This is a genomic window from Streptomyces calvus (assembly GCF_006782915.1).
Classification (GTDB): Bacteria; Actinomycetota; Actinomycetes; order Streptomycetales; family Streptomycetaceae; genus Streptomyces; species Streptomyces calvus.
Genome location: NZ_VCNP01000026.1, coordinates 1 through 47569, shown reverse-complemented (window position 1 = coordinate 47569; position 47569 = coordinate 1). Strand labels below are relative to the sequence as shown.

The following is a 47569-nucleotide window of genomic DNA, read 5'->3' as shown; positions in this document are numbered from 1 at the left end:
CGGCCGGCTCCTCGAAGCCGGCGAAGAAGAAGGGGCGCAACAAGCTGGTCCTGCTCTGCGGCTGCGTGGTCTTCCTCGGCGGCGTGGCCTACGGCGCGGGCCTGCTGATGAACCACTCCGACGTGCCCAAGGGCCCCGCCGTGCTCGGCGTCGAGATCGGCGGCGGCACCCGCGACGAGGCCGTGAAGAAGCTGGACGCCGCCCTCGGCGACCGGCTGGACAAGCCGCTGAAGCTGTCCGTCGACGGCAGGACCGTCGAGCTGCAGCCGGACAACGCGGGCCTGCAGCTGGACACCGACGCCACCGTCGCCGCGGCCGCCACCAGCGACTACAACCCGGTCTCCGTGATCGGCTCCCTCATCGGCAACCACCGCGTCGTCGACCCGGTCATGCCCGTCGACGAGGAGAAGCTGCACGCCGCCCTGGAGGGCGCCGCCGGCGGCTCCGGCTCGGTGACGGAGGGCTCCATCAGGTTCGAGTCCGGCAAGGCCGTCCCGGTGTACCCGAAGGGCGGCGAGGGCATCGACATCGCCCGGGCCACCGACGTGGTGACCGAGGCGTACCGCACCCAGGTCGAGACCGGCGCCTCCGCCACGGTGAACGTCCCGACGGCCCAGCAGCAGCCGAAGGTGACCAAGGCCGAGGTCGACCGGATGATGAAGGAGTTCGCCGAGCCGGCGATGTCCGACATCGTGACCGTGCAGACCGACGCGGCGCACTCGATCCAGATGAGCCCCGAGAAGTCGCTGTGGAAGTTCCTCAGGGTGGACGCCGTCAACGGCAAGCTCGTCGACAAGCCCGACCTGAACGCCCTGAAGGAGCTGTACGGTCAGACGTTCGACGGCGTGCTCATCACCCGGGGCAACGGCAAGAAGACCCCGGTCACCCCGCAGGACGTCTACGTCGCCCTGCGCCAGGCGCTCACCAGCACGACCGAGCGCGTCGCGGTGATCGAGACCGACCCCAGCTGACCCGACGCACGACGAGGGGCGCCCGGCACGGCACCGGGCGCCCCTCGTCGTGCCGTGGCCGGCAGGCCTTAGGGTCTGTCGTTTGGATCAGGTCGGCTGGGAGACGCAGCGCTTCTCAGCCCACCCGAGCCCCGCGAAACCGACATGATCCAAACGGCAGGCCCTAGTTGAGCAGGGCCAGCGCCGCCCGGGCCTGTTCCCGGATGCGTTCCGCGGCCGGCTCGTCCACCGCCGCCACCACCTCGGCGTACGCCCGCAGCTCCCGCGCGCCCTCCCGGAACTCGCCGAGCTGCACCAGCAGTTGCGCCCGCTCGTGGCGCAGCCGGGCCGGATGCGAAGGGAGCAGCAGGGACAGGTCCACGGCCCGCAGCGCCACACCGGAGTGCTCGGGGCGGGCCGCCGCCCACGCCCGGATGTTGTTCAGGATGCGCAGCACCACGTCGAGCGGGTCGGCGGGCGTCAGCATCGACGCGTCCAGCGGCGCCCCCGTCGCCCCGGCGACCAGCAGCTCCGCGTCGGCGCCCGTCAGCACCCGGCCCCCGTCGAAGGGATCGGCCAGCACCTGTTCGCCCGCCTCGCCGAAGCCGACGACGAAGTGCCCCGGCAGCGCCACCCCGTACACCGGCGCACCGGCCCGCCGGGCCACCTCCAGCCACACCACCGACAGCAGGATCGGCAGGCCGCGCCGCCGCCGCAGCACCTCGTGCAGCAGTGAGGACTCCAGCCGCCGGTAGTCGTCCGGGGTGCCGTGGAAGCCGTACCGCTCGCCCAGCAGCGCGCGCAGCGCCAGCGCCCAGTCCCGGGGCCTGCCGGGCCGGTAGGGCAGCTCGCCGGCCAGCCGGTCCAGTTCCACCTGCGCGCCGTCCATGGCGGCCTCGTCCAGCGTGCCGTCCGCCTCCGCGGCCAGCAGCAGGCACAGCGCCGACAGGTCGGGCCGCTCGCAGCGGGCCTCCTCGGCGAACCGCCGGCGCAGCTCCGCGGAACGCTCGGGGGACGGTGGGCGAGGGGTGCGCATACTCCGTTCGTGCCCGCTCACGGCGTTCCGCCACCCGTCGGAGCAGACGATTCCGGTGCGCGGTAGTGGTGGTACGCGTGGTGCGCGGCGAAGCCCATGCCGCCGTACAGCTCCCGCGCTGCCGCGTTCTCCTCCTCGACCTGGAGCCAGGCCGCCGAGGCACCCTCGTCCAGTGCCCGCCGGGCCAGCGCGGCCATCACGGCGGTCGCGAGCCCCCGCCGCCGCAGCGCCGGGTCGACCTCGACCGCCGCGAAGCCGGCCCACCGCCCGTCCACGACACACCGTCCGATGGCGGCCGGCGCCTCCTCGCCCGGCACCGTGGCGAACCACACCGAGGGCCCGCTGCCCAGCACCCTCAGCGCCACCTCGCTCACGCCCTTGCGCCGGTAGCGCGCCAGCCATGCCTCGTCGGCCTCCCGGGACAGCACCACCCCGGACGGCTCCGCGCCCAGGTCGGCGACCGGCGCCAGCGGGCCCACCCACAGCTCCGCGGTCACCTCCCGCACCCAGCCCCGCCGCTCCAGTTCCGCGCACAGCAGCTCCTGCGTCCCCTCGGCGCCGGTCGCGGTCTGCACGTAGGCGGGCAGCCCCCGCGCGGCGTACCAGCGGCACACGGCCGTCAGCGCCTCGTCCAGCGGCATTCCCGGGTCGCCGAGCGGCAGCACCGAGTTGGCGCGCCGGGTGAAGCCCGCCCGCCGCCCGGCCGCCGTCCCCGGCGGACACGCCCCGGGCTCCTCCCCGGCCGCCGCCCGCAGCTCCCACTCGCCCAGCCGCTCGCTCTCCACCGGCTGCCACGCCCGCGCGGCGACCCGCGCCAGCTCCTCGTAGGCGGCGACGGGGCCGCGCCGACGCGCCGGCGCGGCGGGCACGGTCTTCCCGGCGACCAGCGCGGACTCGGCGACGAGGACGCTCTCACCGTTCTTCCTTGTGATCCGCAGCACACCGTTGTCCCATGATGTGAGAACGCCGACCGTGTCGGTGAACTTCTCGCCCCGGTCGGCCTCACCGGTCAAGCTGCGCACGGAAACCCGTTTTCCCACGTCAGCGGGGGTGATACGGACCTCAAGGCGCCCGGCGGCAGAGATTTCCACAGGTCAGTTCACCCCTCGTGTTCGGATCATGCCCAAGAACGGAGATACTAGGGGCGGGCATCGACGACGCCGCGCTCCCGCGCGCCAGGCGGCGGAGCCTGAGGAGGCCCGCCAGCGCCCTATCGAGGAGGAACGACAGCGTGACCTACGTCATCGCGCAGCCTTGTGTCGACGTGAAGGACAAGGCGTGCATCGAGGAGTGCCCGGTCGACTGCATCTACGAGGGCCAGCGGTCCTTGTACATCCACCCGGACGAATGCGTCGACTGTGGTGCCTGTGAGCCGGTCTGCCCGGTCGAGGCGATCTTCTACGAGGACGACACTCCGGAGGAGTGGAAGGACTACTACAAGGCGAACGTCGAGTTCTTCGACGAGCTCGGCTCGCCCGGCGGCGCCAGCAAGCTCGGGCTGATCGAGCGCGATCACCCCTTCATCGCCGCGCTGCCGCCGCAGGCGTAAAACAGCACCGTCGGCGGTCCACGCACCGACGCGCCGCCCCGGTCCCGTACGGCCCGCTCGCCGTACGGGACCGAGGTGTTTGCCGTACCAGAAAGTGAGCCCGAACCCGTGTCCGCAGTCTCCGACCGGCTGCCCACCTTCCCCTGGGACAAGCTGGAGCCCTACAAGAAGACGGCCGCCGCGCACCCCGACGGCATCGTCGACCTGTCGGTCGGCACGCCCGTCGACCCGGTCCCCGAGCCGATCCAGAAGGCCCTGATCGCCGCGGCGGACTCCCCGGGCTATCCCACGGTCTGGGGCACCCCGGAACTGCGTGACGCGCTCACGCGCTGGGTGGAGCGCCGGCTCGGCGCCCGCGAGGTGACCCACCGCCACGTCCTGCCGGTCGTCGGTTCCAAGGAACTGGTCGCCTGGCTGCCCACGCAGCTCGGCCTCGGCCCCGGCGACCGGGTCGCCCACCCGCGCCTGGCCTACCCGACGTACGAGGTCGGCGCCCGGCTCGCCCGCGCCGACCACGAGGCCTACGACGACCCGACCGAGCTGGACCCGACGAACCTGAAGCTGCTCTGGCTGAACTCCCCGTCCAACCCGACGGGCCGGGTGCTGTCCAAGGAGGAGCTGACGAGGATCGTCGCCTGGGCCCGCGAGCACGGCGTCCTGGTCCTCTCCGACGAGTGCTACATCGAGCTGGGCTGGGAGGCCGACCCGGTCTCGGTGCTGCACCCCGACGTCAACGGCGGCTCGTACGACGGCATCGTCTCGGTCCACTCGCTGTCCAAGCGCTCCAACCTGGCCGGCTACCGCGCCGCCTTCCTCGCCGGTGACCCGGCGGTGCTCCAGCCGCTGCTGGAGATCCGCAAGCACGGCGGGATGATGACGTCCGCGCCGACGCAGGCGGCCGTGGTGGCGGCCCTGGCCGACGACGAGCACGTGCGGGTCCAGCGCGAGCGGTACGCGGCCCGCCGCACCGCCCTGCGCGAGGCGCTCCTCGGCCACGGCTTCCGCATCGAGCACAGCGAGGCCAGCCTCTACCTGTGGGCCACGCGCGACGAGTCCTGCTGGGACACCGTCGCCCACCTGGCCGAACGCGGCATCCTCGTCGCCCCCGGCGACTTCTACGGCCCGGCGGGCGGCAGCTTCGTCCGCGTGGCCCTGACGGCCACGGACGAGCGCGTCCGGGCGGCGGTGTCCCGCCTCGCCGGCTGACGGCCCCGGGGCCGAGGCGGTGGACGGTGTGAAAACGCCGGGGCCCGGGGAACGTCCCCGGGCCCCGGCGTCGCCGAACCTCACGCGAGCGGGAGCCCCTTCGCCGGCAGCGTCTTCGCCGACGACAGGCCGCCCTTCGTCAGGGACTCGGTCGGCAGCTGCTTCACCACCGGGTCGGCCTTCTTGAGGGTCCGGGCGGCGGTCGGAGCCACCTCGTGCGTGTTGCCCGCAGCCTTGGTGACGTCCCGCGCCACGTCGTCCACGGTGTTGCCGGCCGCCTGGTCCAGGGCGGTCAGTCCGCCGACGTTCGGGGCGGCCGGCAGCTCCGGAGCCGCACTGGCGGATCCGGCCGCACCGACCCCGGCGGCCGCTCCCGCAGCGACGAGCAGCGCGGCACGGGCGATCCGACGGGTCAGGGGGAGGGACATGGTGCTCCTTCGACGGGAGAGAACGGTGAGTGTCCGGCCGGCCCGGAGACGATCCACCGGTCGGTGACCGCCGGGCTCGGACGCAGTGACTACCGCTCGACCGCCGGGAAGGTTGCGGCGCGACGACGTAAAGAGTTGGCAATGCGTCGCATTATCGGCCGCGGACGACGCCCCTCGGGGGAGCCCTCGTACTGCTGAGCGGACTACCGCGTGGTGGTGATCCGGACCGCGCCCGCGCCGTCGCCCGCGGAGCCCTTGCCGTCGGTCGTGCGCCACTGGCTGTCGGTGTTCCCCGCGGTCCACTCCCGGCCCGCGTACGACACGTGCTTTATGTGCAGCGCGGAGGCGTTGGCCACCGCCCAGTGGGCCAGCTGCCAGCCGCGGGCCCCGGCGTCGGCGCCCTCGCCGCCGGCCACCGGGAGCGTCACCGTCCGACCGTCGGAACCGTCGGAACCGTCGGAACCGGCCTCGGCCCGCGCGGACGGCGAGGCGGCCGCGTCGCCCACCTCGGCACCCGCAGGCTCCAGCAGGTCCCGCCCGAAGTCCCGCACCAGTGCGGCCCGCACCGCGTCGGCACCCGCCGCCCGGGTCGCCGCCGGACGGCCCTCACAGGTCAGCGTCGCCGCCGAGCGCCCGGTGAGCGCGGCGGCCAGCAGGGCCGCGTCCGGCTCGTGCTTGGCGTACGCCTGCGGGAAGCCGCTGCGCTGCACCTTCTGCGCGGCGACCGTGAGCGGCAGCCGGGTGTAGCCGGGCACCTCCTCCAGGTGCTCGTAGAACTTCTCCGCCGCGTACGCCGGGTCCATGATCTCCTTCGGCGTGCCCCAGCCCTGCGAGGGCCGCTGCTGGAACAGGCCGAGCGAGTCGCGGTCGCCGTAGTCGATGTTCCGCAGCGCGGACTCCTGCAGCGCGGTCGCCAGCGCGATCGTCACCGCCCGTTCGGGCAGGTCGCGCGCGGTGCCGACGGCGGTGATCGTCGCGGCGTTCACCGCCTGCTCGGGCGTGAACTCGTACCTCGCCCCGTCCCCCTTGCCGGACACGACCAGGCAGCCCGGGCCGCTCCTGCCCCCGGTGACGTACTGCACCACGAGGTACCCGGCGACCGCGAGCAGGACCACGAGGGACGCCCCGAAGCGGAAGAGGCGGCCACGACGCTTGGAAGGAAGGGACGGCTCTGGCACGCGTACAAGGTACTGGAGAGTACGCAGGGGCGTGAGACCGGTGTGGACAGTGGGCCGCCGCCCGGCGCGCTAGGGTCGACGGCATGGCCGACACCCCGCTTGACCTCACGTTGGATGCCGCGCGCCTGACCGCGCAGCTCGTCGACTTCCCGTCCGAGAGCGGCAGCGAGAAGCCGCTCGCGGACGCGATCGAGACCGCCCTGCGCGCGCTGCCGCACCTGACGGTCGACCGGTACGGCAACAACGTCGTCGCCCGGACGGAACTGGGGCGCCCGGAGCGCGTGATCCTGGCCGGCCACATCGACACCGTCCCGATCGCGGACAACGTCCCCTCCCGGCTCGACGACGACGGCACGCTGTGGGGCTGCGGCACCTGCGACATGAAGTCGGGCGTCGCCGTCCAGCTGCGCATCGCCGCGACCGTCCCGGCCCCCAACCGCGACCTGACCTTCGTCTTCTACGAGAACGAGGAGGTCGCCGCCGACCTCAACGGCCTGAAGCACGTCGTCGAGGCGCACCCCGAGTGGCTGGAGGGCGACTTCGCGGTGCTGCTCGAACCGTCCGACGGCCAGGTGGAGGGCGGCTGCCAGGGCACGCTGCGGGTGCTGCTGAGGACCACCGGCGAGCGCGCCCACTCGGCGCGCGGCTGGATGGGCTCCAACGCGATCCACGCCGCCGCGCCGATCCTCGCCCGCCTGGCCGCCTACGAGCCCCGCCACCCGGTGATCGACGGTCTGGAGTACCGGGAGGGCCTGAACGCGGTCGGCATCTCCGGAGGAGTGGCGGGCAACGTCATCCCCGACGAGTGCGTGGTCACCGTGAACTTCCGCTACGCCCCCGACCGCAGCGAGGAGGAGGCCCTGGCCCACGTCCGTGAGGTCTTCGCGGACTGCGGGGTCGCGGAGTTCGTCGTCGACGACCACAGCGGCGGGGCGATGCCCGGCCTGTCCCACCCGGCCGCGGCCGCCTTCATCGAGGCGGTGGGCGGCACACCGCAGCCCAAGTACGGCTGGACGGACGTCTCCCGCTTCTCGTCCCTGGGCATCCCGGCGGTCAACTACGGCCCCGGCAACCCCCATCTGGCGCACAAGCGGGACGAGCGCGTGGACACCGCGAAGGTCCTCGCCGGCGAGGAGCGGCTGCGGTCCTGGCTGACGGCGTGAGCCGGGCGGCGTTCCGGGACGTTTGGGACGCTGTCGCGCGGACATGCTGACGTCCCCCGGACGTAACCCGCGTAGATCTACGCTGAGGTGGAACGACCCGCAAACGGAGGGAGCGCACATGGCTACCGGCAACCCCCAGGGGAAGCAGCAGCCGCCGGAGGAGAAGCGGCTGGGCCCGGTCCTCCGCAGGCGGGGTCAGGTGCAGGCGAGCACGACCGACCAGCGGCTGCTGGACGAGCGGGCTCCCACGGACTGGGTCCACACCGACCCCTGGCGGGTGCTGCGCATCCAGTCGGAGTTCATCGAGGGCTTCGGCACCCTGGCCGAACTCCCGCCCGCCATCAGCGTGTTCGGCTCGGCGCGCACTCCGGCGGACTCCGTGGAGTACGAGGCGGGTGTCCGTCTGGGCCGCGGCCTGGTCGAGGCGGGCTTCGCGGTGATCACCGGCGGTGGCCCGGGGGCCATGGAGGCGGCCAACAAGGGTGCCTGCGAGGCCAACGGCATCTCGGTCGGCCTGGGCATCGAACTGCCCTTCGAGCAGGGGTTGAATCCCTATGTCGACATCGGCCTGAACTTCCGCTACTTCTTCGTCCGCAAGATGATGTTCGTCAAGTACGCCCAGGGCTTCGTGGTCCTGCCCGGCGGCCTCGGCACCCTCGACGAACTCTTCGAGGCGCTCACCCTCGTCCAGACCCAGAAGGTCACCCGCTTCCCCATCGTCCTGTTCGGCACGGACTACTGGGGCGGCCTGGTGGACTGGCTCCGCCACACGGTGATCGCCGAGGGCAAGGCGTCGGAGAAGGACCTGCTGCTGTTCCACGTCACGGACGACGTGGACGAGGCGGTCGCCCTGGTCTCGAAGGAGGCGGGCCGCTAGCGGGCTCTCCGCCCGCCGGGCCGGGGTGGCGAAGGGATCGGGTCCCGGGGGGCGCAGGCCCCCGGGAGCGGCACGGCGGGGCCGCAGCCCGGTGTCAGGCCAGACCCCTCCGTGCCACCGCCGGCTCCCGGTCGCCCGCGATGGACGACACCATGTCCAGCACCTGCCGTGTCTCCGCGACCTCGTGCACCCGGTACACCTGGGCCCCCAGCCACGCCGACACCGCCGTCGTCGCCAGCGTCCCCAGCACCCGCTCCTTGACCGGCCGGTCCAGCGTCTCCCCGACGAAGTCCTTGTTCGACAGCGACACCAGCACCGGCCACCCCGTGGCGACCATCTCGTCCAGCCGCCGCGTCGCCTCCAGGCTGTGCCGGGTGTTCTTGCCGAAGTCGTGCCCGGGGTCGATCAGCACCGACTCCCTCGGCACGCCCAGCTCCACCGCCCGCTCGGCCAGACCCACGGTCACGTCGAGGATGTCCGCCATCACGTCGTCGTACGTCACCCGGTGCGGACGGGTCCGCGGCTCGGCACCGCCCGCGTGCGTGCACACCAGCCCGGCGCCGTACCGCGCGGCGACCTCCGCGAGCCGCGGATCGACCCCGCCCCAGGCGTCGTTCAGCAGGTCCGCGCCCGCCTCGCACACCGCCTCGCCGACCTCGTGCCGCCAGGTGTCCACGCTGATCACCACGTCCGGGAAACGCCGCCGCACCTCGGCGACGAAGCCGACCGTGCGCCGCGCCTCCTCCTCGGCCGTGACCTCCTCGCCCGGCCCGGCCTTCACCCCGCCGATGTCGATGATCGCCGCGCCCTCCGCCACCGCCTGCTCCACCCGGGCGAGCGCCGGCTCGTCGCGGAACGTGGCGCCCTGGTCGTAGAAGGAGTCCGGGGTCCGGTTCACGATCGCCATGATCACCCGCTCGTGCGGTGCGAATTCCCGCCTGCCCAGCCTGAGCATCCCCTGTGACCTCTCCTCGTACGTCCCGTCCCGGCCGCCCGCGCAACCGCCCGGCGGCCCCGACTGTCAGACTCGCATGGCACGATCGGAGCCACACACCCGACTCCGACTCACATCCGACTCGACACATCCGACCGTGGGGGCCCCGGCGATGGTTATGTTCCTGTTCCTGGTCGTCGCGCTCGCCGTCGTGGTCGCCGCGGTGACCCTCGCCGTGGTGGGCGGCGGCGACCGCGGCCCGCTGCCCGAGGCCGCCCCCGAGCACCTGTGGGACAGCCTGCCCCCGGACCGCCCGGTCGGCCGCGCCGACGTGGACGGCCTGCGCTTCCCGCTCGCCGTCCGCGGCTACCGCATGGCCGACGTCGACGACGCCCTCGGCCGCCTCGGCGCCGAACTCGCCGAGCGCGACGCCCGGATCGCCGACCTGGAGTCCGCGCTGGCCGGCGCCCGCGCCGCCGCGCCCCCCGTCCCCACGGACGAGCCCGCACCGCGCCAGGAGGACGAGCAGCAGTGAGCGCAGCACAGCCCGGCGACGACGGCGCGCCGCGCTGCCCGTGGGCCCTGTCCACCCCGGACTACGTGACGTACCACGACGAGGAGTGGGGCCGCCCGGTCCACGGCGACGACGCCCTCTTCGAACGGCTCAGCCTGGAGGCGTTCCAGTCCGGGCTCTCCTGGATCACCATCCTGCGCCGCCGCCCCGGCTTCCGCGCCGCCTTCGCCGACTTCAAGATCGCCACCGTCGCGGAGTTCACAGACACCGACCGCGAACGCCTGCTCGCCGACACCGGCATCATCCGCAACCGCGCCAAGATCGACGCCACGCTCGCCAACGCCCGCGTGCTGGCCGGCTGGACGCCCGGCGACCTCGACGCCCTGATCTGGTCCCACGCTCCCGACCCGGCCGGCCGCCAGGCGCCGAAGACCCTTGCAGACGTGCCCGCGGTCACCGACGAGTCGACGGCGCTGTCCAAGGCGCTGAAGAAGCGCGGCCTGCGCTTCGTCGGCCCCACCACGGCGTACGCCCTGATGCAGGCCTGCGGGCTGGTCAACGACCACCTGGAGACCTGCGTGGCGCGCGGGCCCGCCGGCGCGGCGGCCGGGAGCCGGTGACGGGCGGCGCTCAGCGGCCCAGGTACTTCGGCTTCTCCTTGTTCACGAACGCCTGCACCGCGATCGCGTGGTCCTCGGAGGAGCCCGCCCGGGTCTGGAGCTCGTCCTCCTTCTCCAGCGCCTCCTCCAGCGAGTGGCTCAGCCCGAACGCCACCGACTCCTTCAGCGCCGCGTACGCCACCGTCGGCCCCTCGGCCAGCGCGCGCGCCACCTTCTCCGCCTCCGTGCGCAGCTCCGCCGCCGGCACCAGCCGGTTCGCGATGCCCAGCTCGTACGCCTCCTGCGCCGGGATGCTGCGCGGGAAGAGCAGCAGATCGGTGGCGCGCCCCGGACCGATCACGCGCGGCAGCGTCCAGGAGATGCCCGAGTCCGCGGTCAGCGCCACCCCGGCGAACGAGGTGTTGAACGCCGCCGTGTCCGCGACGATCCGGTAGTCCGCGGCCAGCGCGAAGCCGAACCCGGCGCCCGCCGCGACCCCGTTCACCGCCGCGACCACCGGCTTCGCCGCGCCGGCGATCGCCTTCACGATCGGGTTGTAGTGCTCGCGCACGGTGCTCATGGTCTGCCCGGAACCGCTCGCCCGGTCGGCGGCCAGCAGCCCGATGTGCTCCTTGAGGTCCTGCCCGACGCAGAACGCCCTGTCCCCGGCCGCGGTCAGCAGCACCGCGCGCACGGCGTCGTCGTCCGCGGCGGACCGGACCGCGTCCCGGAGGGCGACCTTCGCCGCGACGTTCAGCGCGTTCATCGCCTCGGGGCGGTTCAGCGTGATCGTCGCGAGTCCGTCGCTCACCTCGTAGAGCACGGTGTCGGCCATGGCGTATCCCTCCGTGTGGCGGCTGCGGACGTACCGGCGGGTACGTCCTCGTCTGCAGGACAGCATGACGGAGATCACCGGCCGCGGACCGCGACCGGCGTGTGACCTGCGTCAAACAATCGCCGTCCGATTCCGGCCCACGGATGTGTGCGCGGCGGCGCAGTATCGCAGTCACATCGCCGAATTGAGTGGTTTTGCTCGCGCGCGTTGCCCAAGCGATGCCGCCCGATGTTGGTCATCGGGTCCTGCGATGCGGGATAATGGCTTGGAAGCAATGTGTTCGATGCCGGTGGCGTGTGTCCTGCTTCGAGGACCGCAGGTGCCCTTCAGTGGGCCGTCGGCTAGACGGTTGAGCTGGGTTTCAGGAAGGGGAACGAGCATGGCGGCCATGAAGCCGCGGACGGGCGACGGCCCGCTCGAGGTGACCAAGGAGGGGCGGGGCATCGTCATGCGCGTTCCGCTCGAAGGCGGCGGTCGGCTCGTCGTCGAGCTGACCCCGGATGAGGCCGACGCGCTCGGCGACGCCCTCAAGAAGGTCGTCGGCTGACGCGCAAGCGACCATACCCCTTCACTCGCCCCGGTGCCGCACGCGGTGCCGGGGCGAGTGTTTGCGCGCACGGACCGCCGCACCTCACGTCCCGTCGCCGCCGCGCCTCACCGCTTGACGGCGCACAGCAGCCCGTCGCCCACCGGCAGCAGTGACGACACCAGCTCCGTGCTCTCCCGCACCGCCCGCACCAGCTCCCGCAGCCGCAGCACCTCGGTCGGCTGCGGCCCGGTGTCCACCGTGCGTCCGTTGGCGAAGAGGCCTTCGAAGGCGACCAGGCCTCCCGGGCGCAGCAGACGCAACGATTCGGCGAGATAGTCCTGGTACTCGAGCCGGTCGCCGTCGCAGAAGACCAGGTCGTACCCGGCGTCCGCGAGCCGCGGCAGGACGTCCAGCGCACGGCCCGGGATGAACCGGGCCCGGTTGCCGGCGAACCCGGCGTCCCGGAAGGCCTGGCGGGCGGACTGCTGGTGCTCCGGCTCCTGGTCGACGGTGGTCAGTACCCCGTCCGGCCGCATCCCGTGCAGCAGATGGATCCCGGAGACCCCGCAGCCGGTGCCGATCTCCGCGACCGCCTTGGCGTCCACACTGGCGGCGAGCAACCGCAGCGCCGCCCCCGTGCCGGGCGACACCGAGCGCAGCCCTGCCTCACGGGCCCGGTCACGGGCCCAGTGCAGCGCCTCGTCCTCGGCGACATAGGCGTCGGCGAACGCCCAGCTCGTCTGCCGGTTGGCGGTAATGACCCTCTCCCGTCCCCGTGGTTGCCTGGGCGTGACTGTATCCGCTGGCGTCGGGAACCCGCAGATGGGACCGGTCGTTTGAAGGGGTGGACACGTGGTGTGAGCCGTGACGGGGGGTAGGGAGTGGACGAGGACGCCCAGCAAGTGCTGACGCAGCCGTACGAGCCGTGGCAGCCCAGATCAAATTCTCGTAAAACCGCTTATCCGGAGCTAACGGGCGAGGTGGCTATGGTAGGGGCTCCACTGGACACCACCAGAGCCGATAGGGGAGGTGCGGCTGCGCCTGTGGATCGCGGAGGAGTGCTGCGGCGCTTCCTCGGATCGGCGGGCAGGCCGAAATCCGTGAACGACACCGCTGCTGACCACGACCACGCCGGCGACCCGGCCCAGACCGCGACCTTCTCCACCGACGCGGACGGGCAGGCGTGGACTCCGCCCAGCTGGGAGGAGATCGTCAGCATGCACAGCGGCCGGGTGTACCGGCTCGCCTACCGTCTCACCGGCAACCAGCACGACGCCGAGGACCTCACCCAGGAGGTCTTCGTCCGCGTCTTCCGCTCCCTGTCGACGTACACGCCGGGCACCTTCGAGGGCTGGCTGCACCGCATCACCACCAACCTCTTCCTGGACATGGTCCGCCGCAAGCAGCGCATCCGCTTCGACGCGCTCGGCGAGGACGCGGCCGAACGGCTGGCCAGCAAGGAGCCCACCCCGCAGCAGGTCTTCAACGACGCCCACTTCGACGCGGACGTCCAGCAGGCCCTGGACACCCTCGCCCCCGAGTTCCGCGCCGCCGTCGTCCTGTGCGACATCGAAGGCCTGTCGTACGAGGAGATCGCGGCCACCCTGGGCGTCAAGCTCGGCACCGTCCGGTCCCGGATCCACCGCGGCCGTTCGCAGCTGCGCAAGGCCCTCGCGCACCGCTCGCCCCAGGCGCGGGCGGAGCGCCGCTCCTTCGTGCCGCGTGTCGCCGCACTGGGAGGAGGGGGCGCGAGCGCGTGAGCGGTTCACTGCCGAAGTCTTCCGAGGGGCACCTCGCAGAGCAGCACCTGGGAGACCGACTCTCCGCCCTGGTGGACGGAGAGCTCGGTCATGACGCGCGTGAGCGCGTACTGGCGCACGTCGCCACCTGCGCCAAGTGCAAGGCGGAGGTGGACGCCCAGCGCCGCCTGAAGAACGTCTTCGCGGAGGCGGCCCCGCCGCCGCCCTCCGAGAGCTTCCTGGCCCGCCTCCAGGGGCTGCCGGCCGGGGGTGACCTCGGTGACGGCCCGCCGCTGGGCGGCGGACTGCCGGGTGGCTCCGGGCGGTTCGGTGGCGGCTCGGGGGTCTTCGGGACCCGGCGCGGCGAGCGCTTCGAGTTCGCCTACGCGCCGGTCCGCCGGCACGAGCCCACACACCCGGCGCCCACGCCGGGCGGCCGTGGCTTCCGCATCCACGACGTCGGCCGCCAGGAGACCGACCGTCCGTCCTCGCGCGGGCTGCGGTTCGCGTTCGTCGCCGCCGGAGCGGTGTCGCTGGCCGCGATCGCGCTCGGCGGGGTCGCGACCACGGTGCCGACCGACACCGAGACGCGCGGCGCGGGCAAGGGCAGCAACGTCACACCGATGCGCACGACGGGCGCGGGCGCGACGACCACGCCCGACTCCCAGCGGCGCCGCGGCGCGGGACCGCTGCTCGGGCAGCCGCAGGCCCAGAGCGTGCAGGCGAACACCCCGGCAGCCCCGACCACGGCCTCCGCGCCGCTGCTGCCCGGCGTGCCGCCGCCCGCCGAACGCCACCCCACGCTCGGCAAACCGGCGGCGGGCGGTGCCACGGCGCTCTCCCCGCTCATACGACCGCTCGGCTCGACACCGCCGCTCACCCTGACCGCCTGGGCCGAGTCCACCGGGCTCACGCAGCCCGGACTGCTCACCACCGCCACGACACCGGCCCCCACCCCCACGGCCACGTCCGGCACGGCCCGCTGACCCGGCCACTGCGCGCGGGCGCGCGAACCTGATTGAATCCAGGTGGCGCGCCCAGGCCCGCACAGCCGGGCGCCGAGCCAGGCACCGACGCACCGGCGCAGCGAAGCACCGGAGGCCGGAGCCGAGGAGCCTACGACCGTGCCGTGTCCAGCTGTGGGGAGAGCATGAACGAGGGGAAGCCGGGCCCATCGGGGGAGGAACCGACCGTGTGCCCGGAGGGGCCCGACGGGGACTTCGAACTGGCGCGTCCCGAGGCGGCGGGTGCCGTCGCCGTGGAGCACCACGAGGGCGACTACGAACTGGACCGCCCTCGAAGTCCCGAGCCCTCCGCCGCCGCCCCCGGGACGGCCCCCGGACCGGCCGGACCGCCCACCGTGCCCGCCCGCATCCCCGCCGACCCGGACGCTCCCGTCGGCGCCCGGGCCTCCGCCACCACCGGGCCGACCGCGGAGCCCGCCGCGCCCGCGCCGGTGCACTCTGCCGCTCCCGGTGACGCGACCACCGAACCGGATGCGCCTGCGCCGGCGCGCAACGCGGCTGCTTCCGTGCACGAGGGACCGGTCGCCGGTCCTTCCCAGACCGCGCCGACACCTACCGCTCCGCCCACACCTACCGCCCCGCCCACGGGGCCGCCCGCCGATCCCTCCGTGTCCGCGCCGGTGCAGGGCGGAGCAGCCATGGAGTCCGGCGTGCCCACCGGTCCGGTCCACACCGCCCCGGCCGCCGCGCCGCCCGCCGAGGTCGGTGCGCCCGTGGTGGCAAGTGGACCGCCCGGGGCCGGGGCCGAGCAGCCGAAGCCGTTGCACGATCCCGACCCGTACAGCACCCCGCCCTACGGCGAACCGGGCCCCTGGGCGCCCGCGCCGCCCGTGCAGCATCCGGCGGCCACGCCGGCGCACGGCATGGCGGTCCCGGCACCGCCCGTGACACCGGAGCCCGTCGCTCCCCACGCCGTTCCCGCCGCACCGCCCGCCCCCGCCCCCGCCCCTGTCCCCGTCCCGGCCGCCGCCCCCACCCAGGACGCCCCGGCCGCCGCCGACCCCTGGGGCCGCTACGACCCGTGGGCGGCCGCCGCGAACGCCCCGTTGCAGCAGGCCGACCCCGTCGCGGAGGACGAGAAGCTGCGGCGCCGGCGGGCCCGCCGCACGGTCGTCGGCGCCGCGCTGCTGCTCGCCCTCGTCTCCGGCGGCATCGGCGGTACGGTCGGCGTGTATCTGGAGCGCAACGGCGGCGTCGGCAGCGTCGAGCTGCCGCAGGCGAACAAGGAGGCGGCCGGGCGGGACCCGGACAGCGTCGCCGGAATCGCCGCGCAGGCCCTGCCCAGCGTCGTCACCCTGCACGTCAGCGGCGCCGGGGAGGCCGGCACCGGCACCGGATTCGTCCTCGACGAACGCGGCCACATCCTCACCAACAACCACGTCGTCGAACCCGCCGGGGACGACGGCGAGATCACCGTCACCTTCAACAGCGGCGACACCGCCGAGGCCACCGTGGTCGGCCGGGACAGCGGCTACGACCTCGCCGTCGTCAAGGTCAAGGGAGTCAACGGGCTCAGCCCGCTGCCCCTCGGCAACTCCGACAACGTGCGGGTCGGCGACCCCGTCGTCGCCATCGGCGCCCCCTTCGACCTGGCCGGCACCGTCACCTCCGGCATCATCAGCGCCAAGGAACGGCCCATCACCGCCGGCGGTGAGAAGGGCGACGGCAGCGACGTGTCGTACGTCGACGCCCTGCAGACCGACGCGCCCATCAACCCCGGCAACTCCGGAGGCCCCCTCCTCGACGCCGAGGCCCGGGTGATCGGCATCAACTCCGCCATCCGTTCCGCCGGCGGCGGCGCCGACCTCGACGGCGGCCAGGCCGGCTCCATAGGGCTCGGCTTCGCCATCCCGATCAACCAGGGCAAGCGCGTCGCCGAGGAACTGATCAACACCGGCAGGGCCGCCCACCCGGTGATCGGTATCACCCTCGACATGGACTACAGCGGCGACGGCGCGCGCGTCGCGGACAAGGGCGGCGACGGCGGCCCCGCGGTCGTCACCGGCGGCCCCGGAGCCAGGGCCGGGATCCGTTCCGGCGACGTCATCACGGAGGTCGACGGCCGACGTGTCCACTCCGGTGAGGAACTCATCGTCAAGATCCGCGCCCACCGCCCCGGCGACCGCCTGGAGCTGACGCTGGAACGGGACGGGACGGAGCGGAAGGTGTCCCTCGTCCTCGGCTCCTCGGACGGCGGCTGAGAGGTACGGAACGGCACGGGACGGCGAACTTCCGAAAAAAACCGCACACGTACACGCACCAGTGGCCCACGGGACAGTACCGGTCGTAGGGGCGGGCCGGGTACCGTGGACCCGGCCCGGACCACGGAAGACCACAGCCGCCACCGAGGGCCGAGGACCGAAGGCATCGCGAGGAGCTTCAGGTGTTCAATGACATAGGACCGCTCGAGCTGGTCACGCTCATCGTCCTCGCCGTGCTCGTCTTCGGTCCGGACAAGCTCCCCAAGGTCATCCAGGACGTCACACGCACGATCCGGAAGATCCGCGACTTCTCGGAGAGCGCCAAGCAGGACATCCGGCAGGAACTCGGCCCGGAGTTCAAGGACTTCGAGTTCGAGGACCTCAACCCCAAGACGTTCATCCGCAAGCAGCTGGACAACGACGACCTGGGGCTCAAGGAGATCCGCAACGGCTTCGACCTGAAGAAGGAGATGGCCGAGGTCACGGACGCCGTCCACGGCCGCGACAGCGACTCCGCCGCGCCGTCCTCCACCGGCCGTGTGGACATGACCAAAAAGCCGGAGACCCGGGCGGCGGACGAGCGCCCGCCCTTCGACGCGGACGCCACCTGAGCCCGGCCGGACACGGCCCGCAGCCTGGCGCACAGGGGCGTACACCCCGGCGCACGTGACGCGTTTCATACTCCGCACCGTGCCTCGCACGGCCTGATCCGTACCTCCGAGCGACCTAAGCGCCGGGCGGTTTCCCGGGCAGTGATGGCAGGGTGGCTATGCTGCCCAGTTGTTGTGCGGAACGGACGAGTACGCCCGAAGGGGGGCGGGCCGCCCGGTCCGACGAGAGCGAGGAGGCGTCCGGGTACATGGAGACGACGAGTCGGGCAGTCGCGCAGGCGCCGGCCGCGGAGGACGGACCACCCGTCCACTCCGCCCGGCCTGCGGTCGACGGCTACCTGCGCGCGCCCTTCCCGTGGTACGGCCTCGACGAGGCGTTCACGGGACCGCGCCGGCTGATGCAGGTCGGACTGGCGGCCGACGGGGCCGTCGAACACGGATCGCTCGGACACGGCGACGAGCCGTCGGTGCGCAGCGAGTACGCGGCCGGGACCGACCAGGACGCCAAGGAGAAGTTCGCGGTCGTGGTGACCGTGGCCGCCAACCCGGTGCGCCGCAGCGCCGACGGCACCGGTCTGCTGGAGGCCACCTCGGTCTCCTCCGCCGCCTGGCTCGCCGGCGTGGGGCTGCTGTCCTTCACCTGGCCCGGCCAGATGGACCACGCGCTGCGCGACGACTGGCTGGAGCAGCAGACGGAGACCGCCTGGGTCCTCGCCGACGACCTGGAGAGCCCGGACTGGTCGACGCTGTCGCTGCCCGTGGACGGCGTGCCGACGCCGTTCCACTACCGGGAGTCCGAATTCGGCTGGGTGCTCGCCGGCTCCACCCGGGCGGGCGTGCACGTGGGCGCGTACGGCCGGGGCATGAGCGCGTACGGTCTCGGTTTCGCCGTGGTCAAGGACATCGCGGCCTACCAGGACTGAGCCGCCCGCACGCCGACCGGCACCGCTGGGCGGCACGACCGGCACCGCCGGGCGGCACGACCGGTACTCCTGAGCGGAAACGCGGAGGGCGCCGTCCTCGCCGGACGGCGCCCTCCGCGCGTAACGCACCCCATGCCCTCGGAAACCGGTGGGCCCGCAGGCCCGGGGAGCCTTCAGGCCCTCAGAACTTGTTGCGCGGCGTGATGCCCAGGGACAGCCCCGCAAGCCCTCGCTGACGGCCGCCGAGCTTCCCGGCGATCGAACGCAGCGCGGCGCCCGCCGGGGAGTCCGGGTCGGACAGGACGACCGGCTTGCCCTCGTCGCCGCCCTCGCGCAGCCGCACGTCGATCGGGATCGCGCCGAGCACGGGGACGTTCGTACCGGTGGTGCGGGTCAGGCCGTCGGCGACCGTCTGGCCGCCGCCGGTGCCGAAGACGTCGACCATCTCGCCGCAGTGCGGGCAGGGCAGCCCGGACATGTTCTCGACCACGCCGACGATCTTCTGGTGCGTCTGCACGGCGATCGACCCGGCCCGCTCGGCCACCTCGGCCGCCGCCTGCTGGGGCGTGGTGACGACCAGGATCTCGGCGTTCGGCACCAGCTGCGCCACGGAGATCGCGATGTCGCCGGTGCCGGGCGGCAGGTCGAGCAGCAGCACGTCCAGGTCGCCCCAGTACACGTCCGCCAGGAACTGCTGGAGCGCGCGGTGCAGCATCGGGCCGCGCCACACCACCGGCGCGTTGCCCGGGGTGAACATGCCGATGGAGATGACCTTCACGCCGTTCGCCGACGGCGGCATGATCATGTTCTCGACCTGGGTGGGACGCCCGTCGGCGCCCAGCATGCGCGGCACCGAGTGGCCGTAGATGTCGGCGTCCACGACACCGACCTTCAGCCCGTCGGCCGCCATCGCCGCCGCCAGGTTCACCGTCACCGAGGACTTGCCGACGCCGCCCTTGCCGGAGGCGACCGCGTACACACGGGTCAGGCTGCCCGGCTTGGCGAACGGCACCTCGCGCTCGGTCTGGCCGCCGCGCAGCGCGTTCGCCAGCTCCTTGCGCTGCTCGTCGCTCATGACGTCCAGCGTCACGTCGACCCGGGTGACGCCCTCGACCCGCGCGACGGCGTCCGTCACGCGCTGCGTGATGGTGTCCCGCATGGGACAGCCGGAGACCGTCAGGTACACGGTGACCGCGACCGCCCCGTCCGCGCCGATCTCCACCGATTTGACCATGCCGAGTTCGGTGATCGGCCGGTTGATCTCGGGGTCGTTCACCGTCGCCAGTGCCTCGCGCACCGCGTCTTCCGTAGCCATAGAGACGATGGTACGGCGCCGGGTACACCCGCCGGTAAGTCCGTCAGTGGTCGTCTGCGTCACGTCCCGGCGGGTGTTCCGCCCGCATCGCCGGGAACGAGCCGTGGTGGTCCTTGTGTCCGTTCTGCCGTCCTTCCAGCTCCTTGATCACGTCCTGGAGCTCCGAGCGGATCCAGTCCCGCGTGGCCACCTCGCCGAGCCCGATGCGCAGGGCGGCGATCTCCCGGGTCAGGTACTCGGTGTCGGCGATCGACCGCTCGTTCTGCTTGCGGTCCTGCTCCAGGTTGACCCGGTCGCGGTCGTCCTGCCGGTTCTGCGCGAGCAGGATCAGCGGCGCCGCGTAGGAGGCCTGGAGGGACAGCGCCAGCGTCAGGAAGATGAACGGGTACTCGTCGAACCGCAGATCGCGCGGCGCGGACACGTTCCACAGCACCCACACGATGATGACGACCGTCATCCAGACCAGGAACCGGCCGGTGCCGATGAAGCGCGCGACCCGCTCCGACAACCGCCCGAAGGCGTCCGGGTCCCACTCGGGCAGGATCCGCCGCCGGGGAGGCCGCGGCTGGTCCAGCCGGGGCGCCCGCGGCCGGCCGGCGGCGGTGGCGCCGACCGGCTGGCGCTCGCGCGTGCCGTCGCGCTCAGGAGCCATCGGTCACCACCCCCTCGTCGAGGTGGAACTCGGTCTCCCGCCAGTCCTCCGGCAGCATGTGGTCCAGCACGTCGTCCACCGTCACCGCGCCCAGCAGCGAGCCCGCCTCGTCCACCACGGGCGCCGCGACCATGTCGTACGCGGCGAAGAACCCGGCGACCACCGGCAGTGCCGCGTCCGGGTCCAGGGGCTGCAGGTCGGCGTCCAGGATCGAGCCGACCAGGGTGTACGGCGGGTCGCGCAGCAGCCGCTGGAAGTGGACGGTGCCCAGGTACTTGCCGGTCGGCGTCTCCTCCGGCGGGCGGCAGACGTAGATCTGCGCGGCGTGCGCCGGGGAGAGGTCGGGTTCGCGGATCCGGGCGAGGGCGTCCGCGACCGTCGCGTCCGGCCGCAGCACGATCGGCTCGGTCGTCATCAGACCGCCCGCGGTGTGCTCCTCGTACGACATCAGGCGCCGCATGTCGGCCGCGTCGCCGGGCTGCATCAGGCTCAGCAGGCGCTCCTTGTCGGCCTCCGGCAGCTCGCCGAGCAGGTCGGCCGCGTCGTCGGGGTCCATGGCCTCCAGAACGTCCGCGGCGCGCTCCTCCTTCAGCTTGCCGAGGATCTCGATCTGGTCGTCCTCGGGCAGTTCCTCCAGCACGTCGGCGAGCCGGTCGTCGTCGAGGGCGGCGGCGACCTCCGCGCGACGCTTGGGGGAGAGGTGGTGCAGGACGTTGGCGAGGTCGGCGGGGCGCAGCTGCTCGAACGTGGCGAGCAGGTTCTCGGCGCCCTGCCCGTGCTCCTCCAGGGAGAAGCCGGTGACCGCGGACCACTCGACGGTCAGCGTCTCGCCCTTGCTGCGCCGGAACGCGCCGCCCTTCTTGCCCTTGCGCACGAAGACGCGGTCGATCTCCCACTCGCGGCGGGCCGGCAGCTGATGCACCGACAGGTCCAGGACGGTGACCTCCTCGCCGCTCTCCACGAGCGTGACCCGACGGTCCAGCAGCTCACCGAAAACGAGCCGCTCGGTGGGCCGCTGCTCGAAGCGCCGGACGTTGAGCACACCGGTGGTGATGACCTGGCCGGACTGCACGGCGGTCACGCGGTTCATGGGCAGGAAGATGCGGCGGCGGGTGGAGAGTTCCACCACCATGCCGAGCAGCCGGGGCGGGCGGCTGCCGACCCGCAGGACGACGACCAGGTCGCGCACACGGCCCACCTGGTCGCCGGCCGGGTCGAAGACGGCGACGCCGGAGACGTGGGAGACGAAGAACCGGGGGGCGCCCCCTGCCATGGCGGCGGCTCCTTTGCGTGCGGGAGTTTCGTGGCCGTGTACTGCCTGCTGCGTTTGTTTTCCGGATTGCCCGCTCGGGTGGGCTTCAGGCTAGCCCGTACCGATCGGCCGTGCCCTCGCGGCCGGTCCGGACGGACTGGCTCCGAGAGGCCTCCCCGACCCCGGTACCCTGCGGTACGCCGTTCAGGTCCCCCGTCAGAGAGGCAGCCCACCTGTGATTCCGATCTCCCAGGGCCGTTCCCGCCGGGCCGTGCTGGCCGGCGCCGTGTGCGCACTGCTCGCGACGGGGACGGCGCTCACGGGATGTGCCGAGGATCCGAACGAGGGGACGAACGGGGTCGGCAGGCTGCCCGCCGACAAGATCCAGGGCAGAGCGCAGCAGGCCGCCGGTTCGGTCGGCACGGTGCGGCTGCACGGCACCGTGGTGACCAGCGGACGCACGTACACGCTCGACATGCGGCTGAAGGAGAAGGGCGGCATCGGCTCGGTCACCACCAAGGGGGAGACGTTTCGTCTCCTGCGGATCGACGACGAGCTGTACCTCAAGGCCGGCGCCGGTTTCTGGGGTCACGGGGACGGCGAGGACGACGGCAGGGCGGACGCGGCGGCGGCCGCGAAGCTCGCCGAGAAGTACGTGAAGGTGCCCCAGGGCGATCCGTCGTACAAGAAGTTCATCGGCTTCACGGACAAGAACGTGCTCCTGGGAGGCCTGCTGACGCTGCACGGCAAGCTGGCCACGGACGGCCACCACGAGCAGTCGGGCCTGCGCACCATCCGGGTCACCGGCGACAAGGGCTCCGGCGGCACCCTGGACGTCTCGCTCGAGGGCAAGCCGTACCCGGTGCGCCTGGTGCGGGCCGGCGGGGCGGGCACGCTCACCTTCTCCGCGTGGGGCACCGACTTCCCCCTGGAGAAGCCGGCCGAGGACGAGACGCTGGACTACGGCGGCCAGCTCCCGACGTCCTAGGTGTGCCGCCCGGCCGGCTGGGACCGGGGCGTGCCGTGCCAGCGCCAGGTGGTGAGCCGCGGGTGCCCGGGCAGTTCGGCGCGTCCGGTGGCCCACAGCAGGGTGGGCCACGGGTCCGTGGTCGACGGGGCGTCCGGGAACAGCCGGGTGAGCACGCGCGAGCACAGACCGGCGGGCGGCTCCCAGCCGAGCCCGAGGCCTTCGGCCAGATCATGGGTGTGCACCAGGGTCTCCACGATCCCCATCGCGGCGAAGCCCTCGGGATCCGACGCCCCGAAGACGTGGTGGGCGCGAACCCGCGACGGCGTCGTCCGCACCATGGCGACCAGCAGCGCACCGCTCGCCTCCAGCACCTGCAACAGACCGGCGGGTCCCGCGGCGCGGTCCGCGTGCACGACGTTGGCGGGACCGCCGGGCCTGCGGCTGTGCCACACGAAGGGCACCTCGCCGTCCATCGGCGGGGTCTGGGGTCCGAGCTGGGCGGCATAGGCGAAGAGATCGTCGCTGAGGTGCTCGACGGTCTCCCAGCAGTCCCACTCCAGCGAGCCGGCCCTGCCGTCCCAGGCCGCCGGGGGCGCCTCCCGGAGCGTGGTGACGGCGAGTCGGACGGCGTGCTCGAGGTCGTCCGCGGTCACGGGCAGCGGCTCGGCAGGGGTTCGGGTCATGGCAGGGACCGTAGCGCGGGGGCCGGGAGGCGCACCCTCCAGGGACCGCTCAGGGACCGCTCAGGGGCCGCTCCGGGACCGCTCAGGCAGTGTCAGGAACCGGCTCGGAGCCCGGCGAACGTTTCCGGTCGCCGCACTAGCTCCGGTCCCGCCGCCGCTTCCGCTTGAACAGCAGCCGGGGCAGACCCGCCGGGGCCGGTCGCCGGGTGGTCACCGGGGTCGGCAGCGGCGCCTCGGCCAGCGAGCCGTCGGGCAGCGGCGCGGTCGCACCGGTCGGCTCCAGCCTGAGCAGCCGGCACTCGCGGGCCCAGCGCCCGGTCATCGCCTCGCCGTCGGGTGCGTTGAGCCGCTTGCCCTTCAGCTCGGCGACCGCCGCCGTCCACGCCTCGGTGTCCGGCGGCAGCTCCACCACGGTCGCGGCCCAGGAGACCAGCCGTCCGCCCTTGTCCTTGCTGCGTACCGTCACCTCGGCCGGCCCGCCGTCGGCCAGTCCCGGCAGCGGCTGCTCGCCGGGCCCGTCGCCGATCACGCACGCGGCTCCCTCGTGCCACACGTGCCACAGCGCACGGGCGGGCCCGCCGGGCCCCTTGACCCAGATGAGGCCGGACTTCTTCGTGGCCTCCTCGATGAGGGCCCGCTCGAGCAGCTCGCTTGTCATGCGTCCAGCCTATCCACGGGCGTCGTGCGCGGCGGGTGCGCTCAGAGCCAGCCGTTGCGCTTCAGGGTGCGGTGGATGCCCAGACAGATGGTCACCGTGACGGCCAGCACCAGCGGGTAGCCGTACTTCCAGCGCAGCTCGGGCATGTGGTCGAAGTTCATCCCGTACACGCCGCACACCATGGTCGGTACGGCGATGATCGCGGCCCACGAGGTGATCTTCCGCATGTCCTCGTTCTGTGCCACGGACGCCTGGGCGAGGTTGGCCTGGAGGATGGAGTTCAGCAGTTCGTCGAAGCCGATGACCTGCTCCTGCACCCGCGCCAGGTGGTCGGCCACGTCCCGGAAGTACTTCTGGATGTCCGGGTCGATCAGCCGCATCGGCCGCTCGCTCAGCAGCTGCATGGGCCGCAGCAGCGGCGACACGGCCCGCTTGAACTCCAGTACCTCGCGCTTGAGTTGGTAGATCCGCCCGGCGTCGGTGCCGCGCGGGGTGCCCTTGCGGCCGGGCGAGAACACCTCGGTCTCGACCTCGTCGATGTCGTCCTGCACCGCGTCGGCGACCGCGATGTAGCCGTCCACCACATGGTCGGCGATGGCGTGCAGCACGGCCGAGGGGCCCTTGGCCAGCAGCTCGGGGTCGTCCTGGAGGCGGTGCCGCAGGGCCCGCAGGGAGCCCTGGCCGCCGTGCCGCACGGTGATGAAGAAGTCCCGGCCGGTGAAGCACATCACCTCGCCGGTCTCGACGACCTCGCTGGTGGAGCTGAGCCGGTCGTGGTCGACGTAGTGGACGGTCTTGAAGACCGTGAACAGCGAGTCGTCGTAGCGCTCCAGCTTGGGCCGCTGGTGGGCCTGGACGGCGTCCTCCACGGCCAGCGGGTGCAGCCCGAACTCCTGGGCGATTCCGGCGAATTCGGCTTCGGTCGGCTCGTGCAGGCCGATCCACACGAAGCCGCCGTCGCGCCGCACCAGCCGCATCGCCTCCTGAGGGCTGAGCTGACCCTCGTTCTGCAGGCGCCGGCCGTCGCGGTAGACGGCGCAGTCGACGACGGCGGTGGCCGTGGCGGGGTCGCGGGTGGTGTCGTACGGGCCGCTGTCCTTGCGCAGCGAGATACGGGAGGCGGGGCGTACTGCGGCGCGCAGGTCGCGGATCATCGACATGGCGGGCTCCTTCGCAGGCGGGCAACGAAAGGCGCCGGTACGACGGGTGGAACAACCCGGAATGGGGACGTCCTCAACTGCGGATGTTTGGCACGTCCACAAAGCGGGGAGCACCGCACCGTCGCGGTGGCGAGCTTCGTCGCTGATTCAGCTACTGGGGCAGATCAGGCAGAACGAAACGAAATGCTCTTCCGATGAAGACGCCAGGAAGACGCGAGCGTGAGAGGCGGCAGCCAGGAAAGAAGCGGCTACATCAGCGGGCGGAAGAGCGGGTGGTACTGCACGGTCGACTTCGGTCCATGCCAGCCCCACCTCCTCCGGCCGGTCCCTCGTGAGGGACGATCCACAACCCCCTGAGGGGATCCCCAGGACGGGGAGTGTCACATCGGCGTCGGGACTCGATCGCGATGCTTCTGCATGCTGTCCCGAACCACCGGCCAAGCGTATCAGCCGACTGACATGTCAAGGCTCTGCTTTGCCCGGTACTGACGAGTTCTATGCTCGCCGCATGGCTGATGTTCTTCCTCTGGTCGAGGCACGGTTGCGTACGGCGCTGGGCGAACCGGACGCCCGCGCGGCGGTCACCTTCCTGGGCACGGACCGCATCGAGGTGCTGCGTTTCCACGAGGGCGACATCGTGCGCTACGCCACACTCGGCATGTCGGCGCAGCCCATGACCGACCCCACCGCGATGGTCGCGGACCCCGTGAAGGGGCCGCGGGTCGAGCTGGTGCTGTCCGTGCGGACCGGTCTCGCCGACACCGACAAGGTGCTCCGCCCGCTCGCCGTACTGGCCGCGTCGCCCCAGGTCGAGGGTGTGGTCGTGGCACCGGGCGCCTCCCTCGACGTCGGGGAGCCGCTGTGGCCCGGCGCCCCGTTCACCTCGGTGCTGGTCGCCGAGCCGGGCGGCCTGGTGGAGGACCTGGAGCTCGACGCGCCCCTGGACCCCGTACGGTTCCTGCCGCTGCTGCCGATGACGCCGAACGAGGCGGCGTGGAAGCGGGTGCACGGCGCCGGGGCCCTCCAGGAGCGCTGGCTGACCCAGGGCACCGACCTGAGGGACCCGTCCCGGAAGTCCGTGCCGCTGGAGTGAGCAAGCTCACCAACACCGGAACGGCGGCGGTCAGTTGGCGAGAACGGTGACGCCGTCCGCGGTGGCCTGCCGCGGCCGGGGCTCCTCGGCGTCGTGGGTGAGCGCCTTGCGCCGCACACCGGCCACCAGCGCGCCCAGCAGGGCCGTGACCGCCGCGACCACGAACGGCAGGCGCGCGTCGGCCCACTCCTCGAGCTTCGGCGCGCAGTAGGGCGCGGCGGCCGCCGCGAACCAGCGCACGAAGTTGTAGCCCGCGCTCGCCACCGGCCGCGGCGCGTCCGACACCCCGAGCGCCAGCTCCGTGTACACCGTGTTGTTGACGCCGATGAGCGCGCCGGACAGCACGGTGCAGACGACGGCGGCGGTGTGGCCGCCGTGGCCGAGGACGAGCACGTCCGCCGCGAGCAGCACCAGCGACCCGCCGAGCACGGTGAGCGAGCCGAACCGCTTCTGCAGCCGCGGCGCCACGATCACCGAGAAGACGGCGAGCAGTACGCCCCAGGCGAAGAACACCGCGCCCGACCGGTACGGCGTCATGTCGAGCACGAACGGCGTGAAGGCCAGCACGGTGAAGAACGTGTAGTTGTAGAAGAACGCCGACGCCGCCACGGAGGCGAGTCCGCCGTGGCCGAGCGCCCGGACCGGATCGAGGAGCGAGGTACGGCGGGCCGGCTTCGGCTGCTCCTTCAGGAACGCGGCGATGCACAGGAAGCCGACGGCCATCAGGAAGGCCGTGCCGAAGAACGGGTAGCGCCAGCTCGCGTCGCCGAGCAGGGCGCCCAGCAGGGGCCCGCAGGCCATGCCGAGCCCGAGGGCGGACTCGTACAGCAGGATGGCGGCGGCGCTGCCGCCGGCCGCGGCGCCGACGATGACGGCGAGGGCCGTGGAGACGAACAGTGCGTTGCCGAGGCCCCAGCCGGCGCGGAAGCCGACGAGTTCGCCGACCGATCCCGAGGTGCCGGAGAGCCCGGCGAACACCACGACCAGCGCGAGGCCGAGCAGCAGCGTCCGGCGGCCGCCGATCCGGCTGGAGACGAAACCGGTGACCAGCATGGCGAGCGCGGTGATCAGGAAGTACGAGGTGAAGAGCAGGGAGACCTGCCCGGCGGTGGCGTCGAGGCCCTCCGCGATGGACGGCAGGATCGGGTCGACCAGCCCGATTCCCATGAAGGCGACGACCGATGCGCCGGCCGTCGCCCACACGGCCTTCGGCTGCCTGAGCATGCCGCCCGATCCCGTGTCGAAGGGGTCCATGGTGCTCCAATCCGGGGACGTCGCTGTACGGACGGATGACGGGTGATGGTTGGTGTATACACACGATAGGTTAGCCAACCTAATTAATGCAAGCTACATCTAAATTTTGGGCGTCCGGCTCCGCCCGGACGGGTGATCGTCCTTGACGTGGCGCTGCGCGGGTAGGACCGTGGGGCCCTATGAGGGGCGAACCCAGTTGCCCGAAGTGCGGTGGCCGGGTCAGGGCTCCCGGCCTCTTCTCGGATGCCTGGCAGTGCGACGTGCACGGCACCGTGCACCCGCTCCAGCCCGTGATACCGCCGAGTGTCGAGGCCCTCGAAGTCGTCGTGCACCGCACCAAGGTCCCGGTGTGGATGCCGTGGCCGCTCCCGGTCGGCTGGCTCTTCACGGGCGTGGCCAGCGCGGGCGACGACCGCAGCGGGGGCCGGGCGGCCGCCGTCGCGTGCACCGGGCCCGGACCGCTCGGCGGCATGGGGGAGTTGATCCTGGTCGCCGAGGAGCTCGGCGTCGGCCTCGGCGCGCGGTACGCGGGCATCGACGGCCCGGACCCGGGGCCGTACCTGAACGTGGAGAAGCCGCCCCAGGCCAAGGTGCTCGCCGCCGGCCGCCCCACGCCGCTCTGGCACGTCACCAAGACGCCCGACGACCGCGCCGTGTTCGCGGGCGAGGCGCTCGGGATGTGGCTGTGGGCCGTGGTCTGGCCGGAGCAGTCCGGACTGTTGATGTACGACGAGCTGGTGCTCACCGATCTGCGGGACGCCGGGGCCGAGGTCGAGCTGGTGCCCTGCGGGGCGCTGTCGCCGCGCCTGCTGGAGGTCTAGGTCTTCCGGGCGCGGCCCGGGTGCCCTTGTGCCCGGGCGTCAGGCGGTGCGGTCGGCGCGGGTGCGTCGGCAGGGGATCAGTGGCGGATCGGTAAGGGATCAGCGATGGCTGCGTAGGGGGTGCACGGCCGGTTCAGGTGTGACGGCGGTGCGCGGAAATCCGGTTATCCTGGAGCGTCCCCGTCCGTCACCCGCTTGGAGTACCGCGTCGTGCGCATCGATCTGCACACCCACTCCACCGCGTCCGACGGTACGGACACGCCGGCCGAGCTGGTCCGCAAGGCGGCCGCCGCCGGTCTGGACGTCATCGCGCTGACCGACCACGACACCACCCGCGGCCACGCCGAGGCGCTCTCGGTCCTGCCTGTGGGGCTCACGCTGGTCACCGGTGCCGAACTCTCCTGCCGGCTCGACGGCGTCAGCATGCACATGCTCGCCTACCTCTTCGACCCGGAGGAGCCGGCGCTGCTCGCCGAGCGGGAGCTGGTCCGGGACGACCGGGTGCCGCGCGCACACGGCATGATCGCCAAGCTGAACGAGCTGGGCGTGCCGGTCACCTGGGAACAGGTCGAGCGGATCGCCGGCGACGGCTCGGTGGGACGGCCGCACGTGGCCTCGGCCCTGGTGGAACTGGGCGTCGTACCGACGGTGAGCGACGCCTTCACCCAGGACTGGCTGGCCGACGGCGGCCGGGCGTACGTGGAGAAGCACGAGACCGACCCCTTCGAGGCGCTGCGCCTGATCAAGAACGCGGGCGGGGTCGCCGTCTTCGCGCACCCGGCAGCGAGCAAGCGGGGCCGGACCGTGCCGGAGTCCGCGATCGGCGAGCTGGCCGAGGCCGGTCTGGACGGCATCGAGGTCGACCACATGGACCACGACCCCGAGACCCGGGCGCGGCTGCGCGGCCTGGCGTCGGAGCTGGGGCTGCTGGTGACCGGGTCGAGCGACTACCACGGCAGCCGGAAGACCTGCGTGCTCGGTGAGTTCACGACGGACCCCGAGGTGTACGGCGAGATCACGCGACGCGCGACCGGGGCGTTCCCGGTACCGGGAGCCGGCGGAGTCTGAGGCCCTCTCCTCCCCGCTCCTGTCTCCTCCTGCGCACCCCTTCCCCCTCTCTCCTCTCCTCTCCCTCCCTCTCCTCTCCCTGTCTCTCTTCCTCCCCCCTCACGTAACTCAGCAAGGCAGTCATGCTCGACGTCGCCGTCTTCGGCTCTCTCTTCCTGACCCTTTTTGTCATCATGGATCCCCCTGGGATCACCCCGATCTTCCTCGCCCTGACCGCAGGCCGGCCCGCCAAGGCGCAGAAGCGGATGGCCTTCCAGGCCGTCTGCGTGGCCGGCAGCGTGATCGTCGTGTTCGGGCTGCTCGGCCACCAGATCCTCGACTACCTGCACGTGTCGGTGCCGGCGCTGATGATCGCGGGCGGGCTCCTGCTCCTGCTGATCGCGCTCGACCTGCTCACCGGCAAGACCGACGAGCCCAAGCAGACCAAGGACGTCAATGTCGCCCTGGTCCCGCTGGGCATGCCGCTGCTGGCCGGGCCCGGTGCGATCGTCTCGGTCATCCTCGCGGTGCAGAAGGCCGACGGCGTCACCGCCCAGGTCTCGGTGTGGTCGGCCATCCTCGCCATCCATGTCGTGCTGTGGCTGGCGCTGCGCTACTCGCTGCTGATCATCCGGGTCATCAAGGACGGCGGTGTGGTCCTGGTGACCCGCCTGGCGGGCATGATGCTCTCCGCCATCGCCGTGCAGCAGATCATCAACGGCGTGACCCAGGTGGTCCGCGGCGGTTGAGCCGCCGCCGTCGTCGTCGAACGCGCGGAGCCCCCGTACCGATGAGCGGTACGGGGGCTCCGGAGTGTCGTACGGGGGAACCGGCGCGTGTGGCCGGCGTCCCGCGCGGTCTCGCGTTACGAGGCCGGGGCGTCTGCCGGGCGGATCCACAGGCGCTGTCCGATGGCGGCGGCCTGCTGAACGATGCGGTTGACGGAGGCGGCGTCCACGACGGTGGTGTCCACGGGCGTGCCGTCGACGTCGTCGAGTCGCATGATCTCGAAGCGCATAGGGCTTCTCCCTTCGTCTGGTCATCCTCCTGAAGGAGAACTACTCGGTGAGTGGCGCGCGGGCCACTCGGCGCCGCGTTGCATGACGGGTTCAACGGCCTGCGCGATGCAAACATTCCCTACGCTAAGGAAATTTTTCGATCGACTAAATACTGACTGGTAAGTGGTTCAAAGGAGACTGATCGGGACCGGTTGTGTTCGTAGCGTGACCACCAGGACAATGGAGCTGATGAACGAGGACCACGCGGCTCTGCACGCCCGCATCGATCGCACGAACGAGCTGCTCCAGCGCATGCTCGCCGAGGTGGCGAAGACGCCCTCGACGCATGCGATCTTCGTCGACGCCGGCTATCTGTACGCCGCCGCCGGCCGCCTGGTGGCCGGCACCGAGGACCGCCGGGCCTTCGACCTGGACGCCGAGGGGCTCATCGACGCGCTCATCGACCGGGCCCGCACCGTCTTCGCGGACAGCAGGCTGCTGCGGGTCTACTGGTACGACGGCGCCCGGCGCCGCATCCACACCGCCGAGCAGCAGACCATCGCCGAGCTCCCGGACGTCAAGGTCCGCCTCGGCAACCTCAACGCCAACAACCAGCAGAAGGGCGTCGACTCCCTGATCCGCACCGACCTGGAGTCACTCGCCCGGCACCGCGCCATCAGCGACGCGGCGCTGCTCGGCGGCGACGAGGACCTCGTCTCGGCGGTCGAGGCGGCCCAGGGATACGGCGCCCGGGTCCACCTGTGGGGCATCGAGGCGCCCGAGGGCCGCAACCAGGCGGAACCGCTGCTCTGGGAGGTCGACAGCCAGCGCACCCTCGACCTGGACTTCTTCAAGCCGTACGTCTCCCGGCGCACGGCCCAGGCGTACGAGGCCACGACAGGCCGGCCCACCCGCGAGGACGTCCGGTTCGTCGGCGCGCAGATCGCGGCGAAGTGGCTCGCCGCGCGCGGCCGGGACACCCTGGTGGAACTGCTCCCCGGCCACCCCTATCTGCCGGGCTCGGTCGACCAGGACCTGCTGGTGGAGGCGGAGGGCCTGCTGCAGTACTCGCTGCGCGGCCAGGCGGACCTGCGACGCGCCCTGCGTGACGGCTTCTGGGACCACCTGCAGGCGCAGTACTAGCAGTACTAGCAGTACTAGCAGTACTAGCAGTACTAGCGGCTCCGGCTGCCGCGGTCGTCGTGGACGCTGCTGTCGGTGCTGTCGGTGCTGTCGGTGCTGTCGGTGCTGTCGGTGCTACGGGGGCTGTGGGTGGTATCCGGGTGTTGCGGCGTGGCGTGGGTGTCCCAGAAGTCGGCGAGTGCGCGGGCGGTCGGTCCGGGGCGGTCCGCGGCGGGTGAGTGCTCGGCCCCGTCGACCACGGTGCGGTGCGCCGCCAGCCGCCGTGCCATCTCGTCCAGGTCGGGCACCGGCCAGGTGTCGTCGTACGCGCCCGACAGGACGTGGAAGGGCAGCGGTACGGCGGCCAGTTCGGCCACCCGGTCCGGCTCGGTGCACAACTGGCGCCCGGTGACCAGCAGTTGCGCCGGGCTCGTACTCAGCCAGCGGCGCCGCAGGTGGTCCTGACCGCCGAGTCCGCGCGCCGGACCGCCCACCTCCTCCGGCGGCCCCATGGCCAGGATCGCCTCCCAGCACTCGGCCATCGACATCACCGCCAGGGCGTCCCGCAGCAGTTTCACCCGCTGCTCCTGGGAGACGGAGATCCGCGCGGGGCCGGAGGAGACGAGCGTGAGCGAGCGGAACGGCGAGTGGTCCAGGAGGACGGCGGCGCGGGCGATCAGGCCGCCGAGCGAATGGCCGACGAGATGCACGGGCGCACCGACCGCCCGCGCCTGCGCGAGCACGTCGCGCGCCAACTCGTCCTGCGCGTAGGTCGCTTCGTCGTCGGCGGGACCGTCGGACTCGTACTGGCCCCGTCCGTCCACGGCGACCGTGCGGTAGCCGCGCGCGGCCAGCGGCTCGTGGATCAGCGTGAAGTCCTCCTTGCTGCCGGTGTAGCCGGGCAGCAGCAACGCGGTTCCCCGGACCGGGACCCCGGCGGCCGGTGACACGTCCACGACGGCGAACTCCCCGCGCGCGGTGCGGAGTCGGCGGGAGTGGGCGTGGGGCGGGGCGGGGGAGGAGTAGCCGGTCACGGGGTGAGGGTAGCGGGTGCGGGGACGCCGACGGCCCGGCCCCTCGATTGAGGGACCGGGCCGTCGGTGCGATGCGTCAGCCTTCCGCGGACTCCGCGGCGGCCGCCGTCTTGCGGGCCCGCCGGGGCTTCGGCGCTGCCGTGCCGTCGGTCTCCTGCGCGGCAGCGGCGGTCTTCCGGGTCCGGCGCGGCTTGGCCTCGGCCGTTTCCGTCGCCTCCGGTTCCTGCGCGGTCTGCGCGGGGATGTCGGCGCCGGCCGGGGTGGCGGCGGCGGTCCTGCGGGTGCGGCGTCGGAACTTGGCCTCGGTGGCTTCAGCGGTGTCGACGGCGGTCGCGGCCTTCTTGGCCGCGGGCTTCCGCGTCCGGCGCGGCTTGGCCGCGGCCGTTTCCGTCGCCTCGGGGTCCTGCGCGGGCTGCGCGGGGATGTCGGCGCCGGCCGGGGTGGCGTCGGCGGTCTTGCGGGTGCGGCGTCGGGGCTTGGCCTCGGTGGCTTCGGCGGTGTCGACGGCGGTCTCGGCCTTCTTGGCCGTGGCCTTGCGCGTCCGGCGCGGCTTGGCTTCCACCGTCTCGACCGTCGTGGCGGTCTCGGCGGTGTCGACGGCGGCCTCGGCCTTCTTGGCCGCGGTCTTCCGCGTCCGGCGCGGCTTGGCCTCGACCGTCTGCGGCGCCTGAGCCGTCTCGACCGGCTCGGCTCCCGCCGCGGCGGTGTCGACCACCGTCTCGGCCTCCACCGCGGTCCTGCGGGTACGGGTGCGGGTCCGGCGGGGCTCGGCCACCGGGGCCTCGGCCTCCGCGATCACCGGAGCGGCCACGGCCTCGACCGTGTCCACGGCGGCCACCGTCTCCGGGGCGTGCACCGCTTCCACTGCCTCTACCGCTGCCGTCTCGGCCGTCCTGCGGGTCCGGCGACGGCGCGGCTTCGCGGGCGCCTCGGTGGCGTCCACGCTCGTGCCTCCGGCCGTGTCCACGGCCGCCTCCGCCTGCTCGCCGGCGGCCGTCTCGACCGGCGCGGCCGTCCCGGCCGGGACTCCGCCGCGGGTCCGGCGACGGCGGCGCGGGGTGCGCGGCGCGGCCTCCGCCTCGTCGGCGCCTTCGGCGGCCGGGCTCACGGGCTGCTGCTGCGCGGCCTCGTCCAGCGGCGTACCGCCCCGCGTACGGCGGCGGCGCCGCGGCGTGCGGGTCGTGGCCTCCTGCTCGGCCGGACGGGAGTCACCGCGTCCGTTGCGGCCGCCGCGTCCGCGCGGCCCACGGCCGCCCGGCTCGCCCAGGTCCTCCAGCTCCTCCGCGTCGAGCCCGGCGCGCGTGCGCTCCGAGCGCGGCAGGACACCCTTGGTGCCCTCGGGAATGCCGAGGTCGGTGTACAGGTGCGGAGAGGTGGAGTACGTCTCCGGCGGGTCGCTGAAGCCCAGGTCGAGAGCCTTGTTGATCAGCTGCCAGCGCGGGATGTCGTCCCAGTCCACCAGCGTGATCGCCGTACCCTTGGCGCCCGCGCGACCGGTCCGGCCGATGCGGTGCAGATACGTCTTCTCTTCCTCGGGCGACTGGTAGTTGATGACGTGCGTCACGCCTTCGACGTCGATGCCGCGGGCGGCGACGTCGGTGCAGACGAGCACGTCCACCTTGCCGTTGCGGAACGCCCGCAGCGCCTGTTCGCGCGCGCCCTGGCCGAGGTCGCCGTGGACCGCGCCGGAGGCGAAGCCGCGCTGCTTGAGCTGGTCGGCGAGATCGGCGGCGGTGCGCTTGGTGCGGCAGAAGATCATGGCCAGGCCGCGACTCTCGGCCTGCAGGATCCGCGCGACCATCTCGGGCTTGTCCATGTTGTGCGCGCGGTAGACGAACTGCGTGGTGTTCGCGACCGTCGCGCCCTCGTCGTCCGGCGCGGTGGCACGGATGTGCGTGGGCTGCGACATGTAGCGCCGGGCCAGACCGATCACCGCGCCCGGCATGGTGGCCGAGAACAGCATCGTCTGGCGCTTCACCGGAAGCAGGTTGATGATCTTCTCGACGTCGGGCAGGAAGCCCAGGTCGAGCATCTCGTCGGCCTCATCGAGGACGAGCGCCTTCACGTGCTTCAGGTTCAGCTTCTTCTGCCCGGCGAGGTCCAGCAGCCGGCCCGGCGTGCCGACGACCACGTCGACGCCCTGCTTCAACGCCTCGACCTGCGGCTCGTAGGCGCGGCCGCCGTAGATCGCGGTGACGCGCACGTTGCGCACCTTGCCGGCGGTCAGCAGGTCGTTGGTGACCTGCGTGCACAGCTCGCGCGTGGGCACGACGACGAGCGCCTGCGGCGTGTCGGTGAGGTCCTCGGGCTTCGCGCGGCCCGCCTCGACATCGGCGGGAACGGTGACGCGCTCGAGGAGCGGAAGGCCGAAGCCAAGCGTCTTTCCGGTGCCGGTCTTGGCCTGGCCGATGACGTCCGTGCCCGTCAGGGCCACGGGGAGCGTCATTTCCTGGATGGGGAAGGGAGTGATGATGCCGACGGCTTCCAGGGCCTCGGCGGTCTCGGGGAGGATCCCGAGCTCTCGGAACGTCGTAGTCAGGGTGCTGCCTCTTCTGTGTGCGCGGTGCGAGGCGAGCGCGGGGGTCGTGTAAGGACCGTGCCGGGGACATCGGCTGCCTTACGGGCGGGGCCGTAGGACACGGGACCACTGCCGACGCTCTAGCGCTCGTACCGCTGAGGGTTCCCTCCGATCGTCGTACGCGATGTGCCGCACGGTCAGGGAGGGCTGTCGGGTCGGAGCCGATCGGGCCACCGACCGGGCATCCTCATACATACGGCCTGTCGAGTACGTCAGAGTGCTCAGCAGGCGCATTACCACCATACCCCGGATTCGCGCACACGCCATGGCCGATTTGGTCACGTAGTCGTCGTCACACTGATTGACCAGGCCCTTCCGGGGCGCGACAAGCGGGCTATTGTGCGCTTCATGACGAGCTCTGACAAGCCTGACAACGCCGCGGACAGCCCCGAGACCCCCGCCGGACACACCGGTGTCGCCGCCATGGACTGGGCGGCCGCCTCCGCCGACCCCCAGTACCGCGCCGCTGTCGTGGACCTGCTCGGCGCGCTCGCCTACGGGGAGCTCGCGGCGTTCGAGCGGCTCGCGGAGGACGCCAAGCTGGCGCCCACGCTGGCGGACAAGGCGGAGCTGGCGAAGATGGCCTCGGCTGAGTTCCACCACTTCGAGCGGCTGCGCGACCGGCTCGCCGAGATCGGTGAGGAGCCGACGCGCGCGATGGAGCCCTTCGTCGCCGCGTACGACGGCTTCCACAAGCAGACGGCGCCGTCCGACTGGCTGGAAGGGCTGGTCAAGGCGTACGTCGGTGACTCCATCGCCAGTGACTTCTACCGGGAGGTCGCGGCCCGTCTGGACGCCGACACCCGCGCCCTGGTGCTGGCCGTGCTGGACGACACGGGCCACGGCGGTTTCGCCGTGGAGAAGGTGCGCGCGGCGATCGACGCCGACCCGCGCGTGGGCGGGCGGCTCGCGCTGTGGGCGCGGCGGCTGATGGGTGAGGCCCTGTCGCAGTCCCAGCGGGTGGTCGCCGACCGCGACGCCCTGTCCACGATGCTCGTGGGCGGTGTCGCGGACGGGTTCGACCTCGCCGAGGTCGGCAAGATGTTCTCCCGGATCACCGAGGCGCACACCAAGCGCATGGCGGCACTGGGCCTGGCGGCCTGATCCACCGGACCGGGCCCGGGGGCCGGATCACCCCCTGCGCCACCATCGGCGGCCGGTCAGGCGGTCGCCGATCGGCGGCGGAGTCTTCCCGCCGGGCGCAGCAGCAGCGACAGCGACGCCACGGACACGACCACCGCGCCGAGCAGGACCGCCGGCAGACTGCCGGCGTCCAGCGCGATGTTCATGACGAAGGCGCCGAACAGGGCCCCGGCCACGCCGGTGGGCAGCACCAGGGTGCGGTCGGGGAGACGGTGCGGCAGGCGGCGGGACGCCGCCCACGCCAGAGCCAGGCCGAGGATCGCGGAGCTGAGCGCTTCCAAGAGCATGTCGGGGTCCCTCCCACATGGCCGGCCTGCTCGTTTCGGTCGTAGCCCGTCTTACCCCTGACCTGCGGAATTCAATCCTCCCTGTGAAGCACTTGTGCTCCGTCCGTGAGGACGCGTCCACGGACCGCGCGATGGCGTACGCGCGTACGACCCTTCGGCTCGCGGGGCGCACGACCGTTCGGCGCTCGGGGTGCACGAGCGTTCGACGCTCGGGGCGTATGACTGCTCGCCGTGCAGTGCGTGTGCGTGGTCGCCGTGCAGTGCGTGTGCGTGGTCGCCGTGCGGGACGTGTGCGTGGTCGCCGTGCAAGGTGTCGAGTGGTCACCGCGTAGGGCGTGCGAGTGGGTGACGGCAGGAACCGGGTGTCGGCAGGAACCGGGTGTCGGCAGGAACCGGGTGTCGGCAGGAACCGGACGACCGGAAGAGACGAAGCAGGGCCCGGCGGGGACGCAGCAGGGCCCGGCGGGGACGCGGGAGGGCCCGGCGGGGACGCGGGAGGGCCCGGCGGTTGTTGAACCGCCGGGCCCTCCGTGACGTCCGGGCGTCGCCTACAGCGCGCCGAAGCCCACCTTGCGCGGGGCCGGCTCGCCGATCTCGACGTAGGCGAGACGGTCGGCCGGGACCAGGATCTTGCGGCCGTGCTCGTCCACGAGGCTCAGCAGCTGCGACTTCCCGGCCAGTGCCTCGGCCACCACGCGCTCGACCTCCTCGGCGCTCTGACCGCTCTCCAGAACGATCTCGCGGGGCGCGTGCTGCACGCCGATCTTGACCTCCACGGCTATGTCCCTCCGACGGTCAGTGAAGTGCGCGACCTTCCGCGCCGTACCAGCACACATTAGCCCGGTGAGGGGACGCACACGCTGCGCCCGGCCACGCCAGGAGCGAACAGCCGACGGGAACAAAGGACCGCCGGCGCCCGCCGCGTGTGCTCAGTGGTGCTGCTCGGTGCCGTGCAACGGGAACCCGGCGATGCCGCGCCAGGCCAACGATGTCAGCAGCTGCACCGCCTGGTCGCGGGGCACGCTGCGGTCGCTGTGCAGCCAGGACCGCGCCACCACCTGGGCGAGACCGCCGAGCCCCGAGGCGAGCAGCATCGACTCCGCCCGCGACAGCCCGGTGTCCTCGGCGATCACGTCACAGATCGCCTCCGCGCACTCGTTGGTCACCTTGTCGACGCGCTCGCGCACCGCGGGCTCGTTCGTCAGGTCCGACTCGAAGACCAGGCGGAAGGCGCCGCCGTCGTCCTCGACGTAAGCGAAGTACGCGTCCATGGTCGCCCGGACGCGCTGCTTGTTGTCCGTCGTCGACGCCAGCGCCTGGCGCACCGACTGGATCAGGGCCTCGCAGTGCTGGTCCAGCAGCGCGAGGTAGAGATCCAGCTTGCCCGGGAAGTGCTGGTAGAGCACCGGCTTGCTGACGCCGGCGCGTTCGGCGATGTCGTCCATCGCGGCCGAGTGGTACCCCTGCGCGACGAAGACCTCCTGGGCGGCGCCCAGCAACTGGTTCCGCCGGGCACGGCGCGGCAGGCGTGTACCCCTCGGGCGTACCGCCTCTGTCTGCTCGATGGCTGTCACGCCGCCTCCCATTGTCGTCCACGTGCGGTGTGACCCGCGCCGCCATCGTACTTTTCGGTAACCGTGGTGTGCGCGGTGAGAACGCAGAATTTCACGGACCGGACGGCGCTGAAAGCCATACGGACGGTTTCAAAAGGTGTCAGAGCGGGCAAGAAGTGGCCTCCTCACTGTCCGACGGCGGCGTACTCGTCGGCATGCTTCACCGGTAGTCGTCCTCGTCGAGGGAGACGATCCGGGCCTGTTCCACCAGGTCCGCCTCGTTCGCGCGGTCGGGGTCGACGCCCGTCATCGGGTCGTCGCGGTCCGGCTTCACGTCCGCCTGCTGTTCGGCCGCGTCGCCCTCGGGCGCCTCGACGTCGTACTCCTGGTCCTCCCGGACGCCCTCGGCTTCCTCGAAGGTCTCGGGGTCGGTCGGGTCTACGGCCATGCTGGGCTCCCTTCCTGGAACGTCCCTGTGGATGCAGGGGCCACATCCGGGTGCCCGCTCCACGTGCCTAGGAGACACCCGATCCGGACGCTATGCGATCCGCGACCGGGACGTGACGGTCCGCGCACCCGGATGCCGGACCGGTATCTCCCTGTGACGGCGAACACATGAATCAGTGCGTGATCGTCTCGTAACATTGCCGCATGTCTTCGACCGAGCTGCCCTTCGTGCCGCCCGCCGACGCGCTGTCCGGAGCGGCGGCCGTCAAGGTGCACGAGGGTGAGCGGCTCCGGTCGGTGGAACTGCCCGGGGTCACCCTGTCGGTGCGATCCAGACCGCCCGCGCGACAGGGCCTGCCGACCGCTCTCTACGTCCACGGACTCGGCGGTTCCTCCCTGAACTGGTCGTCCCTCATGGCGCTGCTGGACGACGTCGTCGCCGGTGAGGCCGTGGACCTGCCGGGCTTCGGCGACTCGCCGCCGCCGGACGACGGCGACTACTCCATCACCGCGCACGCACGCGCCGTGATCCGCTACCTGGACACCGTCGGCCACGGCCCGGTGCACCTCTTCGGCAACTCGCTCGGCGGCGCCGTCGCGACCCGGGTCGCCGCCGTACGCCCCGACCTGGTCCGCACGCTCACGCTCGTGTCGCCGGCCCTGCCGGAGCTGCGGGTGCAGCGCACCGCCGTGCCGACCGGACTGCTGGCGCTGCCCGGGGTCGTCACACTGTTCAGCCGCATGACCCGTGAGTGGACGGCGGAGCAGCGGGTCCGCGGCGTGATGCAGCTCTGCTACGGCGACCCCGCGCGGGTCACGCCGGAAGGGTTCCGCCACGCCGTGCAGGAGATGGAGCGGCGACTGCGGCTGCCGTACTTCTGGGACGCGATGGCGCGCTCCGCACGGGGCCTCGTCAGCGCCTACATGCTGGGTGGGCAGCAGGGGCTGTGGCGCCAGGCCGAGCGGGTGCTCGCGCCGACCCTGCTCATCTACGGCGGCCGGGACCAGCTCGTCGGCTTCCGCATGGCGCAGCGGTCGGCGCGCGCGTTCCGTGACTCCCGGCTGGTGACACTCCCGGACGCGGGGCACGTGGCGATGATGGAATACCCCGAGACCGTGGCCCTGGCCTTCCGTGAACTCCTCGCCGACACAACGGATTCGGCGGACGAGGGGGATACTGGGCAGCCGGGCGCACAGGGCGCTCCGGGTTCGCCCGCCGACGCCGGTGGAGGAACCACCGCCGAGAACGCAAGGGGCTGAGGCGCGACGTGGGACGCCACAGTCGGCGCGGACCCGCCCCGAAGGGCGACACCGCGGAGACACCCGCCGTACGGGACGGCAGGACCTCCCGCGAGGCCCGTCGGGACGAGGGCCGGGACGAACGGCGCGAGGCCCGCCCGGGCCCGCGCCGCCTGTCCGCGGCCCCACCGGCCCAGGGACAGCCGCAGGGACGGCCCGCGGGCGGCGGGCAGCCGCACGGGACTCCCTACGGCGCCCCGCCCGGAACGCCTGGCTACGGAACGCCTCCGGGGCCGAGAACCCCGGCGCAGGCCACCCCGCCGCACGGAACCCAGGTGTACGGAACCCCGGTGTACGGCACTCCGACCCACGGCACGCCCGCGTACGGCACTCCGCCCCACGGCACGCCCGCGTACGGCACCCCGCCCCACGGCGCGCCCGCGTACGGCACTCCGCCCCATGGCACGCCGGTGTACGGCACTCCGGCGCACGGCACTCCCCTGTACGAAACCCAGGCAGGCGGGACGCCCGCCCACGGATTTCCGCGGCTTCCGGACGGCACCCCGGCCCACGGCGTGCCGCGCATGCCGGACGGCACTCCGGCACACGGTGTGCCCCGGTTCCCGGACGGCACCCCCGCGCACGGCGTTCCCCGGTTCTCCGACGGCACTCCCGCACGCGGTGTTCCGCAGGCCGCCCGTGGCGGGCATCCCGAGCAGCGGGAACCCGGTGGCGGCTGGGGGACGTTGAACGGGAGCGCGGCCACCGGGGCCGGATACGGCGTGCCTGCGAGCGGGCCGGGCGTGGCTTTCCCGCGCCAGCGGCAGGCCCCCGCCGACGGTCCGCGCCAGGAGTACCTCGACGCCTTCGACGAGGACGACGACCTCTTCACCCCGCGCCGCCCCGCCTCCGCGAACCCCGCGGACGCCGGCGACGTCACCGACTGGGACGCCGCTCCGGCCGTCGGCATCCCGTCCGACCGCGACGACGACGTCTCGCCGCCGACCGGAGCGCCCGCGCCCGCCAAGGGCGGCAAGGGGCGCGCGTTCACCGGGATCGCGGCCGCCGCCGTCACCACCGTGCTGGCCGTCGTCGTGGCCGGACAGGTCGCCGACCAGCGCGGCGGCGCCGGCGTGGAGGCGCAGTCCGCCGGCGACCGGGCGCGCGACGTCCGCGACCCGGCCTCGCGCGGCGACGGCCGGGAGACGCCCTCGGCGCCCGCCGAACAGCCGCTGACGTACGAGCAGAAGATGGAGAAGCGGTACCCGGTCGAGACGGCCAACGGCGGCACCGGGACGTTCTACGCGATCCCCGGGATCGCCAAGGCGCCGGGCAAGGGACAGAAGATCACCTACCGCGTGGACGTGGAGCGGGGACTCGGCCTCGACGGCGAACTCTTCGCCGAGGCCGTGCAGAAGACGCTCAACGACGACCGCAGCTGGGCGCACAACGGCGCGCGCACCTTCGAGCGCATCCACTCCGGCCGGCCCGATTTCGTGATCACCCTCGCCGGTCCCGAGACGACCGCCGAATGGTGCGCCAAATCCGGCCTGGACACCACCGTGGACAACGTCTCCTGCGACTCCGCGGCCACCGAACGCGTCATGATCAACGCCTACCGGTGGGCCCAGGGCGCCGAGACGTACGGCGACGAGATGCACGCCTACCGCCAGATGCTGATCAACCACGAAATCGGCCACCGCCTCGGCTACGGCCATGTCACCTGCGACAAGGACGGCGACCTGGCCCCGGTCATGCAGCAGCAGACCAAGTTCCTCGAACACGACGGAATCAGCTGCCGCGCCAACCCCTGGCCCTACCCGAAGAGCTGAGCGGGCGGCCGCCCGCCTAGCGCGGCGGAACGCTCCCCGCACGGGAAAGTTACGACCGTTCACCCCTTTTGATGGCGTGATGGACAACCGTCCGTCGCGCCACCGCCTTGTCCGCATACGTTCGTCCCGCTGCGAGCCGTCGGGCCAACGGCGGCTCCCCACACGGGAGATCGGGGGTGCACACGTGCGCATCGGACTGCTTACGGAGAGTGGCTATCCGTATGTGGGCGGTGAGGGCGGGCTCTGGTGCGACCGCCTGGTGCGCGGACTCGACCGACACGAGTTCGACGTCTACGCGTTCAGCAGCAGCGAGGCGCAGGAGGCGGCAGGCCGGGTCCCGCTGCCGCCGCAGGTCGGCAGGGTGCGCACCGCGCCGCTGTGGACGGCCGAGGACGACGGAGTGGTGTACGGCCGCCGCGCACGCCGGCGCTTCGCGGAGCACTACGGCGAACTCGCCGCCGTCCTGTGCGCCGCCAACGACCCCGTCACCCCCGGCGAAGCGCCCGCAAGGCCCGCCGAAGCGCCCGCAAGGCCCGCCGAAGCGCCCGCAAGGCCCGCCGAAGCACCCGCAACGCCCGGCGAAGCACCCGCACGGCCCGGCGAAAACCGCATGTCACCTCAGGCGGACCGTTTCGCCAGCGCGCTCTACGGACTCGCCGAACTCGCCCGCGACGAAGGCGGACTGCTCGGCGCGCTCCGCTCCGAAACGGCCGTACGCGCCCTGGAACGCGCCTGTCGAGCACCCGGCGCCCAGAGCACCGCGCGCGCCGCCCGCGTAGCGGATCTCCTGACCGTCGCCGCGCACCTGGAACGCACCCTGCGCCCCCTCACCCTCGACTGGTACGACGAGGAAGGGCTCGGCGCGGTCGACCTGTGCCACGCCACCGCCGGCGGGGTCGCCGCCCTCCCCGGCCTCCTCGCCCACCGGCGCTTCGGCATCCCCCTCCTCGTCACCGAGTACGGCGTGCGCCTGCGCACGCACTACCTCACCCGCCCCGACTCCCCGCCCGCCGTCCGCTCGCTGCTCGCCGCCTTCCACGGCAGGCTCGCCGCCGAGATCTACCACCGGGCCGCCTTCATCACCCCGGGCAACACCCACGCCCGCCGCTGGCAGGAGCGCTGCGGCGCCGACCGGGCGAAGCTGCGCACGGTCCACCCCGGCATGGACGCCGCACCCTTCGCCGCGGCCGGCGAGTCCCAGGCGAGCGCCGACCCGCACACCCTCGTCTGGGTCGGCCGCGTGGAACCCGCGAAGGACCTCGTGTCGCTGCTGCACGCCTTCGCGGAGATCCGCAAGGAGGAGCCGAAGACCCGCCTGCGGATCGTCGGCGGCCCCTCGGGCCCGGACGGCGCCGTCTACCTCGGCCACTGCAAGGCGCTGGCCGCGCAACTCTTCCCGGACGAGGCCGCGGGCCCCCACTGCGTCGGCGACAACCCGGTGTCCTTCGAGGAGATCGGCGCCCCCGGACTGCCGACCCCCGCCGACGCCTACGCGAGCGGTGCGGTGACCGTGCTGTCCAGCGTCGTCGAGGGCTTCCCGGTCGGCCTGGTCGAGGCCATGTTCTGCGGCCGGGCGACGGTCTCCACGGACGTCGGCGCGGTCGTCGAGGCCATCGGCGGTACCGGTCTCGTCGTCCCGCCGCGCAATCCGCGGGCGCTCGCCGACGCCTGTGTCGCCCTGCTGCGCGACCCCGAGCGCCGCGCACGCCTCGGCGCCGCCGCACGCGCCCGCGCACTCGAACTGTTCACCGTCGAACAGAACGTCTCGGCGTTCCACACCCTCTATCTGGAGACCGTCGCGCGGACGCCCGCCCACCGGCCGCTCCTCGACGACACCGGCGACCCCCTGCCCTTCGCCCACCCCGCCGAGGCCCACCTCCCCGGCCACTGGACCGATGCCGCCTTCCGCGCCGGTCCCCGCTGGGCCGCGGACACTCCCGTTCCCGCGCCGGAGGCCGCCCGATGACCGACCTGCGCGTACCGAACCCCAGCAGCCCGCCGGGCGCCGCCGACCCGGTCAAGGCGCTCCTGCACCACCACCGGGACCTGTGCCGGCGGGCGGTGGACCCGCTGGAGATCGCGGCCGGCCTGGAAGCGCACGGCATCACCGACCGGAGCGCCGCCCGGTTCCGCCACCGCGACGTCTTCTCCCTCGCGGAAGAGCTCTACGCCCGGGTGCCGCGCGACGGCGAACCCCAGCGACCCCTGCCCACCACCCCGCCTCCCGGACGCGGAGCCGACCGGACCGCCCTCGTCCTGCTGCCCCTGCTCCCCGGCGTCCTGTGCGCGGCAACGGTCCTGGCCCTGAAGCACACCCACGGCCAGGACCGCCTCCACGCCGCAGCCGCCGGCGTCCTCGCCCTCGCCCTCGCGGTGCGCGCGGTCCTGCACCGGGGACCCCTCGGCCCCCGCGACCGCCTCCCGGCCCGCTCCGCCAAGAGATCCCAGACCTGCTGGCTCATCGGCTACGCCCTCCTCGGCGGCGGCCTGCTCGGCACCGCGCTCACCGGCGGCCCCGACGGCCTGCCCGACGGCACCGCCCAGGGCGACTGGCCGCTCAGCACCGCCCCCGTCCTGGCGCTCGCCCTCTCCTGCGCCCCCGCGGCCTGGACCACCCACCTCTTCACCACCCACGCCCGGCGCAGGCTGGACGCCAGCCGAGACCTGGAGGACTTCGCGGCCTCCGTACGTCCGGCCCTCTTCGGCACGTTCGCCCTGTACCTCGCCGCTCTGGCGGCCCTCGTCACCGCGTCGTCCGCCCTGCTGGACGAGCCGCTCGCCCTTGCCGAAACGCTCACCCTCGGTGCCCTGCTCCTCCTGTCCCGCCTCCTCACCCTCCACGGCTTCACCCACGCCCCGAAGGTGATCCTCACGCTCACGGCCGCCGCCCAGGCCGCCGCCCTGGCCACCGTCTTCGCGGCCCGCCTCCCCGGCTGCGGCGCCCTCGCGACCCCCGTGGAAACCCTCACGGCCTGGAACGCCGCTGCCGTCCCCGCGCTCACCTGCGGTGCAGCCGCCCTGATCCTGCTCGTCCACGCCACCCGCACGCTCACCAGGGCCTCGGCCCACACACCCGCCGCAGCACCCACGGTGCCCCACCGGAAGGAGACCCCCGCATGACCACCCGCCCCGCGGCTCCGCACCCCGAAGGAGCCGCCCGATGAGAGTCCTGCTGATCGGAGCCAACGGCTACCTCGGCCGCTTCGTGGCCGACCGCCTCCTCGCCGACCCCGCCGTCCAGCTCACCGCACTGGGCCGCGGCGACGACGCCGACGTCCGCTTCGACCTCGCCACCGGCAGCCCCGGCGCCCTCACCCGCTTCCTCGACGCCGTCCACCCCGGCGTCGTGATCAACTGCGCCGGCGCCACCCGGGGCGGCGCCCGCGAACTCACCCGGCACAACACCGTCGCCGTCGCCACCGTCTGCGAGGCCCTGCGCCGCAGCGGCTGCGGCGCACGGCTCGTACAGATCGGCTGCGGCTCGGAATACGGCCCCAGCCAGCCCGGCTCCTCCACCGCCGAGGACGCCGTCCCCCGCCCCGGCGGCCCCTACGGCGTCAGCAAACTCGCCGCCACCGAACTGGTCCTCGGCTCCGGACTGGACGCCGTGGTCCTCAGGGTCTTCTCACCCGTGGGCCCCGGCACACCCGCCGGCTCCCCGCTCGGCCGGCTGGCCGAGGCGATGCGCCGCGCCATGCAGTCCGGCGACGCCGAGCTGAAACTCGGCGGCCTCGGCGCCCAGCGCGACTTCGTCGACGTCCGCGATGTGGCCCGCGCCGTCCACGCCGCATCGCTCTCCGCCGCACAGGGCGTCATCAACATCGGCTCGGGCCGCGCCGTCCGCCTCCGCGACGCCGCAGCCGTCCTCGCCCGGGTGGCCGGCTACGGCGGTGCCCTCAACGAACTCGACGGCCCGCCCGGCCTGCACCACGCACCCCACGCCACGACGCACGCCCACCACACCACCCACGCCGTCCAGCCCCACCTCCGATCCACCATCGGCCACCCCCGCCCCGACCCCGACCACCCGACCGGCCCCGTCGCCCACCCGTACCCCGACGGCTGCGGCAGCTGGCAGCAGGCCGATGTGCGCACCGCCCGCGACCGCCTCGGCTGGCGCCCCCGCATCAACCTCGAGGAATCCCTCGCCGACATCTGGATGGAGGCGGCATGCCGCATCTGACCAGCGTCAAACCGAGCACCGCGAGCACGGACCTCCGCACCGGCCTCGGCATCCCCGGCCTCGCCCACCCTCTCGTCGCCCCCACCGAGTGGAACGAACTCACCCGCCCCGGCACCCCACTGCACTGGGTCGTGCTCAACGTGGCCGACGGCCCCGGCGACCAGCCCGACCCGCACTGCCTGGAGGCGGCCGGCCGGCTGCGCAACACCGGGGTCCGCGTCCTCGGCCACCTCGACACCGCCCTCGGGCTGCGCACCTTCGGCGAGGTGATCTCCGACGCCCACCGCTTCCTCGACTGGTACCAGGTCGACGGTTTCCTCCTGGACCGCTGCCCCGCCGACCGCGCCTCCCTCCCCGAGATCCGCCGCACCGTCGCCACGCTCCGGACGATCCACGACGACGGCGCCCACGTCGTCCTCGGCCACGGCACCCACCCGTATCCGGGATACGCCGAGCACGGCGACCAGCTCGTCACCTTCTGCGGCCCGTGGAGCGACTACCGCTGGTCGCAGGCGGCGGAGTGGACCGCCGACCACCCACCCGAACGGTTCTGCCACTTCGTGCACGGGGTGCCCCGGCCGCACCTGGAGGAAGCCCTGCGCATCGCCCGCTGGCAGGGCGCCGCGACGATCTACTTCACCGACCACTCGGGACACGGCGCCCGCACCGAGCCCTGGGAACCCCTGCCCGGCTACTGGGACGACATCGTCTCGCGCATCGGGACGGGTGTCTCGGAATGAAAAAGGCCATGGCAGTGTTAAGCGGAGAACAACCGTAGTGATTGACCGACCAACGGAGTCCCCGTGTCGCTGCCACCCCTGGTCGAGCCGGCCCCCGAGCTCACCGTAGACGAGGTCCGCAGGTACTCCCGCCACCTGATCATTCCCGACGTGGGAATGGACGGGCAGAAGCGGCTGAAGAACGCCAAGGTGCTCTGTGTGGGCGCCGGCGGCCTGGGTTCGCCGGCCCTGATGTACATGGCCGCTGCCGGTGTGGGCACCCTCGGCATCGTGGAGTTCGACGAGGTCGACGAGTCGAACCTGCAGCGCCAGGTCATCCACAGCCAGGCCGACATCGGCCGCCCCAAGGCCGAGTCCGCCCGTGACACCGTCAAGGGCATCAACCCCTACGTGAACGTGATCCTTCACGAAGAGCGGCTCGAGGCCGACAACGTGATGGAGATCTTCAGCCAGTACGACCTGATCGTCGACGGCACGGACAACTTCGCCACCCGCTACCTGGTCAACGACGCCTGCGTGCTGCTGAACAAGCCGTACGTCTGGGGGTCGATCTACCGCTTCGACGGTCAGGCCTCGGTGTTCTGGTCCGAGCACGGCCCCTGCTACCGCTGCCTGTACCCGGAGCCCCCGCCGCCCGGCATGGTCCCCTCCTGCGCCGAGGGTGGCGTCCTGGGCGTGCTGTGCGCGTCCATCGGCTCCATCCAGGTCAACGAGGCCATCAAGCTGCTCGCCGGCATCGGTGAGCCGCTCGTCGGCCGACTGATGATCTACGACGCCCTGGAGATGCAGTACCGCCAGGTCAAGGTCCGCAAGGACCCCAACTGCGCGGTCTGCGGCGAGAACCCGACCGTCACCGAACTCATCGACTACGAGGCCTTCTGCGGCGTCGTGTCCGAGGAGGCCCAGGCGGCGGCCGCCGACTCCACGATCACTCCCAAGCAGCTCAAGGAGTGGATCGACGACGGCGAGAGCATCGAACTCATCGACGTCCGCGAGCCGAACGAGTTCGAGATCGTGTCCATCCCGGGCGCGCGCCTGATCCCCAAGAACGAGTTCCTCATGGGCACCGCCCTGGAGAGCCTCCCGCAGGACAAGAAGATCGTCTTGAACTGCAAGACAGGTGTCCGCAGTGCGGAAGTCCTGGCGGTCCTGAAGTCCGCGGGCTTCGCCGACGCCGTTCACGTCGGCGGCGGCGTGATCGGCTGGGTGAA

General features: G+C 72.7%; 47 protein-coding genes and 1 pseudogene. 27 read left to right on the top strand and 21 right to left on the bottom strand.

What is annotated here, in order from left to right; translation table 11 throughout:
• Positions 1-971, top strand: a pseudogene (locus FGW31_RS11655) (hypothetical protein); the annotation flags it as partial.
• 163 nt (positions 972-1134) lie between these two features.
• On the opposite strand, the gene FGW31_RS11650 reads toward FGW31_RS11655, so the two are convergent.
• On the bottom strand, positions 1135-1986 hold the full coding sequence (locus tag FGW31_RS11650; RefSeq protein ID WP_142193329.1) for a transglutaminase family protein: 852 nt from the start codon (positions 1984-1986) through the stop codon (positions 1135-1137).
• Between the two features lie 17 nt (positions 1987-2003).
• Entirely contained in the window at positions 2004-3077 is a 1074-nt protein-coding gene (locus FGW31_RS11645) for a GNAT family N-acetyltransferase (RefSeq protein ID WP_142193328.1), read from the bottom strand.
• A gap of 140 nt (positions 3078-3217) precedes the next feature.
• On the opposite strand from FGW31_RS11645, the gene fdxA reads away from it, so the two are divergent.
• Together fdxA and FGW31_RS11635 are read left to right on the top strand one after the other, a co-directional pair.
• Positions 3218-3535, top strand: coding sequence for a ferredoxin (gene fdxA / locus FGW31_RS11640; protein WP_004926152.1), 318 nt, complete (start codon positions 3218-3220; stop codon positions 3533-3535).
• Positions 3536-3643: 108 nt separating this feature from the next.
• Complete coding sequence (locus tag FGW31_RS11635; RefSeq protein ID WP_142193327.1) at positions 3644-4741, top strand: bifunctional succinyldiaminopimelate transaminase/glutamate-prephenate aminotransferase; 1098 nt, start codon at positions 3644-3646, stop codon at positions 4739-4741.
• Between the two features lie 80 nt (positions 4742-4821).
• Here the strand turns inward: FGW31_RS11635 and FGW31_RS11630 are convergent, their stop codons facing one another.
• On the bottom strand, positions 4822-5169 hold the full coding sequence (locus FGW31_RS11630) for an ATP-binding protein (RefSeq protein WP_142193326.1): 348 nt from the start codon (positions 5167-5169) through the stop codon (positions 4822-4824).
• A 203-nt stretch (positions 5170-5372) separates the two neighbouring features.
• A complete protein-coding gene (locus FGW31_RS11625; protein ID WP_142193325.1) occupies positions 5373-6347 on the bottom strand; it encodes a heavy metal transporter in 975 nt (324 codons plus the stop codon).
• An 83-nt stretch (positions 6348-6430) separates the two neighbouring features.
• Here FGW31_RS11625 and dapE point away from each other — a divergent pair, with 83 nt between their 5' ends.
• Entirely contained in the window at positions 6431-7510 is a 1080-nt protein-coding gene (gene dapE, locus FGW31_RS11620) for a succinyl-diaminopimelate desuccinylase (protein ID WP_142193324.1), read from the top strand.
• Positions 7511-7628: 118 nt separating this feature from the next.
• Positions 7629-8387: an LOG family protein gene (locus tag FGW31_RS11615; protein WP_142193323.1), complete on the top strand. Its 759-nt coding sequence runs from the start codon at positions 7629-7631 to the stop codon at positions 8385-8387.
• A 94-nt stretch (positions 8388-8481) separates the two neighbouring features.
• Here the strand turns inward: FGW31_RS11615 and folP are convergent, their stop codons facing one another.
• Positions 8482-9342, bottom strand: a complete 861-nt coding sequence (gene folP, locus FGW31_RS11610; RefSeq protein WP_142193322.1) for a dihydropteroate synthase — start codon at positions 9340-9342, stop codon at positions 8482-8484.
• A 151-nt stretch (positions 9343-9493) separates the two neighbouring features.
• Between folP and FGW31_RS11605 the strand changes: the two genes are divergently transcribed.
• Complete coding sequence (locus FGW31_RS11605; RefSeq protein WP_142193321.1) at positions 9494-9856, top strand: DivIVA domain-containing protein; 363 nt, start codon at positions 9494-9496, stop codon at positions 9854-9856.
• Complete coding sequence (locus FGW31_RS11600) at positions 9853-10455, top strand: DNA-3-methyladenine glycosylase I (RefSeq protein ID WP_142193320.1); 603 nt, start codon at positions 9853-9855, stop codon at positions 10453-10455. Before FGW31_RS11605 ends, FGW31_RS11600 begins: the two co-directional genes overlap by 4 nt.
• Positions 10456-10465: 10 nt before the next feature.
• Here the strand turns inward: FGW31_RS11600 and chcB are convergent, their stop codons facing one another.
• The gene (gene chcB, locus FGW31_RS11595) at positions 10466-11269 is read right to left on the bottom strand and encodes a 2-cyclohexenylcarbonyl CoA isomerase (RefSeq protein ID WP_142193319.1); all 804 of its coding nucleotides are present in this window, start codon (positions 11267-11269) and stop codon (positions 10466-10468) included.
• A 379-nt stretch (positions 11270-11648) separates the two neighbouring features.
• On the opposite strand from chcB, the gene FGW31_RS11590 reads away from it, so the two are divergent.
• Positions 11649-11816: a DUF3117 domain-containing protein gene (locus FGW31_RS11590; protein WP_003966491.1), complete on the top strand. Its 168-nt coding sequence runs from the start codon at positions 11649-11651 to the stop codon at positions 11814-11816.
• A gap of 107 nt (positions 11817-11923) precedes the next feature.
• Here FGW31_RS11590 and FGW31_RS11585 read toward each other — a convergent pair whose 3' ends face one another.
• The gene (locus tag FGW31_RS11585; protein WP_142193334.1) at positions 11924-12622 is read right to left on the bottom strand and encodes an O-methyltransferase; all 699 of its coding nucleotides are present in this window, start codon (positions 12620-12622) and stop codon (positions 11924-11926) included.
• A gap of 276 nt (positions 12623-12898) precedes the next feature.
• Between FGW31_RS11585 and sigE the strand changes: the two genes are divergently transcribed.
• The 5 genes from sigE to FGW31_RS11560 all read left to right on the top strand — a co-directional run bounded on the left by sigE (position 12899) and on the right by FGW31_RS11560 (position 18297).
• Entirely contained in the window at positions 12899-13558 is a 660-nt protein-coding gene (sigE, locus tag FGW31_RS11580; RefSeq protein ID WP_182675212.1) for an RNA polymerase sigma factor SigE, read from the top strand.
• Positions 13555-14523 (top strand): anti-sigma factor family protein, encoded by a 969-nt coding sequence (locus FGW31_RS11575; protein ID WP_142193318.1) that lies wholly within the window; start codon positions 13555-13557, stop codon positions 14521-14523. Before sigE ends, FGW31_RS11575 begins: the two co-directional genes overlap by 4 nt.
• A gap of 164 nt (positions 14524-14687) precedes the next feature.
• Positions 14688-16763: a trypsin-like peptidase domain-containing protein gene (locus FGW31_RS11570; RefSeq protein ID WP_233452465.1), complete on the top strand. Its 2076-nt coding sequence runs from the start codon at positions 14688-14690 to the stop codon at positions 16761-16763.
• Between the two features lie 182 nt (positions 16764-16945).
• Positions 16946-17374 carry a sec-independent translocase gene (locus FGW31_RS11565; RefSeq protein ID WP_142193317.1) on the top strand — a complete coding sequence of 143 codons (429 nt, stop codon included), beginning with the start codon at positions 16946-16948 and terminating at the stop codon, positions 17372-17374.
• A gap of 248 nt (positions 17375-17622) precedes the next feature.
• Entirely contained in the window at positions 17623-18297 is a 675-nt protein-coding gene (locus tag FGW31_RS11560; protein ID WP_142193316.1) for a hypothetical protein, read from the top strand.
• A gap of 181 nt (positions 18298-18478) precedes the next feature.
• On the opposite strand, the gene FGW31_RS11555 is transcribed toward FGW31_RS11560, so the two are convergent.
• The 3 genes from FGW31_RS11555 to FGW31_RS11545 are packed head-to-tail and all read right to left on the bottom strand — an operon-like array spanning position 18479 to position 21537.
• Positions 18479-19612 (bottom strand): Mrp/NBP35 family ATP-binding protein, encoded by a 1134-nt coding sequence (locus FGW31_RS11555; RefSeq protein ID WP_142193315.1) that lies wholly within the window; start codon positions 19610-19612, stop codon positions 18479-18481.
• Between the two features lie 43 nt (positions 19613-19655).
• Positions 19656-20264: a DUF1003 domain-containing protein gene (locus tag FGW31_RS11550; RefSeq protein ID WP_142193314.1), complete on the bottom strand. Its 609-nt coding sequence runs from the start codon at positions 20262-20264 to the stop codon at positions 19656-19658.
• Positions 20254-21537 carry a magnesium transporter MgtE N-terminal domain-containing protein gene (locus FGW31_RS11545; RefSeq protein WP_142193313.1) on the bottom strand — a complete coding sequence of 428 codons (1284 nt, stop codon included), beginning with the start codon at positions 21535-21537 and terminating at the stop codon, positions 20254-20256. Before FGW31_RS11545 ends, FGW31_RS11550 begins: the two co-directional genes overlap by 11 nt.
• Positions 21538-21751: 214 nt before the next feature.
• Between FGW31_RS11545 and FGW31_RS11540 the strand changes: the two genes are divergently transcribed.
• Entirely contained in the window at positions 21752-22504 is a 753-nt protein-coding gene (locus FGW31_RS11540; RefSeq protein WP_142193312.1) for a hypothetical protein, read from the top strand.
• Here the strand turns inward: FGW31_RS11540 and FGW31_RS11535 are convergent.
• From FGW31_RS11535 to FGW31_RS11525, 3 genes are all read right to left on the bottom strand, one after another.
• Entirely contained in the window at positions 22501-23169 is a 669-nt protein-coding gene (locus FGW31_RS11535) for a hypothetical protein (RefSeq protein WP_142193311.1), read from the bottom strand. The two genes, FGW31_RS11540 and FGW31_RS11535, sit on opposite strands and share 4 nt — an antisense overlap.
• 136 nt (positions 23170-23305) lie before the next feature.
• Positions 23306-23827: a hypothetical protein gene (locus FGW31_RS11530; RefSeq protein ID WP_142193310.1), complete on the bottom strand. Its 522-nt coding sequence runs from the start codon at positions 23825-23827 to the stop codon at positions 23306-23308.
• A gap of 41 nt (positions 23828-23868) precedes the next feature.
• Complete coding sequence (locus FGW31_RS11525; RefSeq protein WP_142193309.1) at positions 23869-24987, bottom strand: magnesium and cobalt transport protein CorA; 1119 nt, start codon at positions 24985-24987, stop codon at positions 23869-23871.
• 508 nt (positions 24988-25495) lie between these two features.
• Here FGW31_RS11525 and FGW31_RS11520 point away from each other — a divergent pair.
• Positions 25496-26080, top strand: coding sequence for a suppressor of fused domain protein (locus FGW31_RS11520; protein ID WP_142193308.1), 585 nt, complete (start codon positions 25496-25498; stop codon positions 26078-26080).
• 30 nt (positions 26081-26110) lie between these two features.
• Here the strand turns inward: FGW31_RS11520 and FGW31_RS11515 are convergent, their stop codons facing one another.
• On the bottom strand, positions 26111-27334 hold the full coding sequence (locus tag FGW31_RS11515; RefSeq protein WP_142193307.1) for an MFS transporter: 1224 nt from the start codon (positions 27332-27334) through the stop codon (positions 26111-26113).
• Positions 27335-27513: 179 nt separating this feature from the next.
• On the opposite strand from FGW31_RS11515, the gene FGW31_RS11510 reads away from it, so the two are divergent.
• The 3 genes from FGW31_RS11510 to FGW31_RS11500 all read left to right on the top strand — a co-directional run bounded on the left by FGW31_RS11510 (position 27514) and on the right by FGW31_RS11500 (position 29951).
• Positions 27514-28155: a DUF6758 family protein gene (locus FGW31_RS11510; RefSeq protein ID WP_142193306.1), complete on the top strand. Its 642-nt coding sequence runs from the start codon at positions 27514-27516 to the stop codon at positions 28153-28155.
• A gap of 210 nt (positions 28156-28365) precedes the next feature.
• Positions 28366-29223 carry a PHP domain-containing protein gene (locus FGW31_RS11505; RefSeq protein WP_142193305.1) on the top strand — a complete coding sequence of 286 codons (858 nt, stop codon included), beginning with the start codon at positions 28366-28368 and terminating at the stop codon, positions 29221-29223.
• A 122-nt stretch (positions 29224-29345) separates the two neighbouring features.
• Positions 29346-29951 (top strand): MarC family protein, encoded by a 606-nt coding sequence (locus tag FGW31_RS11500; protein WP_142193304.1) that lies wholly within the window; start codon positions 29346-29348, stop codon positions 29949-29951.
• 116 nt (positions 29952-30067) lie between these two features.
• Here FGW31_RS11500 and FGW31_RS11495 read toward each other — a convergent pair whose 3' ends face one another.
• Positions 30068-30220 (bottom strand): hypothetical protein, encoded by a 153-nt coding sequence (locus tag FGW31_RS11495; protein WP_142193303.1) that lies wholly within the window; start codon positions 30218-30220, stop codon positions 30068-30070.
• A 229-nt stretch (positions 30221-30449) separates the two neighbouring features.
• Between FGW31_RS11495 and FGW31_RS11490 the strand changes: the two genes are divergently transcribed.
• Positions 30450-31343 carry an NYN domain-containing protein gene (locus tag FGW31_RS11490; protein ID WP_142193331.1) on the top strand — a complete coding sequence of 298 codons (894 nt, stop codon included), beginning with the start codon at positions 30450-30452 and terminating at the stop codon, positions 31341-31343.
• 32 nt (positions 31344-31375) lie between these two features.
• Here FGW31_RS11490 and FGW31_RS11485 read toward each other — a convergent pair whose 3' ends face one another.
• Positions 31376-32356, bottom strand: a complete 981-nt coding sequence (locus tag FGW31_RS11485) for an alpha/beta fold hydrolase (RefSeq protein ID WP_142193302.1) — start codon at positions 32354-32356, stop codon at positions 31376-31378.
• Between the two features lie 76 nt (positions 32357-32432).
• A complete protein-coding gene (locus FGW31_RS11480) occupies positions 32433-34802 on the bottom strand; it encodes a DEAD/DEAH box helicase (protein ID WP_233452464.1) in 2370 nt (789 codons plus the stop codon).
• 480 nt (positions 34803-35282) lie between these two features.
• Between FGW31_RS11480 and FGW31_RS11475 the strand changes: the two genes are divergently transcribed.
• Positions 35283-36038 (top strand): ferritin-like domain-containing protein, encoded by a 756-nt coding sequence (locus FGW31_RS11475; protein ID WP_142193300.1) that lies wholly within the window; start codon positions 35283-35285, stop codon positions 36036-36038.
• Between the two features lie 56 nt (positions 36039-36094).
• Here FGW31_RS11475 and FGW31_RS11470 read toward each other — a convergent pair whose 3' ends face one another.
• The 4 genes from FGW31_RS11470 to FGW31_RS11455 form a co-directional block, all read right to left on the bottom strand.
• Positions 36095-36364, bottom strand: coding sequence for a hypothetical protein (locus FGW31_RS11470; RefSeq protein WP_142193299.1), 270 nt, complete (start codon positions 36362-36364; stop codon positions 36095-36097).
• 548 nt (positions 36365-36912) lie between these two features.
• On the bottom strand, positions 36913-37140 hold the full coding sequence (locus FGW31_RS11465) for a DUF3107 domain-containing protein (RefSeq protein ID WP_019522837.1): 228 nt from the start codon (positions 37138-37140) through the stop codon (positions 36913-36915).
• A 153-nt stretch (positions 37141-37293) separates the two neighbouring features.
• A complete protein-coding gene (locus FGW31_RS11460; RefSeq protein WP_142193298.1) occupies positions 37294-37938 on the bottom strand; it encodes a TetR/AcrR family transcriptional regulator in 645 nt (214 codons plus the stop codon).
• A 199-nt stretch (positions 37939-38137) separates the two neighbouring features.
• Entirely contained in the window at positions 38138-38365 is a 228-nt protein-coding gene (locus tag FGW31_RS11455; RefSeq protein WP_142193297.1) for a hypothetical protein, read from the bottom strand.
• 203 nt (positions 38366-38568) lie between these two features.
• On the opposite strand from FGW31_RS11455, the gene FGW31_RS11450 reads away from it, so the two are divergent.
• The 7 genes from FGW31_RS11450 to moeZ form a co-directional block, all read left to right on the top strand.
• Positions 38569-39624 carry an alpha/beta fold hydrolase gene (locus tag FGW31_RS11450; protein WP_142193296.1) on the top strand — a complete coding sequence of 352 codons (1056 nt, stop codon included), beginning with the start codon at positions 38569-38571 and terminating at the stop codon, positions 39622-39624.
• Positions 39625-40103: 479 nt separating this feature from the next.
• Complete coding sequence (locus tag FGW31_RS11445) at positions 40104-41435, top strand: DUF3152 domain-containing protein (protein ID WP_233452466.1); 1332 nt, start codon at positions 40104-40106, stop codon at positions 41433-41435.
• A gap of 184 nt (positions 41436-41619) precedes the next feature.
• Positions 41620-43401, top strand: a complete 1782-nt coding sequence (locus FGW31_RS11440) for a DUF3492 domain-containing protein (RefSeq protein ID WP_233452463.1) — start codon at positions 41620-41622, stop codon at positions 43399-43401.
• On the top strand, positions 43398-44555 hold the full coding sequence (locus tag FGW31_RS11435) for a hypothetical protein (RefSeq protein ID WP_142193294.1): 1158 nt from the start codon (positions 43398-43400) through the stop codon (positions 44553-44555). The genes FGW31_RS11440 and FGW31_RS11435 overlap by 4 nt, the downstream gene beginning before the upstream one ends.
• A gap of 40 nt (positions 44556-44595) precedes the next feature.
• Positions 44596-45618, top strand: a complete 1023-nt coding sequence (locus FGW31_RS11430) for an NAD-dependent epimerase/dehydratase (protein ID WP_142193293.1) — start codon at positions 44596-44598, stop codon at positions 45616-45618.
• The gene (locus FGW31_RS11425) at positions 45606-46358 is read left to right on the top strand and encodes a spherulation-specific family 4 protein (protein WP_142193292.1); all 753 of its coding nucleotides are present in this window, start codon (positions 45606-45608) and stop codon (positions 46356-46358) included. The genes FGW31_RS11430 and FGW31_RS11425 overlap by 13 nt, the downstream gene beginning before the upstream one ends.
• Before the next feature lie 63 nt (positions 46359-46421).
• The coding region (gene moeZ / locus FGW31_RS11420) for an adenylyltransferase/sulfurtransferase MoeZ (RefSeq protein ID WP_142193291.1) at positions 46422-47569 on the top strand (1148 nt) is incomplete at its 3' end.

Bases quoted from the DNA above. Each gene is read 5' to 3' on its own strand.
- FGW31_RS11650 (WP_142193329.1), bottom strand. From the start codon at position 1,986: ATGCGCACCCCTCGCCCACCGTCCCCCGAGCGTTCCGCGGAGCTGCGC.
- FGW31_RS11630 (WP_142193326.1), bottom strand. From the start codon at position 5,169: ATGTCCCTCCCCCTGACCCGTCGGATCGCCCGTGCCGCGCTGCTCGTC.
- dapE (WP_142193324.1), top strand. From the start codon at position 6,431: ATGGCCGACACCCCGCTTGACCTCACGTTGGATGCCGCGCGCCTGACC.
- FGW31_RS11615 (WP_142193323.1), top strand. From the start codon at position 7,629: ATGGCTACCGGCAACCCCCAGGGGAAGCAGCAGCCGCCGGAGGAGAAG.
- folP (WP_142193322.1), bottom strand. From the start codon at position 9,342: ATGCTCAGGCTGGGCAGGCGGGAATTCGCACCGCACGAGCGGGTGATC.
- FGW31_RS11605 (WP_142193321.1), top strand. From the start codon at position 9,494: ATGGTTATGTTCCTGTTCCTGGTCGTCGCGCTCGCCGTCGTGGTCGCC.
- chcB (WP_142193319.1), bottom strand. From the start codon at position 11,269: ATGGCCGACACCGTGCTCTACGAGGTGAGCGACGGACTCGCGACGATC.
- FGW31_RS11590 (WP_003966491.1), top strand. From the start codon at position 11,649: ATGGCGGCCATGAAGCCGCGGACGGGCGACGGCCCGCTCGAGGTGACC.
- FGW31_RS11570 (WP_233452465.1), top strand. From the start codon at position 14,688: ATGAACGAGGGGAAGCCGGGCCCATCGGGGGAGGAACCGACCGTGTGC.
- FGW31_RS11560 (WP_142193316.1), top strand. From the start codon at position 17,623: ATGGAGACGACGAGTCGGGCAGTCGCGCAGGCGCCGGCCGCGGAGGAC.
- FGW31_RS11555 (WP_142193315.1), bottom strand. From the start codon at position 19,612: ATGGCTACGGAAGACGCGGTGCGCGAGGCACTGGCGACGGTGAACGAC.
- FGW31_RS11550 (WP_142193314.1), bottom strand. From the start codon at position 20,264: ATGGCTCCTGAGCGCGACGGCACGCGCGAGCGCCAGCCGGTCGGCGCC.
- FGW31_RS11545 (WP_142193313.1), bottom strand. From the start codon at position 21,537: ATGGCAGGGGGCGCCCCCCGGTTCTTCGTCTCCCACGTCTCCGGCGTC.
- FGW31_RS11535 (WP_142193311.1), bottom strand. From the start codon at position 23,169: ATGACCCGAACCCCTGCCGAGCCGCTGCCCGTGACCGCGGACGACCTC.
- FGW31_RS11530 (WP_142193310.1), bottom strand. From the start codon at position 23,827: ATGACAAGCGAGCTGCTCGAGCGGGCCCTCATCGAGGAGGCCACGAAG.
- FGW31_RS11525 (WP_142193309.1), bottom strand. From the start codon at position 24,987: ATGTCGATGATCCGCGACCTGCGCGCCGCAGTACGCCCCGCCTCCCGT.
- FGW31_RS11520 (WP_142193308.1), top strand. From the start codon at position 25,496: ATGGCTGATGTTCTTCCTCTGGTCGAGGCACGGTTGCGTACGGCGCTG.
- FGW31_RS11515 (WP_142193307.1), bottom strand. From the start codon at position 27,334: ATGGACCCCTTCGACACGGGATCGGGCGGCATGCTCAGGCAGCCGAAG.
- FGW31_RS11510 (WP_142193306.1), top strand. From the start codon at position 27,514: ATGAGGGGCGAACCCAGTTGCCCGAAGTGCGGTGGCCGGGTCAGGGCT.
- FGW31_RS11500 (WP_142193304.1), top strand. From the start codon at position 29,346: ATGCTCGACGTCGCCGTCTTCGGCTCTCTCTTCCTGACCCTTTTTGTC.
- FGW31_RS11495 (WP_142193303.1), bottom strand. From the start codon at position 30,220: ATGCGCTTCGAGATCATGCGACTCGACGACGTCGACGGCACGCCCGTG.
- FGW31_RS11490 (WP_142193331.1), top strand. From the start codon at position 30,450: ATGAACGAGGACCACGCGGCTCTGCACGCCCGCATCGATCGCACGAAC.
- FGW31_RS11480 (WP_233452464.1), bottom strand. From the start codon at position 34,802: ATGACGCTCCCCGTGGCCCTGACGGGCACGGACGTCATCGGCCAGGCC.
- FGW31_RS11475 (WP_142193300.1), top strand. From the start codon at position 35,283: ATGACGAGCTCTGACAAGCCTGACAACGCCGCGGACAGCCCCGAGACC.
- FGW31_RS11470 (WP_142193299.1), bottom strand. From the start codon at position 36,364: ATGCTCTTGGAAGCGCTCAGCTCCGCGATCCTCGGCCTGGCTCTGGCG.
- FGW31_RS11455 (WP_142193297.1), bottom strand. From the start codon at position 38,365: ATGGCCGTAGACCCGACCGACCCCGAGACCTTCGAGGAAGCCGAGGGC.
- FGW31_RS11450 (WP_142193296.1), top strand. From the start codon at position 38,569: ATGTCTTCGACCGAGCTGCCCTTCGTGCCGCCCGCCGACGCGCTGTCC.
- FGW31_RS11435 (WP_142193294.1), top strand. From the start codon at position 43,398: ATGACCGACCTGCGCGTACCGAACCCCAGCAGCCCGCCGGGCGCCGCC.
- FGW31_RS11430 (WP_142193293.1), top strand. From the start codon at position 44,596: ATGAGAGTCCTGCTGATCGGAGCCAACGGCTACCTCGGCCGCTTCGTG.
- FGW31_RS11425 (WP_142193292.1), top strand. From the start codon at position 45,606: ATGCCGCATCTGACCAGCGTCAAACCGAGCACCGCGAGCACGGACCTC.